We start from the raw sequence: 44,292 nt of genomic DNA, 5'->3' as shown, positions 1-44,292 counted from the left end.
GTTCATCATCGCGTCGGTCATCGGTGGTCCTTCAGGTAAAGGGTTGGTGTAAGCAACCAGACCCTACCGGAAAGCGCCGATGACTACCGCGCTACTCAGCTACACCACGTCCCGGGACACGACCCATAGGGGCGATTATGGCTGGCGGGGAGGGGCATAATTTCAAGCAGCTAAAGGAGGCAATTCTTACGTTGAGTCAGGCCACCGATTGGGAGCTTGCTAAAAAAGAATGGAAGTTGAAGCAAATCTATGAGGCGGACGAAGCGGAAACCTGTTTGTGCGGGCACACGCCAATTATAGAAATTTGCGTCCTGTCCAACACGCTCAATGGTCAACACGCTGAGGTTGGAAACCGATGCGTGAAGCGTTTCCTAGGCCTTCGCTCTGACCTAATTTTTGTGGGCATCAAGCGTATTCGAGCTGACATTTCCAAAGCGCTCAATACAGATTCTACCGTGTTTTTCTACGAGCAGGGAGTTCTGACTAGCTGGGAATATCAATTCCAAAACAGCACGTTGGGGAAACGTGCTATGTCGCCTAAACAGCTCGAAATTCGACACCGAATTAACCAGAAGGTTCTGGACTATATCCAACGGCAGGGCATCTAAGTACTCGATCCCATAATGGGGATTATGCGCAACCGTACAGCAGCTTTAGGGATTGCGAATCGGAACCTAGAACAACCGCAGCGGGGTCGTAAGCCGTCATCGATCTCGTCCCGCCCTCCCGCGCAAAAAACTTATCCCCCACCCCCAAACCTCGTGGCATCATCCACCCATCCCCGTCACACACGCGGCCCCCACGCAGGGTCGGGCGGGGAGATCGTGGGATGGGGGCGCCTGTCCAGCTCGGGTGGAAACTCGGCATGCGCATCTGCAATAATGGTGCGTCTGAACCGGACCCTTGCATAAAAGCGGATCGTGACGGGCGGCCAGTGGGCTACTTTATTTGTTTCGGAAGGTCCAATGGCCGCCCGTTACCGTGCAACCGCAACGCCGCAAGGCCAGGCGGCAATTTCTGCTGTCCAGGGCAACGGCAAGCAGCATCAGGGGGTCACCTGATCCACCGGCATCGCCTTGATGAAATCGATGAACGCTCGCAGCGGGGCCGGCACCAGGCGACGTCCGGGGTAATACAGGAAGGGGCCGGAAAAGCTGGGCCACCAGTCTTCTAGTACCGGCACCAGCCGGCCGGCGTCGAGGTGGGGGCGGAGCCAGTCTTCGAACATGAAGATGATCCCGGTGCCGGCGATGGCGGCATCCACGGCCAGTTCGGTGCCGTTGCCGGCGGTGGTTTTGCCGTCGCGCTCAAAATACCAGGTGGTGCGGCGTGCCGTGGCGGGCGAGGTATTCGGCTGAGGCGGCGGCTTGGCGTACCAGCAAGGCTTAGCGTTCGACCAGTTCGACCCGACGGTTCAAGGTCCTGCCCGCATCGGTCGAATTGCTCGCCTTCGGGGCCAACATGCCCACCCCAGCCGGCTCGATCCGTTCGGCGGCAATACCCGCCTCGACCAAAGCTGCCACCACGGATTTTGCACGCGCTTGTGACAGAGCAAGGTTGGCATCAGCGTCGCCAATCCAATCGGTGTGACCCACGATGAAAACCTTTAGCTTCGGATTTTCAGTCAATAGCTTGGCCATTTCGGCAATTGCCGGTGCGGCCTCCGGGGCAAGCTGGGCGGTGCCAAGGGCGAAATACACATTGTCGACGGCAACGTGGCCCTCATCGGTAATGCCCTTTGCCATGGCAGCCGCATCGATCATATTGGCCTGCAGGTCTTGCGCAGTCACCACATCAAGATGCGCCGCCGATCGGCCAGCCGCATTGCCCACAATGGCGCCGTCCTGGTTTTGGGCGACGTAGAGGGCGATATGGCGCTGCCCATCCGCTGAGCCGGCAGCCAGAAAATGTTCGTCGCCGCCGATATACATGGCGAATTCAGAGGTCTTGCCGAGATTGGACATCTTGCGATCCGGCGGATAGATCACAAGCTTGCCGAGCAAGGCATTTGAGCTACCGCATTGCTTTGCCGCGCACTCAAACACAATCTCAAAATTGTTTGCGATCAGAGCCGCCCGATAGTTTTCAAACAGGTCGTTGGCACTCACACCGGCTGGGGCGACATAGAGGCGGCGCTGCAGCAACCCCTGCAATTCTTCAGACGCCGAGAGGGCGCGCCCTTTCATCGGGCCGGTGGGAAGCTGGTATTTCGAGAACCCATCGTCTGCTGCTGCCAGAAGGCACGATCCTGCATAAACCGGGATATTTTCAATATCGCCAAAACCCTCGATTGCTGGGCAATCGTCAGCCCAACTGGGCGAAATGCCAATCATCATCGCCGCTACGAACAGTGCTGCCAACAGGCCGATTTTTTTCAGCATGGGACTCTCCCGGTAATGAGACCCGACTGGGTCGCTCGATTTTTCTGGGTACGGTGCTGACGGTGAATGCAGGCTGAATGGCGTTGAAAAGAAGCATGCCAATACTTTGTCATAATCAACGTTTTGGCAAATCAGCCCAAAGCCGCGCGTCCCCTAAGTCAAAACCATCCTAAGGCAGCGGTGGTGGCATCGCCTTAACAAAATCGATGAAGGCCCGCAGCGGCGCAGGAACCAAGCGACGTCCGGGATAATACAGGAAGGGGCCGGAAAAGCTGGGCCACCAGTCTTCAAGTACCGGCACCAGCCGGCCGGCGTCGAGGTGGGGGCGGAGCCAGTCTTCGAACATGAAGATGATCCCGGTGCCGGCGATGGCGGCATCCACGGCCAGTTCGGTGCCGTTGCCGGCGGTGGTGAGCAGGGGGCCGGTGGGTTCGACGCGGATGGTTTCGCCGTCGCGCTCGAAATTCCAGGTGACCATGGCGCCGCTGCGGAAGCGGCTGAGGATGCAGGCGTGCTGCAACAGGTCCTTGGGATGGTGCGGCGCGGGGTGGCGGGCGAGGTATTGGGCTGACGCGGCGGTGGCGGCGCGTTGGCGGCGGGGGCCGATCGGTACGGCGATCATGTCCTGGGCCAGCGTATCGTCGTAGCGGATGCCGGCGTCGCAGCCTTCGGCCAGGATATCGACAAAGCTCTCATCGGTGCTGATATCGAGGCGGATCTCGGGGTAGGCGGCGAGGAATTTGGGCACGATGGCCGGCAGGATCAGGCGGGCGGCGCTGCCCGGCACATTGAGGCGCAGGGTGCCCGCAGGGCGTTCGCGGAAGCCATTGACCACATCGAGCGCGGCTTGCACTTCGCTGAGCGCGGGCGAGAGCCGGTCAAGCAGGCCCTGGCCCGCCTCGGTGAGGCCGACGCTGCGGGTGGTGCGGTGCAGCAGGCGCACGCCCAACTGGGTTTCGAGGCGCCGGACTGCATCGCTGAGACCCGACGGGCTGGTACCACTGCTGCGGGCGGCGCCGCGAAAGCCTTTGGCGCGGGCGACGGCGACGAAAGCGTTGAGATCGCCGAGGTCGGCTTGCATTGTTCGGCTCTCCGCACAGGTTGTGCAGATTGTAGGGGATTATCGGACGCAGCAGAAGCGCCCATCTGTGCGTTGTCTTTGAAAAGGAGATCGCTCATGTCCATCGAACAATCCGGCACCTTTACCCTTGGCGACCGCGCCGTGCAGCGCCTCGGCTATGGCGCCATGCAGCTTGCCGGCCCCGGCGTTTTCGGGCCGCCCAAGGACCATGACGGCGCCATTGCGGTGTTGCGCGCTGCCGTAGAACAAGGCGTCGACCATATCGACACCAGCGACTTTTATGGCCCGCACGTGACCAACCAGTTGATCCGGGAGGCTTTGCATCCTTATGGCGACAGGTTGACCATCGTCACCAAGATCGGCGCGTCGCGCGGCGCTGACGGCTCGTGGAACCCGGCGATGTCGCCGGATGCACTGACCCAGGCGGTACACGACAATCTGCGCAATCTGGGGCTCGATGTGCTCGACGTGGTCAATATGCGGCTGATGTTTGGGCTGCATCCGACCGAAGGCTCGGTCGAGCCGCTGCTGACGGTGTTGGCCGAGTTGCAGCAACAGGGGCTGATCCGCCATATCGGGCTGAGCAATGCAACGCTGGCGCAGGTAGAAGAGGGGATGAAAATCGCCAGGATTGTCTGCGTGCAGAACGAGTACAATCTGGTGCAGCGGTCCGACGATGCGCTGGTGGATCGCCTGGCGGCGCTGGGCATTGCCTTTGTGCCGTTCTTTCCGCTCGGCGGGTTTTCGCCGCTGCAATCGAGTGCGCTGACCGATATCGCTGCCCGGCTTGACGCCACGCCGATGCAGGTTGCGCTGGCCTGGCTGCTGCGGCGATCGCCGAACATCCTGCTGATCCCGGGCACCTCATCGGTGGCACATCTGAACGAAAACCTGGCGGCGGCCGATGTGATGCTGTCGGATGCCGTGATGGCAGAACTGGAAGGCGTCGCGAAGACGGCGGCTTAGTAGGTGGCGAGAACTGGGGGCGGCGGACTTGAGCGTTCGCCGCAGCCAACCGTCGCCGTCTTAGCGTTGATCATTGATCTCAACCCAATAGCCGTCCGGGTCCTGCACATAGACCTGCCGGAAACCGGCGGGGTGATAGCCTATGGAGTTGGGCTTGCCTGGCCAGTCATACCAGGTGACGCCGATGCTGGTGAGGCGCGCGAGGACGGTGTCGAACTCGTCGGTGCGCAGGGCCAGGTGGTTGTCCTTGCTGACCTTGGTGCCACCCGTGTCGCCCTGGTTGAGATGCAGGGTGTCGCTGCCGCCGATGGCGAGCCATTGGCCGGTGATTGGATCGCCGGAGGTGCGCACGATCGGCCAGCCGAAGGTATCGACGTAGAATTTGGTGCTGGCGTGGATATCGTGGACGAGAATGGAGACGTGGTTGAGGTGGAATGACATGGGGCAGCCAGCGCGGAGGGAGGGCCAGCGAGATTGGCCCTAACCCGTTCGCGCGTAAAGGGGCTGCAGGTGTTGCGGTAGAGGGCCATTGCTGAGCCTTGCTCACAACCGCATCCTTAAACCCGCCCCTATTCCCAGCAATGCGCGCTTGCTAGCATTGGGCAGAATTGGGCGCTTCGTCCCATGTCCCAGGGACAGCAATGACCACCACCGATACGCCGATTACGCCGGATGATGCCGAGACTGCGCCGGCGCATGTGCATGAGGCGTCGCGGCCGCTATTGGGGATTGCGCTGGTGATCGGGGCGACGGCGTTGTTTGCGCTCAATGACTCGGCCAACAAGTTTTTGGTGAGCGAGTTCCCGGTGCCGGCGGTGGCGGCGACGCGGTACATAGTGCATTGCCTGGTGATGATCGCCATTCTGGGGCCGGTGCAGGGCAGGCGGCTGGTGCAGACGCGGCGGACTGGACTGGTGCTGTTGCGCTCGATTTGCCTGGTGGTGGCGACGTTGTTTTTCGGACTGGCGCTGCAGCATATGCCGGTGGCCGAGACGACGGCGATTGTCTATCTGGCGCCGATGCTGGTGGTGCTGCTGGCGCGGCCGCTGCTGGGGGAGCGGATCGGGCTGGTGGGGTGGATTTCAACGCTGCTGGGATTTTGCGGCGTGTTGCTTATCGTGCGTCCAGGCGGCGGGCTGGACCCGATCGGCATCGTGCTGGCGCTGAGCAATGTCGGGTTCTCGGTGGTGTATTATCTGCTGTCGCGGGTGTTGGCGGCGAGCGAGAAGACGCTGACGCTGCTGTTTTACACCGCGCTGATCGGGGCGATCTGTTTTGGCCTTGCGCTGCCGTGGTTCTGGTTTGACCATGCGCCGACGCTGCTGCAACTGGTGCTGATGCTCAGCCTCGGGGTGACGGCGGGAATGGGGCATTTCCTGTTCACCGCCGCCTATCGCTATGCGCAGGCATCGCTGCTGGCGCCAGTGACCTATATGCACCTGCTGTGGGCTGGCCTTTCGGGCTGGCTGGTGTTTGGCCATGTGCCCGAAGGGCTGACGATTGCCGGGATGGTGATCATTGCCGCAGCGGGCGTGCTGATCGCGCTGCGGACGCGGTTTGCCAAGGTTTAGGCGGGCACGGGCTGGCTGGATTTGATGAAGGCCTGCAGACTGTTGGTGATGTAATAGGTCCAGGCGCCGGAGCAGTCATTGAAACATTCGACGCTGTTGACAAGGCCCACATGGGTGAAGCGGACTTCGGTCTGGTCGCCCCTGGCGGTGATATCGAAGACGATGTCGGTGCTGGTCCATTCGGTTTTGTCCTGGACGAAGTTGAGGCTGGCATCGACGACGTGCCAGACGATCTTTTGCCCGGGGACAAACTGGGTGATCTGTTGCGTGCTGGTATGCATATCCTGGTAGCGATAGGTAAACTCGCCGCCGAGGCGGTCGGTGTCGCCGGTAGTATCGCCCTCCCACCAGGCGCGGACGTCGTTGATGGCGGCAAAGACCTGTTCGGGCGATTGATCGACCGTAAAGCTGGTGGTGAAGTTCTGATCGGACATGATGCGGGTTCCTTGTGGATGCGTCAGGCGGGCAGGCGCTGGACGTATTGGGCGCGCAAGGCGAGGAAGCCGTCCCAGAACGGGCCGGGGGTCTGGCCAGATACGCGATTGACCAGCAGGTCGAGGTGCGCATGCCAGCCGGCGGCGATGTTGATCCGGTCAGGGTGGCCGGGCAGGCGCTTATGCACGAGCGTGAGCAGGACGTCATCGCCCCGTGGTTCAAGCTGGATCGAGATTTCGCCGGTATTGCCCCAGGTGAAGCCGAGCAGATAAGGCTCGCGGCATTGGGTGATCTTGCTGTCCATGCTGTGCTCGCCGGCAAAAGCCTCGGGGCGATCTCCCGGTGGGTTGGTCAATTCGTCATTGCGCCAGGTCAGGGTGAACGGGGCGCCGGCCTTGGTTTGCATGTCGCCCGCAGCGAGCCACTGGCGCCGAAAATCGCTGTCGGAGAGATAGGTCCAGACGCGCTCGATCGGGCCGGGCAGCAACCGCTTCATGGTCAGGGTTGCGGGTTCGGTGATCACGGCATAGGCGTCGGGCATGGCAAGATCGGTCATGGTTTGGTTCCTTTGGTGGTTTTGGTCTTGGACGCATCGAGATGCCGCAGCAGCTGTTCGAGTGCATCCAACCGGCCGGTCCAAAAGCGTTCGTAATAGCTCAGCCATTCCTGGGCGCTGGCGAGGGGGCCGGGGTCGAGGCGGCAGATGTGGGTGCGGCCACGGATCTCGCGCTGCAGCAGCCCGGCGGTTTCCAGCGCCTTGACGTGCTTCGAGGCGGCCCACAGCGAGATCGCAAACGGTTCGGCGAGTTGGCCAATGGTCTGCTCGCCATCGGCGAGGGCGCGCAGCATGCGCCGGCGGGTAGGGTCACCGAGCGCGTGAAAGACCAGGTCCAGTTGCGGCGTATCTTGATCGAGCATGAAGGGCATCCATTATTCAACGTTGCGGTTGTATATAGGTGCGGCATTGATTGTCAACTTAACGGTTGAATTTTTATGGCGTGCCGGAGGCAAGCGCGAGCGGATGCTGATTGACGGCTCGGCCATCGACAGAACAGATCCGGCAAGGGCTGGAGGCACAGTCCGCGACGCCCCTTGCAAATTGCATTTGAAAACGTTTCAATTTTGGCATGGACGAGTTGCCGATAGACGGGCGGGGTGCTGTTCTGCAGCGAACGGCGCATTGCCGTAAAAGAGTTTTGGAGAAGATAGTGTCAGGATCGCAAGCAAGCCTTTTGGCGCCGACGCCGCCGATGGGCTGGAACAGCTGGAACAGCTTTGCCACCACCATTACCGAGCAGCAGTCGCTCGACAATGCCAGGATCATGGCCGAGAAGCTGCTGCCGGCGGGCTATGACATCTTCACCATCGACATCCAGTGGTATGAGCCGGGTGCCAGCAGCTACGAATACTCAACCACGCCCAGGACGACGATGGACGAGTATGGGCGGGTAATCCCGGCGCTGAACCGGTTTCCGTCGGCGGCCAATGGCAAAGGATTTGCGCCGATCGGCGAGCAGATCCATGCGATGGGGCTCAAGTTCGGCATCCATATCATGCGCGGCATTCCGCGCCTTGCGGTGGAGCGGAACCTGCCGGTGCTGGGCACCGATGTGCATGCCGGGGACATTGCCGATATCGCCAGCATCTGTAGCTGGAACCCGGACATGTATGGCGTGGATATGAGCAAGCCGGGCGCGCAGGCCTATTACGACTCGATCTTTGCGCTTTATGCCTCCTGGGGCGTGGACTTCATCAAGATGGACGACATGAGCCGTCCCTATGATGCGCATGCGCCGGAAATTGAAGCGGCTCATCACGCCATCGTCAATTCGGGGCGACCGATGTCGCTGTCGCTGTCGCCGGGGGAAACGCCGGTGATCCGGGGATGGCACGTGCAGCAATTCGCGCAGATGTGGCGGATCAGCGACGATTTCTGGGATGAGTGGGCGATGCTGGACGCGCAGTTCGTGCGCCTGGAAAACTGGAACCCCCATATGCGGCCGGGCGCCTGGCCCGACGCCGACATGTTGCCGCTGGGGCGGCTGGCGCTGGGTGCCCGTGATACCCGCTTTACGCCCGACGAGCAGCAGACGCTGATGAGCCTGTGGGCGATTGCGCGCTCACCGCTGATCATGGGTGGCGACCTGCGGCATCTCGATCCCAAAACGCTGGCGCTGCTGACCAACGGGGACGTGATCGCCGTCAATCAGGCAAGTTCACAGAACCGGCCGCATTTCGAACTGGACGGTACGCGCATCTGGACCGCCAGGGCCGACGGATCGGACGATCATTATCTGGCGCTGTTCAACACGACGGACAAGACCAAGGATGTGCCGTTCAAGCTGGCGCGGCTGGGATTGAGCAGGGCCAAGGTCAAGGATCTGTGGACCGGCAAGGAACTGGGTGCGGTGGATGAGATGTTCACCGCCACGCTGCCGCCGCATGGCTCGGGGCTGTATCGCCTGGTGGTTTAGCGAGCAGACCCCCCTCCCTCCCCACAAGGGGAGGGAGCAGATTGAGTTCTGACCAGCGTTATCAGGTGATCGGCCGATGGTGTGAAAGCAGCGTCGGCCGCACTGTTGGTGGAGTTGGCTGCGGCACTTTGGCGTGAACGGGGCGGGGTATACCGGCTGTTAAGGTTAAACGCTCAATAATGGGCCATGGGAGCAGGGTAACGGCTCTCGCGGCGAATCCGGTATTGGCAGGGATGCGGCACAGAAGATTGCCAGCAGAACTGCATAAATATTGGGACAAACAGTTCGGTCAGGGGGCAGGCAAAATTACGAGTTCTGGGTGCAGAAACCGTGGTTGGCCGGCAGCGCGCAGAAGCGGGCAATCCTGAACGGCCACAAAACCTGGGTTTGAGTATCAATGCGTCTGATCATTGGCGTGGTTATCGTTTTTGCGTGTGTGTTTGGCGGTTATCTGGGCGTCGGCGGTCACATGGCCGTGCTATGGCAGCCCTTCGAATACCTCATCATTCTCGGTGCGGCAGTCGGCGCCTTCATCATCGGCAATACCGGTGCGGTGCTCAAGCAGTGTACGGGTATTTTCGGGACGCTGTTCCGCGGTCCGCGCTATAACAAGGCCGCCTATATCGAGCTGCTGGGATTGCAGTTCAGCCTGTTCAAGCTGGTGCAGTCCAAGGGGCTGCTGGCGCTGGAACCCCATATCGAAAATCCGCATGACTCGGCGATTTTCTCCAAGTTTCCTAAATTTGCCGCCAATCACCACGCCGTGGAGTTCATGTGCGATTATCTGCGCATGGTGACGCTGGGCACCAATAATGCCCATGAGCTGGACGACCTGATGTCCGAAGAGCTGGAAACCCATCATCAGGAAAACCACCGTGTGGTTGGCGCCATCCAGGCGCTGGCGGACGGTACGCCGGCGCTGGGCATCGTGGCCGCCGTGCTCGGCGTCATTCACACCATGGGCGCGATCAGCGAGCCACCCGAAGTGCTCGGCCACATGATCGGTGGCGCTCTGGTGGGCACGTTCTTCGGCGTGTTCGTGGCCTATGGGTTTTTCGGCCCGATGGCTCAGGCGCTGCGCAATATCTATGAGGCCGAAGACAAATATCTGCTGTCGATGAAGATTGGCCTGTTGGCCCACATTTCCGGCTATGTGCCGGTGATGGCAATCGAATTCGCCCGCAAATCGCTGATGTCGGAAGATCGCCCGACCTTCCTTGAGGTCGATCAGGCGACGGCAGACCTGTCACTGGTCAATTAGCGGGCAAGGTTAGAGAAGCATCATGGCAGACTTCGATCGACCGATTATCATCAAGAAGATCAAGAAGGCCGCCCATGATCACCATGGTGGTGCCTGGAAGATTGCCTATGCCGACTTCGTGACCGCCATGATGGCCTTTTTCCTGCTGCTATGGCTGATCAGCATGACCACGCCTGAGCAGAAGAAGGGTCTGGCCGACTATTTTGCCCCCCCCAATGTGAGCCTGGCGACCAGTGGCGCCGGCGGCATCATGAGCGGCACGGCAATGGACGTCGAGGGCGCCAAGATGGCCGGCTCCCCCATCGATTCCAAAAAGGATGCGTCGGTTTCGCCCGAGAACGGCAGCTTCGGCTCGCCCGATGCTGGCACCGGCGGCAAGGACGGACAGCTGGGGGAAAAGGACAAGTCGATCGGCACCTCCCAGACCCAGCTCGATTCCAAGGAAGAGCAGGCGTTCCAGTCCGCCGCAGCCAGCATCAGGCAGGCGTGGCAGGCGATGCCCGAAGTGGCCCAGATTGCCGACAATCTGCTGATCGATGAGACGCCCGAAGGGCTCAATATCGAGATCGTCGATCAGGAGGGGCGACCGATGTTCCCCGAAGGGTCAAAGTATCCGGTGGAGGCAACGCGCAAGGCGATTGCGGCACTGGCCCCGATCCTACAGCAACTGCCCAACCAGATCACGATTTCGGGGCATACCGCCGCTGGGGCGCAATACAGCAATCCCCGCTACGGCCCGTGGGAGCTGTCGAGCGACCGGGCGAATACGGTGCGAACCATTCTGGGCGAGTTCGGTCTGGCCGATGAACGCATCAGTTCGGTGATTGGCCGGTCCACGGCAGATCCGTTTTTTCCGAACGAGCCGTATCTGGCCTCCAATGAGCGGGTGAAGATCACCTTGCTGCATGAAGCGCCGCCGGTCCCGGCTGGTTTGACGCCGTAGAGGTGGAGCATCAGCGCCCTTCCGAGCAACCCGATGGCGGAGCAATCCGGCGTCGGGTTTGCTGCATGCTTCAAACAGCAGTAGCGGCGTTATCGATTTAAGCAGGTATTGTGGGCGATTATGGCCTTGGTATCGCCCTGCAAAAGAGACATTCCGTGACGACCGTTCGCCGAGCAAGTATCTTCACCTGTTTGTGGCTGCTCGTCGCCGGACTGTGGGCGGTGCCCAAAGTCTTCGCATCGACCATGGTTGGGCTGGAAACTGTATCCCAGCTTGGCGCCATTGTTGCCCCGCTGACGGCAGCGATTTTCTGCTTCCTGGCAGCGCGGCGCCGGGGTGGCGGCGAGCGGAGCGCCTGGATCAATTTCGGTATTGGCTCGACGCTCTATCTGCTGGGCAATCTGTTTTACCTCTATTGCGCGCTCGCCAATATTGCAGTGGCCTTTCCATCGGCGCCGGAGGCCGGCTATTTCCTGATGGCGGGTTTCTTTGCCGCCGGCATTTTCCAGTTGGGCAAGATGCGCGCGCGGGTCAGCCGCGGCCAGGTCTACAATTTCATTCTGGTCAGCTGCGCAGTGACGCTGTCGAGCCTGTTCCTGCTCAATCAGAGTCTGAGCGCTTCGCAGATCGGACTATGGCCGACGATTGTCGCCTTTGCCTATCCGGCGCTGTGGTTCGGCGTTGCCGCTTTCGGCGTGGCATCGCTGATTGCCTACGACCAGCGTGGCAAGCGATTCATCATGACCCTGCTGGTGCTGGCGGTGCTGGCGGAGGCGGTGGCCGATTTCCGCTATGCGCTGGCACTGATGGGCGGGCAACGCGGGCTGCTTGGGATCAACCAGCTGCTGTGGATGAGTTCGGCTCTGCTGATTGCCTGGGCGGCCTGCGAGCAGATGGCGGCGAGATCAGGCCGCAAGCTGGCACCAATGAACGCGGTGGAGCGCAACAGCCGGGCCATCGCCCAGGCAGCACTGCCAGCAGCGGCCATTGCGGCAATCCTGATCTGCGGTAGCGCGACCGGCGTGCTGGCAGAAGGACCCTATGTGGTACTGGCCATGCTGGTGGCGCTGCTGTTTGCGGTGGTTACCGGCTTGCGGGAATACTGGATGCTGCATACCCAGCGGCAATTGCGCGGCTCGGTCGAGCGTAGCAGGGCGGAATTGACGCGCAGCGAAGCGCGGCTGGCGGAGGTGTTGCAGAGCACCAGCGACAGTATCCTGGTGCTGGATCGCGACTGGAAGGTGACCTATTTCAACCGCCGCGCCGTCGAGACCATCAATCTGGCGGAACGGCTGCGGGTGGGCGTGAGCCTGTGGGAATTGTTTCCGGCGGCGGCGACGTCGGGCGAGGGCGATCACTATCGCAAGGCGATCGCCAGCGGACAGCCGGAAGAGTTCGAAATTTTTGTGCAGGACCGAAAAATCTGGCTTGGTATCAGCGCCTATCCAGCGCCGGACAGCCTATCGATTTTCTTCCGCGATATTTCCGAGCGCAAACGCGCCCACGATGAAATCGTGCATCTGGCCCATCATGACTCGTTGACGGGCCTGGCCAATCGGGCACTGTTCCAGGATCGGCTGAAATGGGCGCTGGAAGCCGGTGGCAATGTGGCGGTGCTGCTGCTCGATCTCGACCACTTCAAAGAGGTCAACGACACGCTGGGCCACCCGGTAGGTGATACTCTGCTCTCAAAGGCCGCGGAGCGGCTGCGCGACTGCCTGCGGCCGGGCGACACCATTGCGCGGTTGGGCGGCGATGAATTTGCCGCGATCCTGTCGAACTACTCGGACCGCGCCAGTGTGATGAACATGGTGCAGCGGATGCTGGGGGCAACGCATACACCGCACCTGATCGAAGGGCAGACCATCAGGGTCGGAGCCAGCGTGGGTATTGCCCTGGCGGATGGCAGCAATGATGCCGACCGGATTTTCCGGAACGCCGATATCGCGCTCTATGTTGCCAAGGAAGAAGCGCGGGGCGGCTATTGTTTCTTCGAGCCGGCGATGGAAATGGGCCTGCAAGAGCGGCAGCTCCTGCGAGCCGATCTGGCCACGGCGCTGGACAACCATGAGTTCGAACTGGCCTATCAGCCGCTGGTTGATCTGAAGGCCAATGCGATTTGCGGGTTCGAGGCACTGCTGCGCTGGCGTCATCCGGTTCACGGGCTGATGCGGCCGGACCTGTTCATCCCCATCGCCGAGGAAACCGGGCTGATCGTGGCGATTGGTGACTGGGTGTTGCGGACAGCGTGCGCCCAGGCAGCGCTATGGCCAGCCGGCGTCTCGGTGGCCGTCAATCTGTCAACACGACAGTTCCGCGATGACCGACTGGTGGAGACGGTGAGCGCGGCTATGCAGTCGGCGGGGTTGGACAGCGCGCGGCTGGAACTGGAAATTACCGAATCCGTGCTGTTGAACGACAGTAAGGCCAACACGGCGACGCTGCGGCGGCTCAAGGAACTCGGGGTGCGGATCGCCCTTGACGACTTTGGCACCGGTTATTCGTCGCTGGGCTATCTGCAAAAATTCCAGTTCGACAAGCTCAAGATCGACCGCTCGTTCATCAGCGGCCTGCCGGGCAATGAAGAAAGCCAGGCTATCGTGCGGGCCGTTATCGGGCTGGGCCGATCGCTGGGCATGCGGGTCACCGCCGAGGGCGTGGAAACGACCGAACAGCTGGAATGGGTTCGCAATGGCTGCGACGAAGTGCAGGGCTATCTGTTGAGCCGTCCGGTCGATGCCGGTGCTATTGCCGCGCTGTTTGACCAGTTGGGGATCAAGAGTACTCCAGTTTCCGGCAAGCGCCCTGCGAGCCGCCGCCTGAGTTCATAGACTTCCTCGCGGCGGACGGCCCCGGTCTTAGTGATCGGATTAATTCCCGTTCCACCATTAACGGAATGGATGGCAATTGCCTGTACAACGAGGTGGGGACCTCGTGAGGAGGCGTTACCGCGGCGATGACCACCCTATGGCAGACTCTGATCGGCAATCTAGCCGTGGTCGCCCTGTTTTTCTCCGGCTGGATCCATACCCGCCATTGGCTGAACTCGGCGCATCTTCGGGTGCGCAGCGCGGTTTTTGGCCTTTGCATGGGCGGCGCTGCCATTGCATCCATGCTGATGGCGGTGCAGTTGCGCCCCGGCGTGTTCTTTGATCTTCGTGTTGCAACAATCGCTGTTTCCGCGTTTTTCGGCGGGCCTTATGCCGGGGTGGTGACGGCGCTGACGGCGACGGTCTTCCGCGCGGTTTCCGGCGGCGACGGGCTTTTGTCCGCCCTCGTCGGCATGGTGCTGGCGGCGGCGGTCGGGCTCGGCGGCTATTTCCTGCTTGGCCCAAAAGAAGTGCAACCCCGCCAAGTGGCATTTTTGGGCGTCGCAGTGGTGGTGATCAATTTCATCAGTATGGCGCTGCTGCCTGCGGGCGTTGCCGATGCAGCGCTTGCGCGGTTGGGACCTGCCGTGGCGGTCATCAACTTTGTTGCCACCGTCCTGGTCGGGCTGGTTCTGGTGCAATTGCGCCGGACGCTTGAAGAACGCAACCTGCTGGTGGCCGCGCTCGGGCAGGCGCCGGATTATACCTATGTCAAAAACCGGCGCAGCGAATTTGCGGCGGTGAACGAAGCGGTGGCGGGGCTGCATCACTTCAGCCGACCGGCCGACATGATCGGCAGAACCGATTTTGACCTGACCGACTGGAGCCGGGCGCAGGAGCTGTTCCTGGCCGAGCAGCGGGTGATGAACAGCGGGGAATCACTGATCGATTTTGAAGAAAACCTCAGCGATGCGCATGGCGTGGCACGATGGTTTTCGACGTCCAAGGTGCCCCTGCGTGATGGCGGTGGCACCATTATCGGCCTGGCGGGGGTAACCCGCGACGTCACCGCCGACAAGCAATTGCGCGGCGAATTGACTGGTAGCCGCAATCAATTGTCGTTTGCGCTCACCGAAATGTCGGATGGGCTGGCAATGTTCGACAGCAGCGGCTTTCTGGTGTTTTCGAACGAGCGCTATCGCCAGTGTTTTCCGCTCACCGCTGATGCGCGCCGGCCGGGTGCGCATATTCGCGATATTCTTGTGGCGGTGGTCGAAACCGGGGAGCAGATCACCGTACCTCACTATGGCACGGATCAGTGGGTGGATGAGATTGCGGCTTCGCTGCATGCCGATGGCGAAGAAGAAATTCATCTGTTCGACGGAAGCTGGCTGCTGCTGCGCACCAAGCTGACCACTGACGGGGCATCTATGGTGGTGGTGTCGGACGTCACCAAGATCAAGCACGCCGAAATTGCGCTGCTGGAGGCCACCGAGCAACTCAAGCTGCTGGCCAGCACGGACGGTCTGACCGGGCTGATCAACCGGCGGAGTTTTGACCAGGCCATAGAGATCGAGATCGCCCGCAGCATTCGGAGCCAGCACGCCATCAGTGTGCTGATGATCGATGTGGATCGCTTCAAGCTGTATAATGACCGTTATGGACACCCGACTGGCGACGAATGCCTGAGGGCAGTCAGCCAGTGCCTGCGCAATTCCGTGCGGCATTCGGCCGATGTGGTCGCGCGCTATGGCGGCGAGGAATTTGTCGCCATTCTGCCTGATACCGACGAAGCGGGCGCGCTGGTGGTGGCCGAGGAATTCCGCAAGCAGTTGGCTGGGCTTGCCATTCCACACGAGGCCTCAGAGCGTGGCGTGGTCACGGCCAGCATCGGGGTCTCGAGTTATGCGGCAGGCGAATATCTGCGTTATTCGCCCGAGTTGATCGCCATGGCCGACAAGGCGCTCTATGCCGCAAAGGCCGGTGGACGCGATCGGATCAGCATCTGGCGGCCGATTGTCAAACGCGGCAAGGCCAGCATCGGGCGGTGATCCGGGCCCCGTTCGGCCTCGGGTTCGACCAGACCAGGGTCCGTCCCAATAGATTTCTTCAATGAAAAACCCCCATTCCGTGACCCTTGAGCGGGGCGGAATGGGGGCTGATTGCGGATCTGACCTCGCCGCGGGTGGCGCTTAGAACTCGTTCCAGTCCTGTGACACAGCTGCGTTGCCGTGGCTCAGATAAGCGCTGGCGGCCTTTTGGACCTTGCGGGCGGGGGCGCTGGGAGGAGCCTGGCGTTCCTGCGGCTGGACCTGGGTTTCGCGGGTGATGAAGACATCGACGATGATGTCGAGTTCGCTGGCCTGGCTTTCGGTCTGTTCGATGGCAGCGTTGGTTTCTTCCACCAAAGCGGCGTTGTGCTGGGTCATCTCGTCCATCTGGCGGACGGCGATGGTGACTTCCTCGATGGCCGAGGCCTGTTCGCGGCTTTCGCGGGCGATGCCTTCCATCAGGGCGTTATTGGCGCGGGCTGCTTCCAGCATGGCGACCAGGCGGGCGGCGGCATCGGCCACCAGCTTGGAGCCGCCCTGCACTTCGTTGGCACTCTGTTCGATCAACAGCTTCACGTCGGCGGAGGCGCTGGCGGCCGACTGGGCCAGACGACGCACTTCGACGGCAACCACGGCGAAGCCCTTGCCGGCATCGCCGGCGCGGGCTGCTTCCACGGACGCGTTCAGCGCCAGCAGATTGGTCTGGAAGGCGATGTCATCGATCAGGCCGATGATATTGGAAATCTTGCCCGACGACGCGGTAATGCGCAGCATGGCTTCGTTGGCCTGGCCCATCACGGCGCCGCCTTCTTCAGCGGTACGGGTCACGGCCGCAGCGTTGATCGAAGCGTCCTTGGCGCGCTCGGCGTTCTGCAACACGGTGGCAGCAAGCTGCTCCATCGCGGCCGAGGTTTCCTCGATGGTGGCTGCCTGCTTGGTGGTGCGCTCGGACAGATCGTTGGCGCCGGCAAGGATTTCGCCGGTGGCGGTCTTGAGGGCGCGCGAGGTGGATTTGATGCGGGTCACCACTTCGGACAGCGTGGTGGCCACCGAATTGGTATCAGCCTGCAGCTTGGCGAAGGCGCCGTCATACTGGCCTTCCATGCGCTTAGTCAGATCGGTTTCGGCCAAAGCGGTCAGCACGCGGCCGGTTTCGGAGACGCCACGATCGACGGTGGACACCAGGTTGTTGACGCTGGAAGCCAGGCCATTGAGTTCAGGATCAGGGAACTCGGTTTCGACGCGGTGGCTGAAATCACCGGCGATGGCGGCATCCACCACCTGGCCGAAAGCGTCCTGGAGTTCGACCATCATCTGGTGGCGGGCGGCGGCATCGGCGATGATGCGGGCAGCTTCAGCCTGGGTCATCTGCGAGACCTTGAGGCCGTTCTCGCGGAAGACTTCGACGGCGCGCGCCATGTCGCCCACTTCGTCGCGGCGGTTCTTGCCCTGAAGATCAACGTCGAAGTCGCCTTCCGCCATGCGGATCATGCTGACGTTGAGCGCGGCAATTGGCTTGCTGATGCTGCGGGCGATCCAGACGCCCAGGCCAAGCAGCACGAGCATGGCGGCGATGGTGATGGTGGCGCTGGTGAGCGCTGCCTGCATGAAGATGGCCTGCACATTGGTCATCAGCACGCCCGACGCGATGGTCCATTTCCACGGCTCGAAGGCCTGTACGTAGCTGACCTTGTCCTTGAACGAGCCGTCCTTGTCCTTGAACAGGTAATTTTCATAATGGCTGCCGTTCTTGCGGGCCTCGTCGATCATTTCCTTCATATAGAGCTTGCCGTTACCATCGACGGTGGCGCTGCGATCCTTGCCTTCCTTTTCAGGCTGGTAGGTGTGCAGTACGTTCACGTAGTCGAAATTGTCGATGAACAGGTATTCCTCGCCCTGGTAGCGCATGTGGCGCAACGCATCGATCGCGGCGGCCTGTGCCGCCTCGGTGGTCATGGTGCCGGCCTGGGCCTGATCGTAGTAGTTTTGCACCACGCTGGCGCCCGCCTGCACCACGCTCTGGATTTCCGTGCGCTTGAAGCTATCCAGGTTCTGGCGCAGTGACATCAACTGATAGGTGACGATGGCGGCAAAGCCGAGGGCGAACACGAAAAGCAGGCTATAAAGGCGGCGGGCGATGCTGCCGGTGAACAGGGTTGACACGGTGGCTCCGGGTAACAAGAGGAATCGGGGACGGCGGACGAGCGGCGAACGGGTTCAGATCTGCCCGTGGGCAGTTGATGCAGTTCAGGCGTATTGCGGGCCAACGGGGGCATGGAAGTCCCGTCGATTGCCCGGCCCAGCCGTTGCCAGCGGGGCGAATGAGGTAATCCTGCGTCCATACCCTTGGTACTAAAACAGGGTTAATCCGCCGTTAAATTCGAATGTCAGAAGAAATGGTGACGCATGCAAAATTTGCATAGCTGGGCGCCTGAGACGCCGACGTTCACTCTTCCGGTTCGGTAGTGAACAGCAGGGGATAGCCCTGATCGCGGGCAATTTCGGTCGCCCTGGTGGCCTTTTCCTCGGCCACTTCTCTGGTGAACACGGCGACGACACAAGCGCCCTTGGTATGGGCGGTGAGCATGATGCCGTTGGCGTGCGCTTCGGGCACGCGGAATTCGGCCTTGAGGATGCGCACGACAAAATCACGCGGTGTGAAGTCATCGTTGATCAGGATGACCTTGTGCAGCGGCGGGCGCGCGGTTTTTGGTGCGGTTTCGGTGCGGTTTTTGGTGCCGGTATCAGCCATGGAATCTGCTCCTGCCGGAGGATGTGCATAGCATAAAGCTGCTCCCCAAACCAATGACAGTTGATCGGGTCCGGCTTGCGGCAGGCGGCAGGGAGTGGGAAGTTGGGTGGCCAACGGAGCCGTGTCATGTGCCGCAATATCAAGACCCTGTTCAATTTCGAGCCGCCCGCCACCAGCAATGAGATGCGCGACGCGTCGCTGCAATTCGTGCGCAAGATTTCGGGCTATACCCATCCGTCCAAGGCCAATGAGGCGGCCTTCGAGGCGGCGGTGGAGGATGTAGAGCAGATCGTGCGCCGGCTGCTGAAGATGCTCGATACCAATGCGCCGCCGCGCGATCGCGACGTCGTGGTGGCAAAGGCGCGCGAGCGTGCCAAGGAGCGTTACGCCCGCCCATGAGGGTGCTGTTGAAGCGGCTTTAACGCTGGGCGGGCCATGCTCACACTGTTGCAGCGAGCTGGGGCGATAAATGGCTGAGCAGAAGATCGACCGGCGCTTGCTGGTGCTCGCCGTTGCCGGCATCGCCATTTTTGTGGCGCTGCGCATCGCCTTTGCGCTCAAGGGCACCGACATGTTCGGGGACACCGACGATGTGATGCGGCTGGTGACGGCGCGGGATTTTCTGCGTGGACAGGCGTTCAACGACGTCTTTCAGCTTCGCGACAACGCGCCGTTTGGCACGCTGATGCATTGGCCACGCCTGGCGGACGTGCCGCTGGCGGCGCTGATGGCACTGGCGGCGCCGCTTGGCGACGCTGGGGCGATAACTGCGGCCATGCTGGTGTGGCCGACCGCGTTGCTGATGGTCATGCTGGTTCTGAGCTATCGCCTCGGGCGACGGTTTGGTGGACCGGGAGCGGCGCTGCCCGCGTTGATTGTGCCGCTGTTGTCGCTGCCGGTGTTGACCGAGTTTGCGCCGGGGCGGGTTGATCATCACAATGTGCAGATGCTGTTGATGGCGGCTTTGCTGCTGTGCCTCACGGCTGGACGGCGATCGGCGTCGGCCGCGGGCCTCGGCGGCATTGCCGTGGCGTTGAGCCTGGCAATCGGGCTGGAGACCTTGCCGTTTGCCATTGTGGCAATTGTCATTGTCGGGGTGCAACTGGTGTTTGGGCCGCGCGGGTCGGTTCTGCCAGTGCGCTGGTTTGCGGCGGCGCTCGGGGTAGGGGCGGTGCTGCTGTTTCTGGCGACGACCCGGCCGCAGGACTTTGCTGCCGTAGCCTGCGATGTGCTGTCCTTGCCCTATGCGGTAGCATGTGGGCTGGCCGCTGCAGTGCTGCTGCTGGCGACGCTGGTTTTGCCGCGGATGGGGGACTGGCGGCTGCGGCTGCTGGTGATCGCCGCGATGGGCGCGGCGGCGGCTTTGGCGCAGGCGATGCTGTTTCCGCAATGCCTTGCCGGACCCTATGCGCAGCTCGACCCGATGCTCGCGCGGACGATGTTTCCCAATATTCCCGAGGCGCAATCGGCATTGGTGCGGGTGCAGGCAACCCCATCGGTAGCGATCGGGCTGCTGCTGCCGCCGCTGCTGGGGAGTGCCATCACCATCTGGCGGATCGTGCGAGAACGGGGTGATGAGCGCATCGACTGGCTGGTGCTGCTGGCCTTTGCGGTAGCGGCCATGGCGCTGACGCTGGTACAAATCCGGGGGGCACGACTGGCGGCGGTGTTCGCGCTGCCGCCGTGCATCTGGCTGACCACCATGGCCTGGGCGCAATTCAAGGCGAGCAACAGTTTAGGCGCAGCGGCGATGACCGTGGCAGCGTGGCTGGGGGTTGCCGGCGTTGTGCAATTGTCGCTGTTTGCCCCATTACAGGGGTTGGTGCCACGCGCGACGGTGCCGGGCGGCGAACTGGGGTGGAGTGCCTGCCTGGATCGGGCAAATTACGCCGCGCTTGCGGCCTTGCCGAAGGGCATTGTGCTGACACAAAGCGAAATTGGCGCGGCCACATTGTTGTTTACCCCGCAATCGGTGGTGGCGACCGGATATCATCGCAATAGCGCCGGCATCGCCGATAGCGTGGCGTTTTTCACTGGCACGCCCGAGAGGGCGCGCGCGGTTGCCATCAAGCGCGGGATCAGTGGGGTGGTGTTGTGCCGGGGACTGGTAGCGACCGCCGGCTTTGCGGCGCGATTGGCCCGCGAACCAGGTTGGGATTGGTTGAGGCTGCAATCGACTCCGGATGCGGCCTTGCAGATTTACGGGGCGGAGCCGTAGCTGAAATAAGCGCCAGGGAAAGCGGAGAGAGGAGAACCCGTTAGGGACAAGGGGTTCCCCTCTCATTCGGTGGCACGCGGGGGGACGTGGTGCCTGCCCGAAACTAAATGCGGGGTGTTTGCTCAGGCGGTGTGGGTGGAGACACCGAAGCCGTCGCGGAAATCCTGAATGGGCTCCATGCTGCCAACCTGTGGCAGGTAGAGCGAAGTCAGCGTGCCGATCAGATGGCGCAGATGGGCGGCATTGCGCGCGCCGAGCTTGGCCATGAGGCTAAGAAAATCTTGTTCGATAGTGGCCAGGCAAATGCCCAACTGATGGCTTGCCTGCTCATTGGTCAGGCCGCGCGCCATCAGGGTGGCAATCTCGCGTTCGCGGGGGCTCAGGCCGTAAGGATTGCGTTCGCGTTCGTGATCAACAGCAATATCGAAAATGCTCATGTCGTCCACCCATCGTCCTGAATTCGGGCGCCGCACCCGAAGAATTCCAGTTCGCAAGGGGCAATATATACTGTCGATAAGTCCTTGGAAATTGTGAGGAATTACGTTGTCACAAATGCCATTGGTAAATTTTACCGCGGCAGATTTCGCATCGTGATTTTTCACAATGTTATTTTTGACGAGGGACGATGACTTTTGCCGACTTGAGGTCTAGCCTGATCCTGCATGTAAGCGCAGGAACCGGGGGGATATCTTCGATGCTGGCATTGCTGGAAGGTTTTCTGGGCCGGATCCGACAGGCCAGAACCGACTCCGAGATTATTGATCTGCTGGGCGGAATTGCTGCTTCGTTCGGATTTCGCAGTGGCTATCTCATCGAATATGTCAGCGAACTGAAATCGGCGTTGCATGTCCTCGACAGCGATTCCAGTCGCGGCGACTGGTGGTCGCACTATGTTGCCGCTGGGCTGCGTACCAATACTGCCAGCATTGAGGCGCTTCTGGAGAAGGGTGGTGTGCAACGGTTCGGCGGCGAACGCTTTACCGCGCCCAATGATCCATTGCTGGAATTTGCCCGAAAAAACGACATGGTAGAATGCGTCATGGTGCCGATCAGCCACGACGGCAAAATTGTCGGCCTGGCGGCATTTTCCGGCGATGCCCCGCTAAACCGTGAGCGGGAAACCGCGCTGCAATTATTGGCCTACAGCCTGTTTGCGCAGACGCGCTCGCTGCGCGGCGCCGGCATCAAGATCGCGCCAGAACGACTGACGCCGCGCGAACGGCAGGTGATGCAGCTTTCGGCCGAAGGGCTGACCTCGCAGGAGATTGCCGTGGCCCTGGGGATGTCGCCAAGGACGGTCAACCAGCACGTCGACAATGTGGGGAACAAGCTGGGCACCAAGAACCGGGTGCATACAGTGGCCGAAGTGATCCGACACGACATGCTGCACTGAGTTTTCGAGCAAATTCGCCGAAACACTGAACAATTTCGCCGGTCAGGGGTTTGTCTGCCATGGCGGAGACGAACATGCTCTATATCGTCGTTTTACGATGCAACCGATCGCGGACCATGCTAGGTCTGGATCAACACTGCCGTTACGATCGCGGCACACAGTTCGGCTTTGGCCGTAAAGTCCGGGTATCCCGGCAATTTGCAAATTCAGGAGACTATGATGGCGGTTCAACAACCCCGAGTGACGCTCAATGACGGCACGAGCATTCCCCAGCTTGGTTTTGGCGTGTGGCAGGTGCCGCCCGACGTGACCCAGCGCGTGGTCGGCGAGGCGATTGCCGCCGGCTATCGGTCCATCGATACCGCAGAAGGCTATGACAATGAGCAGGGCGTGGGCGATGCAATCCGGGAGGCCGGCGTGGCCCGCGCGGATTTGTACATTACCAGCAAGCTGCGCAATGGCTCGCATGTGCGCGACAAGGCGCTGAAAGCGTTCGACGAAACCATGGACAAGCTCAAGATCGACCAGCTCGATCTGTTTTTGATCCACTGGCCGGTGCCGGCGCAGAACAACTATGTCGAGGCCTGGAAAACGCTGGTGGAACTGCAGAAGTCGGGGCGGATCAAATCGATCGGCGTGTCGAATTTTGACCAGAACCATCTCGAAGAAATTATCGAGGCGACTGGCGTGGTGCCGGTGGTCAACCAGATTGAGCTGCATCCATTCTATCAGCAGCGCGACAAGGTCGAATTTCACCAGAAACACAAGATCATCATCGAAAGCTGGAGCCCCTTGGGTCAAGGCAGTGCGCTGAGCAATCCGGTGATTACCAGGGTCGCTGAAAAGCACGGCAAGACCCCCGCGCAGGCGATTATCCGCTGGCATCTGGACGAAGGCCGAATCGTTATCCCCAAGTCGGTCACCAAAAGCCGCATCGTCGAAAATTTTGATATGTTCAACTTTAAGCTGGACTCCGACGATATTGCCCAGCTTGCGAAGCTCGATGATGCCAATGGCAAGATCGGGCCGAAGCCGGTGGATGGCAATTTCCTGTTCTAAATTCAAGCGAGGCCGGGTCCGCCCGGCCTTCATTTTTTGATCTGAGGCCCATCATGGACTATCGCCGACTGGGAACGACCGGACTGGAAGTATCGCGCATTTGCCTTGGGTGCATGAGCTATGGCGATGCCAAGCGAGGCAATCATGAATGGACGCTGGACGAAGCAACCAGCCGACCGTTCATCCAGCAGGCGCTTGAAGCGGGGATCAATTTCTTCGATACCGCCAATGTCTATTCGGAAGGCACCAGCGAGGAAATCGTCGGGCGGGCGCTCAAGGATTTTGCCAGGCGCGACGAGGTGGTGATTGCCACCAAGGTGCATGGGCGGATGCGGCCGGGGCCGAATGGCGCGGGACTGTCGCGGCGGGCGATCCTGGCGGAAATCGACAATAGCCTGAAGCGGCTGGGCACCGATTACGTCGATTTGTACCAGATCCATCGTTGGGACCCGGCGGTGCCGATCGAGGAAACGCTGGAGGCGCTGAACGACGTGGTGCGAGCCGGCAAGGCCCGCTACATCGGCGCGTCATCGATGTTTGCCTGGCAGTTCGCCAAGGCGCTGTACTTGCAGAAGGCCAATGGCTGGGCGCGGTTCGTGACCATGCAGGACCACTTGAACCTGATGTATCGCGAGGAAGAGCGCGAAATGCTGCCGCTGTGTGCCAGCGAAGGCATTGGCGTGATCCCATGGAGCCCGCTGGCGCGTGGCAAACTGACCCGCGATTGGGCCGAGACCAGCACGCGTGGTGAGACGGATAATGTGTTGTCCAAGATGTACACCGCGACCGAGGCGGCAGACCGAAAAGTGGTCGAGGCGGTGGCTGCGGTGGCGGGAAGACTTGGTGTGCCGCGGGCGCAGGTAGCGCTGGCCTGGGTGCTGCAGAAGGCCGAAGTCAGTGCACCGATCGTCGGGGCGACCAGGGCGGCGCATTTGTCCGATGCCGTGGCGGCTTTGGGCGTGACGCTGAGTGCGGAGGATGTGGCGGAGCTGGAAGCGCCGTATGTGCCGCATGAAGTGGCGGGGTTTTAGCCTCCTACTTCTCCCTTGCGGGAGAAGAGCCTGCCGTCGGGCGTGACCCGAGGGTGCCCTAAGGGCGTATGGGGGTCTTGCTCGCCCAGAGTTCGCGGCGACAACCCCTCACCCTGACTTTTCGCTGAACGCGAAAAGTCTTCCCTCTCCCTCAAGGGGCGAGGGTGGATCGAGTCTAGTGGCTGAAGTCGCGCTCTAAAGGAACAGCTTGAATCCCTCATGGGTCTGTTCGAAACCCAGCGTGCGGTAGAAGCGGTGGGCGTCGGTTCGGAGTTTGTTGGAGGTCAGTTGGACCATGCCGCAGCCGGCGGCGCGGCATTGTTCGATGGCCCAGCGGACCATGATGGAGCCGTGGCCGGTGCCGCGCTGGTCAGCGCGGATGTGGACGTTTTCGAGGATGGCGCGCTTCATGCCGAAGCGGGGTAGCCCGGGCACGATGCTGATCTGCAGGGTGCCGATCACCTCGCCGTCTTTTTCGGCGATGATCAATCGATGGTTTGAGTCGGCGGTGATTTCGTCAAAGGCGGCGCGATAGCGCGGATCGGTCAAGCTGGCAGGATCGAGTGGCGGCGTCTCCTTGCCGCGGGCGTCTCCTGCGTGGCTGAGGATGAGCATGATCGGGATATCGGCGGGAATGGCGTCGCGGAAGATCAGATCGGACATGGCGTACGACTCGGTTGGACAGCCGCCACTATGCCCGGTTCGTCAGAACTCCGGCAAATCGGCGGTGTCGTCGGAGATGCTGGCGTCGTAATTGGCGACGACCGGCATGGCCAGGGCGTTGTTGATGACGGTATCGAAAAACCCAGGAAACAGGCTGTCGAGATCGTCGCGACGCAGGCTGACGCGGCGGCGGGTGCCTTCGGCCCTGACGTTCACGACGCCAGCTTCGCGCAACTTGCCGACATGGTAGGTGAGGTTGGTTTTGGAAGCCAGACCGCAGAACTGGTTGCAGGTCATGCCCAGGTCCTCGTGCCGCGCCAGAAAGCCGATAATCGCCAGACGTGTTTCATCGCCGAGCGAGGCGAGCACGTTGGGCAGGGTAATCTGGTCGAGATCTGGGTGTGGCAACAGGGTCATGGGCGGTAGATAGACGCAAAATGATAATAGTTCAAGAATTTTTGGACAAACCTTGACATTGGCGCTTCCGAGGTTCAGTAGTTCAATAAATTTTGAACTAAGGATCATGTCATGGATATCCGTTTGATCTGGCTGGCGCTGGGCACCTTTGCCATTGGCGCGGAGGCCTTCGCGCTGCCGAGCCTGTTGCCCGACATTGCTGCCGATACTGGCGTCAGTCTGGTGCAGGGCGGTTATCTGGTGCTGGCATTTGCCATGGCCTATGCCATTGGATCCCCCATTCTGGCGGCGCTGACCGGGGCGAGTGACCGGCGCCGGGTGCTGGCCCTGACCGCGCTGGTCTATGCCGGCGGCACTATCATTGCCGGCTTTGCTGCCAACTATGGGATGCTGATGGCGGCTCGTGTGTTGATGGCGCTGGCATCGGGCCTGTTCGCGGCGACCGCGCAGGCAACAGGCGTCGCAATGTCGGAGCCGGCGCATCGGGCGCGGGCGATCTCGGTGATTGTCGGTGGCACCACGCTGGCGGTGGCGTTCGGCGCGCCGCTGGGCGGGCTGGTGGCGCATTTCTCGTCGTGGCGCGGCACATATTTCGTCATGGGCGGCATGACGCTGGTTGCGGCTGTGGCGATCTACGCGATGTTGCCTGCAGGGCTCAAGGGCGTTCGCGTGCCGCTGCGTGACCGGTTGGCGGTGTTCGTGCAGCCGGGCGTGCGTCCGGCGCTGCTGACGATGATGCTCTACATGATCGGCGGCTTTACGGTGTTCACCTATTTCGCGCCGCTGGCCGTGACCACCATCGGGCTGGACAAGGCATTGCTGCCCGCTGTGTTGCTGGCTTTTGGTGTGGGCGCGGCGGCGGGCAATATTGCGGGTGGCCAGTTGGCCGACCGGTTTGGGGCCAAGGCAACGGTGATCGGCGCATCGATCCTGCTATCGATCGTGACGCTGCTGATGTCGGCCGTGACGCATCTGGACCATACGATTGCCGGACCGGTGTTTGTCGGGCTGATGGTGGCGTGGGGCCTCGTCGCCTGGGCATTCCCGCCGGCGCAGGCCAGCCGCATTCTGAAGCTGGCGCCGACCAATGCGCCGCTGGTGCTGTCGCTCAATGCCTCGGCACTGTATTTCGGTGTGGCGCTGGGCTCGGTGGTGGGCGGACAGGTGTTGCAGCATGGCACGCCCGCCGATCTGGGCTGGGTGGGCGCAATCTTCCCGCTGCTCGGGCTGGCAGTGTTGCTGGCAACCGATCCGGAGCCGGTCCTGGCGCGCGCTGCACCACGGCTGGGCTAGGCGCGGCGGGGGCTGAGCAGTTTGGCCAGACCCAGCACCAGTATGGCGATGGTTGCCGTTCCAAATGCGATGGGTGAACCGGCAGCCCAGATGGCGCCGGTTCCGGCCCACATGATCGAGGCAAATGCTTCGCTGAGAGTGGCGGTGCGCGACGCCACCTGACGGCGACGGAACATTGAGCGCTTGGCGACGACGCGGAACCAGAGCTGGATGGTGGTGGCGGATCCGGCTGACAGCATGGCGCAGATGGCGGTGATGATTGCAATCTCGACGGAGGACAGGGCCAGCAGGACAATCAGCGGCGCCAGGATGATGGCGATGATTGTCAACACTGCCTCGATCTTTGCCGTCAGTACTGTGCGCGGCGAGACCGGCGCGGTGACTACCAGATCGTGTGCGTCTTCGCCGGAAATGGCGAGCCAGGCAAGGCCGCCCGCGAGTTGACCCGCGGCCATGACCAGCACCGGTACCACGACGATGAAAGCGCCGGAGTGCTCGCCGTAATTGATCCACAGCATCAGTGCTGGTGGGGCAAGATAGAGGATTTGCATCAGGGTTTGCGACAGCAGCCACGGATCGCGCTGCAGCAATTTCCATTCCTTGAGCCGCAGCACATGCTTTTGCGAGCCGCTGCGGAAACTGCGCTCGCTGGGGCGGCGATCGGTGCGGATATGGGTGACACCGGCGGCGGAAATGGCGTGGCGGCCATAACTCGATGAGGTCGCGGCAATGACGCCAAATAGCGCGCCAAGGCCGACCAGCAGGACGATCAGAAGTGCGCCGAAATCGCCCATGGCGGCGCGGGCAGGGAGCCAGAGTGGGCTGGCAAGGTCTGGCGCGGCGGCGATAACTTCGGCGGATTCAAACAGGGTGAAGCGCGAGATGCTGCCGTAATAGACTATGGCGGCGGCCTGAATGCCGATGATGAAACCAGCCCCGACGATGGCGGCGATGATCTGGGCGATCAGGCGGGTGCGCTTGGGGCCGACAATGCGAAACAGGGTGATGGTGACCGCAACGCCGATGGCGGCGGAGAGTGCGCCGATGGCGGCAAGCACTCCATAGGCGGTGAGCCATTTTGGGCCGTCGAGCAGCACCAGAATGTTGATCATCGGGCTGGCAAGCAGGCAGGACAGCAGCATGGTCGAAAGCGCCACGGCGCCGGTGCGTACGGCGAATAGCCGGCGTGACGAGGCCGGCGAGGACAGGATCAGGTCCAGATCGGCGCGGGCGTAGTAGACGCGGGTGACGGATTCCAGGGCCTGTGACAGCATCACCGACCAGAACAGCAGTCCGCCACCGGTGAGCAGCACCAGATGCGATTTGTCCGGGCCAACCCCGGTTTTGAGCCAGGCGGCGATGACGCTATAGGCGATCAGGTGCAACACGGTCGCGACGATGCCGAGGATGATGATCAGGGTGATGCCGCGCCGGCGGCGGCCGCCGGTCATCATGGCGATCCATTCGCGCCAGGCCAGGTTCATCTCATGGGCGGCGAACCAGCGCAGCGAGGCCGGCTGGGCGGTCATGCGGCGGCGCTTTCAGCATCGGTCTGCACCAGATCGAGGAAGATTTCCTCGAGGCTGGTTTCGCGACCAATGCGGGTGCGCAATTCGGCCAGCGTGCCTTCGGCGATCAGCCGGCCACCGGCGATGACGCCGATGCGTTCGGCCATGCGTTCGGCGACTTCCAGAATATGGGTGGTCATGATCACGGTGACGCCATCGCGCACCTTGCCCAGCAGCACGTCCTTGACCTGGCGGGCAGAGCCGGCGTCGAGACCGGTCAGGGGTTCATCAAGGATGATCAGCTTGGGGTCGTGGACCAGCGCACCGGCGAGGGCGACCTTTTGCAGCATGCCCTTGGAAAAGCTGCCGCAGAGTGCATTGGCATGGGGCGCAAGGCCGAGCCAGTTGAGCAGGTCGCGTGAGCGGGTTTCGGCGGTTTTGGCGTCGATCTGCCAGAGGCCGGCGACGAATTCGAGATATTCGAGCGGGGTCAGCCGGTCATAGACCATGGGTTCATCGGAGACCCAGGCGATAATGCGCTTGGCGGCCAGTGGGTCGGTTTTAGTGTCGATACCAAACACCGAGATGGTGCCGGCATCGGGCTGCAACAGCCCGGCGACCATGCGCAGGATGGTGGTCTTGCCGGCGCCATTGGGACCGAGCAGGGCGTAAAATTCCCCGGCGCGTACAGTCAGGTTCAACTCGTTGACCACCTGGCGGTCGAATTTCTTGACGAGGCCGGTGATTTCAAGGGCGGGGGCGGACATGGCAGGCTCCGGACGATATTGGCGCGGAGCCTAAACCTCAGGCATTGAGGGGACATGAATCGGCAGTGTTAAGATTGTCGGGACGGCCATTTCGCGGCGGCGAAATTATTTTTCGGAAGCGCTGTAATCTTCCACCAGGCCCTATCGAACAGGATGCCAGTAATGCGTCAGGCAGATGATGGCGATCAGCAGCGACTATCCCCGTCCGGTCAATGTGAATGGCTACCAGTGTCACAACTGTGACGAGGTCAGTCAGGCAAAAAAATCATCGATCCCGCCCCTGCCAGGTCTGGGCCGTTCGGCGCTGATTCAACCAAAGATCCCAATGCTTCAACCGCCGCCAAGGCCGAGGCCGCAGAGCAAAAGGGGATGCGGCGCAGTTTGGTGGAGCGCTGAGCTATCGCAATGGGGCGCAGCCAGTCCCGATGCGCAGCCGGCGCCAGGGGCAAATGCCACCGGCACCGGGATTATGCTCGATAAGGTCGCTTAAGCGGCGGCAGCTTCAGGCGAATTGACCGTCAGCTTTACATCGATATTGCCACGCGTGGCGTTGGAATAGGGGCAGACCTGATGGGCTTTCTCCACCAACGCTTCGGCCTGCGCATGGTCGAAGCCGGGAATGGTGATGGCCAGTTCAACGGCGATGCCAAAGCCGATGCCCTGGGCATTTTCACCAAAGCTCACCGATGCATCGATGCGGGCATCGTCAGGAATCTTGACCTTTTCAGCGCGGGCAACAGATTTCAGCGCGCCCAGAAAGCAAGCTGAGTAACCAGCGGCAAACAGCTGTTCCGGATTGGTGCCCGCGCCGCCATTGCCGCCCATTTCCTTCGGCGTATCAAGGTTGACAGCCAGGCGGCCATCATCGGTGCGGCTGACGCCGGTACGGCCGCCGGTGGTGTGGGCGTGGGCGGTATAGAGGGCTGATTTGATCATCGGAAGCTCCTTGGTTCTCACTGGATGACAACTCAATAGCGTACAATTAAATTGTGTGCAATAGAAATTGAGTGTGGTAGAACTGCGTTGTGAAAGCGGTGCAACCGCGTTGAAACGGGGCGGCTGATGGCGCAGACGGATAACGGACTGAGGCTGGATTCGATGCTGTGCTTTGCCGTTTATGCGGCCGAGCATGCATTTACACGGTTTTACAAGCCTCGGCTTGAGGCTATCGGCGTCACCTATCCGCAATATCTGGTGTTTCTGGTGCTATGGGAGCAGGACGGGCTGACGGTCAAGGCACTGGGCAAAAAGCTATTTCTGGATTCGGGGACGATCACCCCCTTGATCAAGCGGCTGGAAGCCCGTGGGCTGGTGCAGCGGCAGCGCGACGAGGACGATGAGCGGCAGGTGCGGATCAAACTGACAGCAGAGGGACGCGGCCTGCGTGCCAAGGCCCTGGCCGTGCCCCTGCAAGTCGCGGGGGCAACGGGACTAGACCAAGCAGCTGTCGACCGGTTGCGGCTGGGTTTGCACCAGTTGCGGGCGCAATTGGACGCCAGCACCTAGGCCAAAATTAATTTTGTCCGGCCTGTAACCCTTTGCTGATCCGTCTCGAATACACTGCTGATCAGGTGTGAGGCGCAGATGGCGATCAGCGGGGATTACCCAAAGCCGGTGACGGTGAATGGCTTTCAGTGCAAGAACTGCACCGAAGTGGATATGGCCAAGCGCCATGTCGATCCGGCCCATCCGCGTTCGGGTCCATACCAGCTGAACGCCGCAGCGGACCCGACGATCTCGGCAGCCGAAAAAACCAAGCTCGATGCCAAGAAGGCCAAGACGGAAGACGCGGTCAACTTTGGCGGTTCGCTCAGTTATCGCAACGACAACACCATCTCGCAAGCGCAGACCGTCAGCGCTGTCCGCACCGTTTCGTCCAGCATGGGCACTCGGTTCGACAAGTCGGCTTAGCTAGCGCAGGCCGACCGGATCGACCATCCCAGAACTGCAGCCGCCGTCCGTCGGGCTGGCAGCCGCGATCAGTGTAGCGAAATCGTCTGGGCCATTGATCGTGCCAGTGAGGCCGATGGTCATTTCGGTGATGATCTGGCGATTGCCATCGGGTTCACATTGCATGCGCACACGGTCGCCGGCGCCGGGACCGAAGACGCGGTCGAACGCTTCGCGCACCTGACGCAGCGTGATCTTGCGACCGATATTGGCGGCGAACAGCTCGGCGACCGCCGAGGTATTGAGCGCCAGCATCAGGTCGAGTGCGTTGGAATAGTATTCTTCCTGTGGACTGCCAGAGCAGGTGCCGTGACGAAGCCATTCGTGCCGGTCAAGCTGCGAGCGTGTGCCTGGCATGACCTCGTCGAGTTCGGCGCGGCGGGCGGCGCTCAGTCGGACCTCGGGCAGGTCGCGCCAGTAGCCGTTCTCATCAGACCAGCGATCAGCTTCGGAAACGCCGCAATATTCGTTGCTGCGCGGCTGGGGCCACAGGCCATGCAGGGTGAAATGGGTGGCATCGAACCGGTCGGGAGTTTGCGAGCGACACTCGGCCTTGTTGGGAATCGTTTCGCAGAACGCCGGCTGCCAGTTGACCGCCAGAATGTATTGCGTGCGGCGATAAGTCTGAGCGGGGGCAGGCGGGGGTGGTGAGGCAATCTGGCCTTCGGCATCGGCCGCGCGGTTGCCGCAATCGACGGCGACCCAGCGGCGGTCGGGCCGGGCACCGGGAATAACGATCCAGAGATGAGTGGGGGTGGCGGTATTGCCCGCCAGCAGGTCATAGGCGGTGCCGGGGCGGATGATGATATTGCCCGGATTGGTCTGCTTGCTGATCGACTGCAATGCCGGGCACGCGCTGGTAGCGGTGAAGTAGCCGGTAAGCGGCACTTCGGCCCGGGCAGGCACCAGCAATAGCGCGGTGATTAAAGCTAGCAACGGCAGGCGCATAGATACTCCGAAAAACAGGAGGGCCAGTTGACCCTCCTGTCTGAGTGCATGGCCCGGATCAGAGCGTAATCCGGTAGATGCCGAAGCCGGCTTCGCTGGTCTTGCCGGTATCCTCGATCTTGACCGCCGTCACATCCGCCAGATGCTCCTTGGCCTTGGGGCCGGTTTCAAACAGCACCGTGGTATCGCCAATCGGGGCGAGCGACCAGTTGCTGTCGGCCTTGGGATTGATGGTGCCGTTTTCGATGATGAAGCGGATGATGATGTCGCGATTGGTATCGGGGCCCTTGAACACGATCTTGTCCGGACCGATGCCGGGGAAATTGCCGCCGCCGCCAGCGCGATAGTTGTTGGAAGCGACGATGAACTTCTGCGCCGGATCGATCGGCTTGGCATTATAGGCGAGATCGACAATGCGGCTGGCTTCTGGATTGGGTTCGGATTTGCCATCGGCCGCAAAGCGCGACGGTTGCGTGAGGTCGATCTTGTAGGTCACCCCGTCGATAACGTCGAAATTGTAGGACGGGAAATCCAGATTGATCAGCGTCGCATCCTTGGCGCCCTTGTCGATCTGGTTGAAAATCCCGGCCGAGCGTTCGAGCCAGTTCTTGACATCGGCGCCGGTGATTTCCACGGCCTGAATGGTGTTGGGATAGAGGTAAAGGTCGGCCACATTCTTGATGGCGACCGGGCCGACTGGCACATCGGTGTAGTAATCCGGACCGCCACGGCCACCGGCCTTGAAGGGCGCAGCAGCCGACAGGATCGGCAGGGCTTCCCATTCGGTGCCCTTCATCATCTGCGCGATATACCAGGTCTGCGCCTGCGAGACGATCTGCACTGACGGATCATCGGCGACCAGCGCGAAATAGGAATGCAGCGGGGCCGAGGTTTTGCCGACCGGGCGGCGGACATATTCCAGCGTTTCGTTGTGATCGGTCTGCGCTGCAGCGATGATCTTGGGCTCGTCGGCGACCAGGGCCTTGGCCTTGCCTTCGACGCGCTCGAAGATCGGACGGGCCTCGGAGGTATGCGAGGCAATGGCCCATTTACCGGCAGCGTCCTGCTCGAGCAGCAGGTCGATCAGCCCCATATGGCTGCCCCAGAAGCCGGCCATGACGGCGGGCTTGCCGTTGAGCGTGCCCTTTTCCAGATCGGCGCCAGCGACGTTGGCAAAATCCTTGGAATTGGGGAAGACCAGATGCTGGTGGCCGGTGAGGACCACGTCGATGCCATCGAGCGCTGCCAGTTGCAGCGAAGCATTTTCAGCACCGCTGGTCTGGTCGGCCGCGATACCGGAATGCGACAGGGCGATGATCAGTTCAGCGCCCTGTTCCTTCATCTTGGGGATGTAGGCCTTGGCGGTTTCAACGATATCGCGGGTGTTGACCTTGCCCGCGAGATGGGTCGAATCCCAGGTCATGATCTGTGGCGGCAGGAAGCCGATCAGGCCGATCTTGATCTTGGTCTTGGCGCCGGCACCATCAACCAGTTCCTTTTCCACGATGCGGAAGGGGTCGATATAGGTCTTGTCGGCCAGTGGATCGGCGCCCAGTTCGCCACGCACCAGATTGGCGGAGACGAAGGGGAAATTGGCGCCGCCAAGCGCCTTGTCGAGATAGTCGAGGCCATAGTTGAATTCGTGGTTGCCCAGCGTTGCCGCATCATAGCCCAGCGTGTTCATCGCGGCGATCATCGGGTGGACATGGCCATCGAGGCCCTTTTCGTAGGCGACGTAATCGCCCATCGGGTTGCCCTGAATGATATCGCCATTATCGATCAGCATCGAATTGCCGGCCTCGGCGCGGATGGAATCGATGATGGTGGCGGTACGCGCCAGGCCCATGGTGTCGTTGGGGGCGTCAGCGAAATAGTCGTAGGGGAATACGGCGACGTGCAGGTCGGTCGTCTCGATGATGCGCAGATGCGCCTGATTGGCGGCAGCGGCGGTGGCAAAAGGGTGCAGCGCCACCATGGCGCTGATGCTCGCGGAGCCGGCCAGAAAGGCACGGCGCGAAATCACGGGGTCAAATTTCATCGCATTTCTCCAAGACAATCGATTGGTTGAAACGGGCATCACGGAACAGAAGCAGGCATGGCCGGTTATGCTCAGCGTTAGCATTTGGCTAACGTCTTGCCGCCGACAGGTGACGCTGCGATGACGACGGCGTGGCAAGTTTTAGGCAAATTGGACCAGTTGGTCAAATTTTGGGATTTGCCCGGTCAGTGGGCGGCGCGTATTGATAACGGCACAAGCCGGGATGGAGTCTAAGGCATGAAGTGGCGCGGACGCGAGGAAAGCTCAAATATCGATGACCAGCGCGGCCAAAGCTCCGGCGGTGGATTTGGTGGCGGCTCCAGCCCGTTCGGGCGTGGGGGCGGTGGCTTTCGGATTCCAACGGGTGGCGGCGGGCGATCAGGCGGGGGCGGGCTCGGCCTGCTTGGCGTGGTGATCGTGCTGGGCATCATCTGGTTCGCCACCGGGCAGAATCCGATCGAGATTCTGACCAATGGCATGAATTCATCCAGCTCGACGCCCAGTTCATCGCAGAGCGTTTCCAGCGCCGATCAGGACGATATGCGCCATTTTGTTGGCGTCGTGGTCAAGGACACCGAGGATCTGTGGACGGAAAAGTTCAAGGCGATCGGCAAGACCTATACCAAGCCGGTCATTGTGCTGTTTTCTGGCCAGACCAGCACCGCCTGCGGGGAAGCCGATGCTGGCACCGGGCCGTTCTACTGCCCGGATGACCAGAAGGTTTATATCGATCTGGCGTTTTACGATCAGCTGCGCCAGCAGTTCGGCGCCCCTGGCGACTTTGCGCAGGGCTATGTGCTGGCTCACGAAGTGGGCCACCATGTGCAGGATCTGCTCGGCGTGCTGCCCGAGTTCAACCGCAAACGCCAGAGCATGAGCCAGGATGAGGCCAATGCCTATTCGGTGCGTGTGGAGCTGCAGGCAGACTGCTATGGCGGTATCTGGGCCAATTACACCAAGCAGGAAGGCTGGGTGGAGAATGGTGACTTCGATGAAGCCATGACCGCCGCCAATGCCATCGGTGATGACACGCTGCAAAAGGAATTCCAGGGCCAGGTGGTGCCGCGCAGCTTTACCCACGGCACGTCCGAGCAGCGGCAGAAGTGGTTCCGGGCCGGCTACAAGTCCGGCAATCCGGCCAGTTGCGATACCTTCTCGGGTGGGATCTAAACGTGATGGGCATTCCAGACAGCGTCATGCCGCATGTGCGGCGGTTCGGATTTTCAGGTCTGGCCGCTGTGGCGCTGGTTGTCGTAATGTTGCTCGGCGTGAACCCGATAACGTTGCTGTCTGGAAAGGTGGCGCCGCCACCTGCGATTACAGCGCAGACCGGACCGGCGGCGATCAAGGCGGGCACGGCGACGACAGGCGACTATCTGCAGACAGTGGCCACTGAGGCCAACACGCTATGGACCAATGTGTTCTACATCGCCTCGGTGCAGTACATCAAAGCGCCGCTGATCGGTGTGGCGACGTCGCGCGAGTTTGGCTGCGGCATGGCGGGATCGAGCGTGGGCACATTCTACTGTCCTGAGGATGGCACTATCTACGTCGACATGAGCAGCTATGACGGGTTGCGCGCCAGCAGTCCTGACGTGGCCGATCATGCACAGGCCTACCGCGTCGCGCGGTCCTACGGGCATCATGTGCAACAGACTCTTGGCCTGCTCGAAGCGTTCGCCAAGTCCCGCGATGGCATGGACGAGGCGGAGCAGATCCGGCACGAAAAGCAGTTGAGCGCGCAGGCCGACTGCTATGCTGGAATCTGGGCCAGTACAGTAGGACTGGTAGGCATGCTGGATAATCCCGCGCTGGTCACCGCAATCGATGCGTCGAGCGCCGGTCAGCCCGTAGTGCGGATTCCATCGCGCCAAGGGCTGGAAGTGCCGGAGACGTTTGCAGAGGCCGACAGCGCCAGCCGCAAGGAATGGTTCGACAAGGGCTATGCCATCCCTGCCGGCGGAACCTGTACGCTGACGAAGATTCCGCTGCCGGCTTAAGCCTTTCAGGCCTTGATGAATTCCGGCCTGGCTTGCAGCCCCTTCTGGGCCCGCACATGGTTGATGAAGCGGGTGAACAGGTAGTGGCTGTCCCTGGGGCCGGGGCTGGCTTCGGGGTGGTACTGCACCGAAAAGATCGGCTTGCCGTCCACTGAGAGGCCGGCATTGGAGCCATCAAACAGCGAGATGTGGGTCTCGGTGACGCCCGGTGGCAGGCTGTCCTTGTTGACTGCGAAGCCATGGTTCATCGAGGTGATCTCGACCTTGCCGGTCGTAAGGTCCTTGACCGGATGATTGGCGCCGTGATGGCCCTGATGCATCTTGGAGGTGGTGCCGCCAACCGCCAGGCCAAGCAACTGGTGACCCAGGCAGATACCGAACATCGGCTTGCCGGTATCCATCAGCGTCTTGATGGTGGGGACGGCGTATTTGCCGGTCGCAGCCGGATCGCCGGGGCCGTTGGACAGGAAGATGCCGTCGGGATTGTGCGAGAGCACATCGGCCGCGGTTGCCGTCGCGGGGACGACCGTCACCTTGGCGCCCTGATCGGCGAGGCAGCGCAGGATGTTACGCTTGGCGCCGTAGTCGATGGCGACGATGTGGAACTCCGGGTTGTCCAGCGTGCCGTAGCCTTTGTCCCATTTCCAGCCGGTCTGGTCCCAGTGATAGGTCTGGGCGGTCGTGACTTCCTTGGCCAGATCCAATCCCTCAAGGCCGGGGAAGGCATTGAGTTCAGCCATGATCGAGGCTTCGTGGAAATAACCGTCGTCGGAATGGGCGATGACGCCATTGGGCATGCCGGTTTCGCGAATCTTGGCAGTCAGCGCCCGGGTATCGATGCCGGCGATGCCGACGATATTGCGCTTCTTCAGCCAGGCATCAAGCTTTTCGATGGCACGGTAGTTGGATGGATTGGTGACATCGGCCTTGAGCACGACGCCACGGACGCCAGACAGAGCGGCCATGTTGACCGTCTCGATGTCTTCGTCATTGGTGCCAACATTGCCGATATGCGGGAATGTGAATGTGATGATCTGGCCGGCATAGGACGGGTCGGTCAGGATTTCCTGATAGCCGGTCATTGCCGTGTTGAAGCACACTTCGCCGGCTGCGTGGCCGATCGCGCCGATGCCGTGACCCTCAAGGCGAGTGCCATCTGCCAGGATCAGAAGTGCGGTCGCGGGTTTCTTTTCCCAGCCGGTCACGGTGGTTCTCCTAGGTGGTGGCGTCGTGTGGCGATCTCGCGAATAGTGCTGTGCACTGTTCGCCGTCACGGTCTGCGCGGTATCGGTTGAGGCCTTCTCTTAGAAGGGGCATCGCCATCGTGCAAGTGGCATAACGGGCTTTAACCGCCTATATGGGCGCAGAACCCTGCATCACAAGAGGACGAAATTCATGCGCGAACAGATCAGTGAAGGCCTCAAGCTGGCGCTCAAGGCGCGCGATGTGCGCCGCACCTCGACGCTACGGCTGATCAATTCGGCGATCAAGGACCGCGACATTGCCGTGCGCACCGAGAATCGCGGGCCGGTGACCAATGAGGAAATCCTGGTCATCCTGCAAAAGATGGTGAAGCAGCGCGAAGAGAGCTTTGCCATTTATGCACAAGCGGGCCGCGCCGATCTGGCGACGGTTGAGAAGGAAGAGATCGACATTCTCAACGAGTTCCTGCCCAAGGGGTTGACCGATGAAGAAGTGGAGGCCGCGATCAAGGCGGCAATTGCCTCGACCGGCGCGGTCGGCGGCAAGGACATGGGCAGGGTGATCGCCCAGCTTAAAGCCGACTATCCGGGCCGAATCGATTTCGGGAAGGCCAGCGGCAAGGTGAAGGCGCTGTTGAGCTAAGAAGCCACAGCCACGCGACGGCTGGCCATCCAGGATGCTGCGGTGACCAGCGTGGCGGCGATGCCGGTGATGATGCCAATTACCGGCATCATCGCGTAGTTCATGCCCGCCTGCAGCAGCACCGCGCCGAGCAGGGCGCCGCCGGCAATACCGACATTGTAGGCCGAGGCGATCATGGTCGAGGCCAGGTTCGGCGCGGCTTTGGCTGCATTGAGGACGCGCATCTGCACCGGCGTGCTGAACGCCAGCGTAGCGGCCGACGACAGGAACAGGCCAATGCCCAGCGCAGTGGCATTGTGAACCGAAACCAACAGACAGACCGAGCAAGCAACTTGGGTGATCAGCACCCCGATCAGGGCTTCGCTGACGCGCCAATCAGCGAGCTTGCCGCCGAGGAAGATGCCGATGATCGAACCAGCGCCGCCCAGCAGCAGGAACATCGGGATATAGGTGGGTTGCACCTTGGTAATTTCGAGCAGCAGCGGCACCTGGAAGGTGCCGAAGCTGATGGCGCCGATCATCACCAGGATGATCACGAGATAGGTGCTCCACACTTGCTGGTGGCCCAGTTGCTTGGCCTGGAGCTTTAGCGGCGCTTCGGGTTCGGCGTTGGTGTCGGTGCCGGGCAGGGTGGACGCGATAGCCAGCGTGGCCAGCAGCGCCATGATGGCGATGCACAGAAAGCTGGCGCGCCAGCCGAAAGCGTTACCGATGGCTGTGCCGGCCGGCAGGCCCAGAATATTGGCGATAGTAATGCCACCGACGAACAGCGACAGGGCCGCGCCACGCCGGTCTTGCGGAACCAGCCGCGATACCGTCACGGCGGCGACGCCGAAGAACACGCCATGGCCGCAGGCGGAAACCAGTCGTGCGGCCATCAGCAGCGTGTAGTTCGGCGCGATGGCGCAGAGCAGTTGGCCAGCGGCAAAAATCAGCGACAGCACCAGAATGGTTGGCTTGGCCGGAAACCGCGCAGTCAACAAGGCCAGCAGCGGGCCGCCGATGGCCACGCCGGCGGCATAGCCAGTGACCAGCAGGCCAGCGGTGGGGATACTGACCGCCAGATCTGTCGAAATGGTCGGCAGGATGCCCGAGACGATCAGCTCGGTAGTGCCGATGGAAAAGGCCATCAGGGCGAGTGCATAGACGGCAATCGGCATGCTGGTTCCTCGTTCCAACCCGGCGTAGCGGCGGTCTGATCCGTTTATTCGGCGGCTACGGCGCTAATGGGTGGCACGGCGCCGCTGCGCCGCTCCAGAATGAACGAGGCGATGGCGACGCCAGTGGCAATAACCAATGCGACCATGCCGAGCAAGGGCAGGCTGCGATAGCCATAGCCGGCGTTGAGCATGGCGGCACCCGCAGAGGCAGCCAGTGCAATGCCGACATTGAAGCCGGAGGGGATCAGCGAAGAGGCAAGACTGGGTGCATCGGTGGTCCAGCCAAGGATGCGAGCCTGGATCGGCGTGCCGATAGCGAAATTGAGGGCGCCCCAGATGAAGATGGTGCCGATCATCGGCGCCGGATAGGGGCTGAGCAGATAGAACACGAACAGCACAATGGCCTGTGTACCCAGCATGGCGATCAGCGCTGGCATCAGTTTCCAGTCGGCCAATCGGCCACCGAGGAATACGCCGACGGTGGAGCCGACCCCGTTGAGCAGCAGCACCCATGGGACGATGGCCGGATCGAGCCCAGTTACCTCGTGCAACAGCGGCGCAATATAGGTGAACGGCACCATCTGGCCGATCATCAGCAGCAGCATGAGCAGCAGCGAGGTCCAGACCTGTTGGCGGCCGAGCACGCGCACTTCGCGGCCTAGTTGGGCCTTTGGCGCGGTGATGGTGTTGGTGCGCGGTATCCACAGAGCGATGGCGATGCTGGCCAGCAGGCCAAGCGTGCCCATGGCCCAGAACGTGGCGCGCCAGCCCCAGATATTGCCGATGGCAGCGCCGAGCGGCACGCCGATGACATTGGAAACGGTAAGGCCGGAGAGGATGAAGGCTACGGCAAAGCCACGGCGCTCCGGCGCGACCAGACCAACGGCAACCACCATGGCGATACCGAAGAAGGTGCCGTGGGCGATAGCGATGAGCACACGCAAGATCAGCATGGTGGAAAAGCCTGGCGCCAATGCGCAGGCGACCTGACCGATGGTGAAGGCGGCGATCAGTCCGAGCAGCAATTGGCGGCGCGCGACGCTGGTGGTGGCAAAGGTCAACAGCGGGCCGCCAATGGCGATGCCGATGGCGTAGGCCGACACCAGATAGCCCGCGACCGGGATGGTTATGTCCAGACCCGTGGCAACCTGAGGCAGCACGCCGGCGATAACGAACTCGGTGGTGCCAAAGGCAAAGGCGGCAATGAACAGGGCAATCAGCGGCAGCGACATCAGATTCTCGCGGGCTCACGATAAAGCCGGGTCAAAGCATAGCGGCAGGGGCAAGGCAATGGAGATAAGCTCCAGCGGCCGCCTCAAAACCTGAAGTGTGGGGAGGGCGCTGGACTGATGGCGTGAACCCGCTAAGCTCATGCCAACCAGAGGAGGGCGGTTATGGCAGTGTCGGCAGAATTCAAACGACGCTTTGCGGCAGCCACGGCTTTGCGCGGCGTGCTTATGCTTTTGGCTGGGCTGTATGTGGTGATCTGGCCGGCATCGGCCTTGACCAGCCTGGTTGTCCTGGGCGGCGCGCTGTTGATGATCGACGGGGCTTTGGGCCTGTGGAGCCTGACCTTCGGCGGCGGCAAGAGTGGCAATTACTGGTTTGACGTTGCCTCAAACGCGCTGTCGCTGATCCTGGGCGTGCTGATCCTGATCAGCCCGTTGATCGCAACTATCCTGACGGTCACGCTGCTCTCCACCATCGTGGGGATCGCGGCGCTGGCGGTGGGCATCATGCAGATCAGCGTGGTGATCCGCGAGCGAGCGCTTTATGCCCATATCTGGCCGGTGATCCTGTCCGGGGTCAGCTATGTGCTGATCGGGCTGGTATTCCTGTTTTTCCCAATCACCAGTTCATCGGTAATGGTGGTGTTTGGCGGGGTGATGCTGATCGTGTTCTCGTTCGGCCTGTTTGGCTGGGCGTGGAAGCTCTATCAACGCAGCAAGGCAGCCTGACCCGTTGCATCCGCCCGCCTACGAGCGGACGCGTAATAGGATGGACAAATATCTCTGCTAATAATATTGGCATGCTGGTGTCGCGGCGGAACGCGATGCCAGCAACAAAAAGAGATCAGTTATGACCACGCCCGCATCAACTCCGTCTGTACCCTATGCTGCCGGGCGCTGGAGCGATGAGCAGATCGATGCGTGGTATGGCAAGCAGCCGTGGCTGGTCGGCGCCAATTTCATTCCATCGGACGCGGCCAATCAATTGACGATGTGGCAGGCGGAAACCTTCAATCCGGACCTGATCGACAAGGAACTCGGCTGGGCGGCGGGCTTGGGCATGAATACCATGCGCGTGTTCCTGCACGATCTGCTGTGGCAGCAGGACGCCGAGGGCTTTCTCAGGCGGATCGACCAGTATCTGGCGATTTCCACCAAGCACGGTATTTCGACCATGCTGGTGCTGTTCGACTCGGTGTGGCGCCCCGAGCCGAAGCTGGGCGTGCAGCCGGAGCCTGTGCCGGGCGTACACAATTCGCAATGGGTGCAAAATCCGGGCTATGCGCTGGCCGACCCAACGCAGGAGCCGCGTCTTGAAGCCTATGTGAAGGGCGTCGTCGGTCGCTTTGCCAATGATCCGCGGGTCGTTGTCTGGGACATCTGGAACGAGCCGAGCAATCTCAACGCCGGACGCTTTACCGAACTGCCCAACAAGCAGGAGCTGGTCAAGGCGCTGTTGCCCAAGGCTTTTGCCTGGGCCCGCAGCGCCAAACCAACGCAACCGCTTACGGCTGGCGTTTGGATCGGCGACAAATTCCTCGACGACCCGCTGGCGGAAACGCAACTGGCGCTGTCCGACATCATCAGCTTCCATAGCTACGACGCGCCGGACAAATTCCTGTCGCGCGTGGCCGAATTTGCGGCTGGCCGGCCGCTGCTGTGTACCGAATATATGGCGCGCAAGCAGGCCAGCACTTTCGAAGCCATCCTACCGCTGGCCAAGGAGCGCAAGGTGGGCATGTACAATTGGGGTTTCGTGGCCGGCAAGTCGCAGACCTTCATGCCATGGGACAGCTGGCAGAACCCCTACATTACCGCAGAACCCGATCCGTGGTTCCACGACATCTTCCGCGAAGACGGCCAAGCCTATCGCGAGGATGAAGTGGCATTTCTACGCAAGGTGTTGAGCAAGGCCTGATGGGGCACGCCTCGTGGTTCGAGGGTCGCTGCGCTTCCACCTCACCATGAGGCTACTGGAAATCTAGCGGATAGATGACCCTGTAGCCCTCATGGTGAGGTGCTCGCTCTTGCGAGCCTCGAACCACGAGGGCGTGAGCAAGATGTAAAAGCCGCTCGGAGTTCGTGACAAAAAGTAAGTTGATGCCTATTTACACATTATGCGCTTTTCCGACCAGTTTCTCGATGAGATCCGTCAGCGCCTGCCGATAACGCAGGTGGTGGGCGAGCATGTCATCTGGGACAAGCGCAAGAGCCAGCCGGGGCGCGGGGATATGTGGGCGTGCTGCCCGTTCCATGGCGAAAAGAGCCCGAGTTTTCACGCCGATGATAATCGCGGCATTTACCACTGCTTTGGCTGCGGCGTTTCGGGCGATCATTTCCGGTTTTTGACCGAAAAGGCCGGGATGAGCTTTCCCGAGGCCGTCGAAAAGCTGGCAGGCATGGCTGGCGTGCCGATGCCGGCGCGCGACGAGCGGGTGGAAAAACGCGAAGCGGCGCAGCGGTCGCTGATCGACGTGATGGAATTGGCGACCAAATATTTCGAGGCCGCGCTGGCCCACAATATCGGGGCCAAGGCGCGCGGCTATCTGTTCGAGCGCGGGGTTTCGGCGCAGGCGCAGGCGCGGTTTCGCGTCGGGTTTTCCCCGGACAGCCGCAATGGGCTGAAGGAACATCTGGCCCAGAATGGCGTTTCGGCGCAGGACATGATCGACACCGGCATGGTGGTTCATGGCGACGATATTCCAGTGCCCTATGACCGGTTCCGCAATCGGGTGATGTTTCCGATCATGGATTTTCGCGGGCGGGTGATCGCGTTCGGTGGCCGGGCGCTGTCGGCCGATGTGCCGGCCAAGTATCTGAACTCGCCCGAAACCGAACTCTTCCACAAACGCCAGACGCTTTATAACGGCCAGACCGCAAGGCAGGCAGCGCGCGATGGCAAGACGGTGATCGTGGTTGAGGGCTATCTCGACGTGATCGCGGCGGTGACTGCCGGGTTCGAGGGCACTGTTGCCCCTCTGGGCACGGCGTTGACCGACGAGCACCTGCAATTGCTGTGGCGGATGAGCGACGGGCCGGTGCTGTGCTTTGACGGCGACAAGGCCGGCCTCAAAGCAGCCGAACGCGCTGCCGACATCGTGATGCCACATCTGAAGCCGGGCCAGACGGTCAAGATCGCCACTTTGCCGGGTGGGCTGGACCCGGATGACTTGATCAAGGCGCAGGGCAGGGGCGCCTTTGCCGATGTGATCGACAAGGCGCGGAGTCTGGTCGATGTGATCTGGAGCATGGAAACGCAGGGCGGGCTGGTGCCGGAGACACCGGAAGCCCGGGCGGCGTTGCAGGCACGGTTGCGCGAGCGGGCCAATTCTATCCAGGACGCCTCGGTGCGGTTTCACTATGCGCAGGCGTTCGACGAAAAGCTCAAGGCGTTCTTTACGCCGGTGCGCGGCGCGCGGTTCGAGCCACGGGGCGGCGGGCGCGGCGGATATGGGCAGCCGAAGGGTTATGGTTCGCAGGGCAATAGCCGGGGCACGCCCAAGCTGGTGCTGTCGGACACGTTCCGCAATTCTCGGATTGTGAAGCCGGGTGTAGCGGCGGACGCGACCCCACGCGAGGCGGCGATCGTGATGTCGCTGGTCAACCACCCGCAACTGGTTGAGGAACATTTCGAAACGCTGGCAACGTTGGATTTCGAAACGCCGACGGCGCGGCGGCTGTTGGGCGCTATTCTTGATCTGGTGATGCGCGATCATGATATCAGCGCGCAGAGCCTAAGCGAGGCTTTGGGGGCGCGCCAATTTGGCGAAGTTCTGGAGCGCATGCAGCATTTGCTGAACCGCCAGGGGGTGTGGCAAATTTCGATCGAGATTGCGCAAACTGACGCGGAGACCGGATTGAGTCACGCGCTGGCCTTGCATAACAAGAAAGTTCAGCTAAATAAGGAACTCAAGGCAGCCGAAGCGGCGCTGGGCGAAGACCCGAGCGAAGAAACCTTTGAGAGGCTGCGAGACATCAAGAACCAAATTACCACTGTCGATGGCACAGAAGCATTGATCGAAGGATTTGGTTCGTTATCGGGACGCGC

General features: G+C 61.4%; 41 protein-coding genes and 1 pseudogene (1 of these 42 cut by a window edge). 22 read left to right on the top strand and 20 right to left on the bottom strand.

Features of this window, described 5'->3' with window-relative positions; all coding sequences use genetic code 11:
- The first annotated feature begins 137 nt into the window (after positions 1-137).
- Positions 138-608 (top strand): hypothetical protein, encoded by a 471-nt coding sequence (locus tag ABIT12_RS00935; RefSeq protein ID WP_348044369.1) that lies wholly within the window; start codon positions 138-140, stop codon positions 606-608.
- A gap of 437 nt (positions 609-1,045) precedes the next feature.
- On the opposite strand, the pseudogene ABIT12_RS00930 reads toward ABIT12_RS00935, so the two are convergent.
- The 3 genes and pseudogenes from ABIT12_RS00930 to ABIT12_RS00920 all read right to left on the bottom strand — a co-directional run.
- Positions 1,046-1,333 (bottom strand): annotated as a pseudogene (locus ABIT12_RS00930) (LysR substrate-binding domain-containing protein); the annotation flags it as partial.
- Between the two features lie 52 nt (positions 1,334-1,385).
- On the bottom strand, positions 1,386-2,381 hold the full coding sequence (locus ABIT12_RS00925) for an OmpA family protein (RefSeq protein WP_348044367.1): 996 nt from the start codon (positions 2,379-2,381) through the stop codon (positions 1,386-1,388).
- A 169-nt stretch (positions 2,382-2,550) separates the two neighbouring features.
- Positions 2,551-3,462 carry a LysR family transcriptional regulator gene (locus tag ABIT12_RS00920; RefSeq protein WP_348044365.1) on the bottom strand — a complete coding sequence of 304 codons (912 nt, stop codon included), beginning with the start codon at positions 3,460-3,462 and terminating at the stop codon, positions 2,551-2,553.
- A 96-nt stretch (positions 3,463-3,558) separates the two neighbouring features.
- Here ABIT12_RS00920 and ABIT12_RS00915 point away from each other — a divergent pair, with 96 nt between their 5' ends.
- On the top strand, positions 3,559-4,428 hold the full coding sequence (locus ABIT12_RS00915; protein ID WP_348044363.1) for an aldo/keto reductase family oxidoreductase: 870 nt from the start codon (positions 3,559-3,561) through the stop codon (positions 4,426-4,428).
- Between the two features lie 60 nt (positions 4,429-4,488).
- On the opposite strand, the gene ABIT12_RS00910 is transcribed toward ABIT12_RS00915, so the two are convergent.
- On the bottom strand, positions 4,489-4,869 hold the full coding sequence (locus ABIT12_RS00910) for a VOC family protein (RefSeq protein ID WP_348044361.1): 381 nt from the start codon (positions 4,867-4,869) through the stop codon (positions 4,489-4,491).
- Between the two features lie 200 nt (positions 4,870-5,069).
- Here ABIT12_RS00910 and ABIT12_RS00905 point away from each other — a divergent pair, with 200 nt between their 5' ends.
- Positions 5,070-5,999: a DMT family transporter gene (locus ABIT12_RS00905; protein WP_348044359.1), complete on the top strand. Its 930-nt coding sequence runs from the start codon at positions 5,070-5,072 to the stop codon at positions 5,997-5,999.
- On the opposite strand, the gene ABIT12_RS00900 is transcribed toward ABIT12_RS00905, so the two are convergent.
- The 3 genes from ABIT12_RS00900 to ABIT12_RS00890 are packed head-to-tail and all read right to left on the bottom strand — an operon-like array spanning position 5,996 to position 7,352.
- Positions 5,996-6,433 carry an SRPBCC domain-containing protein gene (locus ABIT12_RS00900; RefSeq protein WP_348044353.1) on the bottom strand — a complete coding sequence of 146 codons (438 nt, stop codon included), beginning with the start codon at positions 6,431-6,433 and terminating at the stop codon, positions 5,996-5,998. The genes ABIT12_RS00905 and ABIT12_RS00900 overlap by 4 nt on opposite strands.
- Positions 6,434-6,456: 23 nt before the next feature.
- Positions 6,457-6,990 carry an SRPBCC family protein gene (locus tag ABIT12_RS00895; protein ID WP_348044351.1) on the bottom strand — a complete coding sequence of 178 codons (534 nt, stop codon included), beginning with the start codon at positions 6,988-6,990 and terminating at the stop codon, positions 6,457-6,459.
- Complete coding sequence (locus tag ABIT12_RS00890) at positions 6,987-7,352, bottom strand: metalloregulator ArsR/SmtB family transcription factor (protein WP_348044349.1); 366 nt, start codon at positions 7,350-7,352, stop codon at positions 6,987-6,989. Before ABIT12_RS00890 ends, ABIT12_RS00895 begins: the two co-directional genes overlap by 4 nt.
- A 290-nt stretch (positions 7,353-7,642) precedes the next feature.
- Here ABIT12_RS00890 and ABIT12_RS00885 point away from each other — a divergent pair, with 290 nt between their 5' ends.
- The 5 genes from ABIT12_RS00885 to ABIT12_RS00865 all read left to right on the top strand — a co-directional run bounded on the left by ABIT12_RS00885 (position 7,643) and on the right by ABIT12_RS00865 (position 15,973).
- On the top strand, positions 7,643-8,908 hold the full coding sequence (locus ABIT12_RS00885) for a glycoside hydrolase family 27 protein (protein ID WP_348044347.1): 1,266 nt from the start codon (positions 7,643-7,645) through the stop codon (positions 8,906-8,908).
- Positions 8,909-9,305: 397 nt separating this feature from the next.
- Entirely contained in the window at positions 9,306-10,169 is an 864-nt protein-coding gene (gene motA / locus ABIT12_RS00880; RefSeq protein WP_348044345.1) for a flagellar motor stator protein MotA, read from the top strand.
- 22 nt (positions 10,170-10,191) lie between these two features.
- Positions 10,192-11,112 (top strand): flagellar motor protein MotB, encoded by a 921-nt coding sequence (locus ABIT12_RS00875; protein ID WP_348044343.1) that lies wholly within the window; start codon positions 10,192-10,194, stop codon positions 11,110-11,112.
- Positions 11,113-11,333: 221 nt separating this feature from the next.
- The gene (locus tag ABIT12_RS00870; RefSeq protein WP_348044341.1) at positions 11,334-13,943 is read left to right on the top strand and encodes an EAL domain-containing protein; all 2,610 of its coding nucleotides are present in this window, start codon (positions 11,334-11,336) and stop codon (positions 13,941-13,943) included.
- Between the two features lie 125 nt (positions 13,944-14,068).
- On the top strand, positions 14,069-15,973 hold the full coding sequence (locus tag ABIT12_RS00865; protein WP_348044339.1) for a diguanylate cyclase: 1,905 nt from the start codon (positions 14,069-14,071) through the stop codon (positions 15,971-15,973).
- 141 nt (positions 15,974-16,114) lie between these two features.
- Here the strand turns inward: ABIT12_RS00865 and ABIT12_RS00860 are convergent, their stop codons facing one another.
- Positions 16,115-18,136: a methyl-accepting chemotaxis protein gene (locus ABIT12_RS00860; RefSeq protein WP_348044337.1), complete on the bottom strand. Its 2,022-nt coding sequence runs from the start codon at positions 18,134-18,136 to the stop codon at positions 16,115-16,117.
- 283 nt (positions 18,137-18,419) lie between these two features.
- The gene (gene clpS / locus ABIT12_RS00855) at positions 18,420-18,725 is read right to left on the bottom strand and encodes an ATP-dependent Clp protease adapter ClpS (RefSeq protein WP_348044335.1); all 306 of its coding nucleotides are present in this window, start codon (positions 18,723-18,725) and stop codon (positions 18,420-18,422) included.
- Positions 18,726-18,851: 126 nt separating this feature from the next.
- On the opposite strand from clpS, the gene ABIT12_RS00850 reads away from it, so the two are divergent.
- A complete protein-coding gene (locus ABIT12_RS00850) occupies positions 18,852-19,124 on the top strand; it encodes a DUF2277 domain-containing protein (RefSeq protein WP_348044333.1) in 273 nt (90 codons plus the stop codon).
- A gap of 70 nt (positions 19,125-19,194) precedes the next feature.
- Positions 19,195-20,943 (top strand): hypothetical protein, encoded by a 1,749-nt coding sequence (locus tag ABIT12_RS00845; protein WP_348044331.1) that lies wholly within the window; start codon positions 19,195-19,197, stop codon positions 20,941-20,943.
- 122 nt (positions 20,944-21,065) lie between these two features.
- Here the strand turns inward: ABIT12_RS00845 and ABIT12_RS00840 are convergent, their stop codons facing one another.
- A complete protein-coding gene (locus ABIT12_RS00840; protein ID WP_348044329.1) occupies positions 21,066-21,380 on the bottom strand; it encodes a helix-turn-helix transcriptional regulator in 315 nt (104 codons plus the stop codon).
- A gap of 257 nt (positions 21,381-21,637) precedes the next feature.
- Here ABIT12_RS00840 and ABIT12_RS00835 point away from each other — a divergent pair, with 257 nt between their 5' ends.
- The 3 genes from ABIT12_RS00835 (at position 21,638) to ABIT12_RS00825 (ending at position 24,426) form a co-directional block, all read left to right on the top strand.
- Positions 21,638-22,336, top strand: a complete 699-nt coding sequence (locus ABIT12_RS00835; RefSeq protein WP_348044327.1) for a LuxR C-terminal-related transcriptional regulator — start codon at positions 21,638-21,640, stop codon at positions 22,334-22,336.
- 219 nt (positions 22,337-22,555) lie between these two features.
- On the top strand, positions 22,556-23,395 hold the full coding sequence (locus ABIT12_RS00830) for an aldo/keto reductase (protein ID WP_348044325.1): 840 nt from the start codon (positions 22,556-22,558) through the stop codon (positions 23,393-23,395).
- 53 nt (positions 23,396-23,448) lie between these two features.
- Positions 23,449-24,426, top strand: coding sequence for an aldo/keto reductase (locus ABIT12_RS00825; RefSeq protein WP_348044323.1), 978 nt, complete (start codon positions 23,449-23,451; stop codon positions 24,424-24,426).
- Positions 24,427-24,621: 195 nt separating this feature from the next.
- Here ABIT12_RS00825 and ABIT12_RS00820 read toward each other — a convergent pair whose 3' ends face one another.
- On the bottom strand, positions 24,622-25,089 hold the full coding sequence (locus ABIT12_RS00820; protein ID WP_348044321.1) for a GNAT family N-acetyltransferase: 468 nt from the start codon (positions 25,087-25,089) through the stop codon (positions 24,622-24,624).
- Between the two features lie 42 nt (positions 25,090-25,131).
- A complete protein-coding gene (locus tag ABIT12_RS00815; protein WP_348044319.1) occupies positions 25,132-25,506 on the bottom strand; it encodes a winged helix-turn-helix domain-containing protein in 375 nt (124 codons plus the stop codon).
- A 111-nt stretch (positions 25,507-25,617) separates the two neighbouring features.
- On the opposite strand from ABIT12_RS00815, the gene ABIT12_RS00810 reads away from it, so the two are divergent.
- Positions 25,618-26,799 (top strand): MFS transporter, encoded by a 1,182-nt coding sequence (locus ABIT12_RS00810; protein WP_348044317.1) that lies wholly within the window; start codon positions 25,618-25,620, stop codon positions 26,797-26,799.
- Here the strand turns inward: ABIT12_RS00810 and ABIT12_RS00805 are convergent.
- The 3 genes from ABIT12_RS00805 to ABIT12_RS00795 form a co-directional block, all read right to left on the bottom strand.
- Positions 26,796-28,328, bottom strand: a complete 1,533-nt coding sequence (locus tag ABIT12_RS00805) for a permease (RefSeq protein WP_348044315.1) — start codon at positions 28,326-28,328, stop codon at positions 26,796-26,798. The two genes, ABIT12_RS00810 and ABIT12_RS00805, sit on opposite strands and share 4 nt — an antisense overlap.
- Positions 28,325-29,074, bottom strand: a complete 750-nt coding sequence (locus ABIT12_RS00800; protein ID WP_348044313.1) for an ABC transporter ATP-binding protein — start codon at positions 29,072-29,074, stop codon at positions 28,325-28,327. Before ABIT12_RS00800 ends, ABIT12_RS00805 begins: the two co-directional genes overlap by 4 nt.
- A gap of 486 nt (positions 29,075-29,560) precedes the next feature.
- Positions 29,561-30,010 carry an organic hydroperoxide resistance protein gene (locus tag ABIT12_RS00795; protein ID WP_348044311.1) on the bottom strand — a complete coding sequence of 150 codons (450 nt, stop codon included), beginning with the start codon at positions 30,008-30,010 and terminating at the stop codon, positions 29,561-29,563.
- Between the two features lie 126 nt (positions 30,011-30,136).
- Between ABIT12_RS00795 and ABIT12_RS00790 the strand changes: the two genes are divergently transcribed.
- On the top strand, positions 30,137-30,580 hold the full coding sequence (locus tag ABIT12_RS00790; RefSeq protein ID WP_348044309.1) for a MarR family transcriptional regulator: 444 nt from the start codon (positions 30,137-30,139) through the stop codon (positions 30,578-30,580).
- Positions 30,581-30,658: 78 nt separating this feature from the next.
- Complete coding sequence (locus ABIT12_RS00785) at positions 30,659-30,985, top strand: hypothetical protein (RefSeq protein WP_348044307.1); 327 nt, start codon at positions 30,659-30,661, stop codon at positions 30,983-30,985.
- On the opposite strand, the gene ABIT12_RS00780 is transcribed toward ABIT12_RS00785, so the two are convergent.
- Together ABIT12_RS00780 and ABIT12_RS00775 are read right to left on the bottom strand one after the other, a co-directional pair.
- Positions 30,986-31,972, bottom strand: coding sequence for a ribonuclease T2 family protein (locus ABIT12_RS00780; protein ID WP_348044305.1), 987 nt, complete (start codon positions 31,970-31,972; stop codon positions 30,986-30,988).
- Between the two features lie 58 nt (positions 31,973-32,030).
- Positions 32,031-34,010, bottom strand: a complete 1,980-nt coding sequence (locus tag ABIT12_RS00775) for a bifunctional 2',3'-cyclic-nucleotide 2'-phosphodiesterase/3'-nucleotidase (RefSeq protein WP_348044303.1) — start codon at positions 34,008-34,010, stop codon at positions 32,031-32,033.
- A gap of 237 nt (positions 34,011-34,247) precedes the next feature.
- Here ABIT12_RS00775 and ABIT12_RS00770 point away from each other — a divergent pair, with 237 nt between their 5' ends.
- Both ABIT12_RS00770 and ABIT12_RS00765 read left to right on the top strand, forming a co-directional pair.
- Complete coding sequence (locus tag ABIT12_RS00770) at positions 34,248-35,180, top strand: neutral zinc metallopeptidase (protein WP_348044301.1); 933 nt, start codon at positions 34,248-34,250, stop codon at positions 35,178-35,180.
- A 5-nt stretch (positions 35,181-35,185) separates the two neighbouring features.
- Positions 35,186-36,010, top strand: a complete 825-nt coding sequence (locus ABIT12_RS00765; protein WP_348044373.1) for a neutral zinc metallopeptidase — start codon at positions 35,186-35,188, stop codon at positions 36,008-36,010.
- 5 nt (positions 36,011-36,015) lie between these two features.
- Here ABIT12_RS00765 and carA read toward each other — a convergent pair whose 3' ends face one another.
- A complete protein-coding gene (gene carA / locus ABIT12_RS00760; protein ID WP_348044299.1) occupies positions 36,016-37,215 on the bottom strand; it encodes a glutamine-hydrolyzing carbamoyl-phosphate synthase small subunit in 1,200 nt (399 codons plus the stop codon).
- A gap of 190 nt (positions 37,216-37,405) precedes the next feature.
- On the opposite strand from carA, the gene ABIT12_RS00755 reads away from it, so the two are divergent.
- Positions 37,406-37,855 (top strand): GatB/YqeY domain-containing protein, encoded by a 450-nt coding sequence (locus ABIT12_RS00755; RefSeq protein WP_348044297.1) that lies wholly within the window; start codon positions 37,406-37,408, stop codon positions 37,853-37,855.
- On the opposite strand, the gene ABIT12_RS00750 is transcribed toward ABIT12_RS00755, so the two are convergent.
- Together ABIT12_RS00750 and ABIT12_RS00745 are read right to left on the bottom strand one after the other, a co-directional pair.
- Positions 37,852-39,015, bottom strand: a complete 1,164-nt coding sequence (locus ABIT12_RS00750; protein ID WP_348044295.1) for an MFS transporter — start codon at positions 39,013-39,015, stop codon at positions 37,852-37,854. The genes ABIT12_RS00755 and ABIT12_RS00750 overlap by 4 nt on opposite strands.
- A gap of 44 nt (positions 39,016-39,059) precedes the next feature.
- A complete protein-coding gene (locus tag ABIT12_RS00745; protein WP_348044293.1) occupies positions 39,060-40,247 on the bottom strand; it encodes an MFS transporter in 1,188 nt (395 codons plus the stop codon).
- Positions 40,248-40,409: 162 nt separating this feature from the next.
- On the opposite strand from ABIT12_RS00745, the gene ABIT12_RS00740 reads away from it, so the two are divergent.
- From ABIT12_RS00740 to dnaG, 3 genes are all read left to right on the top strand, one after another.
- Positions 40,410-40,973, top strand: coding sequence for a DUF308 domain-containing protein (locus tag ABIT12_RS00740; RefSeq protein ID WP_348044291.1), 564 nt, complete (start codon positions 40,410-40,412; stop codon positions 40,971-40,973).
- Between the two features lie 121 nt (positions 40,974-41,094).
- Entirely contained in the window at positions 41,095-42,162 is a 1,068-nt protein-coding gene (locus ABIT12_RS00735; protein WP_348044289.1) for a cellulase family glycosylhydrolase, read from the top strand.
- 199 nt (positions 42,163-42,361) lie between these two features.
- On the top strand, positions 42,362-44,292 hold the 5' portion of the coding sequence (gene dnaG, locus ABIT12_RS00730) for a DNA primase (protein ID WP_348044287.1). It continues 16 nt past the right edge of the window; 1,931 of the gene's 1,947 nt are visible here — the first part of the coding sequence; it begins with the start codon at positions 42,362-42,364; its stop codon lies beyond the right edge, outside the window.

It is taken from the genome of Devosia sp., assembly GCF_039927955.1.
Taxonomy (GTDB): Bacteria; Pseudomonadota; Alphaproteobacteria; order Rhizobiales; family Devosiaceae; genus Devosia.
Note: the sequence above shows the minus strand (reverse complement) of the source record. Positions and strands in the feature narration are given on the sequence as shown.

Bases quoted from the DNA above. Each gene is read 5' to 3' on its own strand.
- ABIT12_RS00935 (WP_348044369.1), top strand. From the start codon at position 138: ATGGCTGGCGGGGAGGGGCATAATTTCAAGCAGCTAAAGGAGGCAATT.
- ABIT12_RS00925 (WP_348044367.1), bottom strand. From the start codon at position 2,381: ATGCTGAAAAAAATCGGCCTGTTGGCAGCACTGTTCGTAGCGGCGATG.
- ABIT12_RS00920 (WP_348044365.1), bottom strand. From the start codon at position 3,462: ATGCAAGCCGACCTCGGCGATCTCAACGCTTTCGTCGCCGTCGCCCGC.
- ABIT12_RS00915 (WP_348044363.1), top strand. From the start codon at position 3,559: ATGTCCATCGAACAATCCGGCACCTTTACCCTTGGCGACCGCGCCGTG.
- ABIT12_RS00910 (WP_348044361.1), bottom strand. From the start codon at position 4,869: ATGTCATTCCACCTCAACCACGTCTCCATTCTCGTCCACGATATCCAC.
- ABIT12_RS00905 (WP_348044359.1), top strand. From the start codon at position 5,070: ATGACCACCACCGATACGCCGATTACGCCGGATGATGCCGAGACTGCG.
- ABIT12_RS00900 (WP_348044353.1), bottom strand. From the start codon at position 6,433: ATGTCCGATCAGAACTTCACCACCAGCTTTACGGTCGATCAATCGCCC.
- ABIT12_RS00895 (WP_348044351.1), bottom strand. From the start codon at position 6,990: ATGACCGATCTTGCCATGCCCGACGCCTATGCCGTGATCACCGAACCC.
- ABIT12_RS00890 (WP_348044349.1), bottom strand. From the start codon at position 7,352: ATGCTCGATCAAGATACGCCGCAACTGGACCTGGTCTTTCACGCGCTC.
- motA (WP_348044345.1), top strand. From the start codon at position 9,306: ATGCGTCTGATCATTGGCGTGGTTATCGTTTTTGCGTGTGTGTTTGGC.
- ABIT12_RS00875 (WP_348044343.1), top strand. From the start codon at position 10,192: ATGGCAGACTTCGATCGACCGATTATCATCAAGAAGATCAAGAAGGCC.
- ABIT12_RS00865 (WP_348044339.1), top strand. From the start codon at position 14,069: ATGACCACCCTATGGCAGACTCTGATCGGCAATCTAGCCGTGGTCGCC.
- clpS (WP_348044335.1), bottom strand. From the start codon at position 18,725: ATGGCTGATACCGGCACCAAAAACCGCACCGAAACCGCACCAAAAACC.
- ABIT12_RS00850 (WP_348044333.1), top strand. From the start codon at position 18,852: ATGTGCCGCAATATCAAGACCCTGTTCAATTTCGAGCCGCCCGCCACC.
- ABIT12_RS00845 (WP_348044331.1), top strand. From the start codon at position 19,195: ATGGCTGAGCAGAAGATCGACCGGCGCTTGCTGGTGCTCGCCGTTGCC.
- ABIT12_RS00840 (WP_348044329.1), bottom strand. From the start codon at position 21,380: ATGAGCATTTTCGATATTGCTGTTGATCACGAACGCGAACGCAATCCT.
- ABIT12_RS00835 (WP_348044327.1), top strand. From the start codon at position 21,638: ATGCTGGCATTGCTGGAAGGTTTTCTGGGCCGGATCCGACAGGCCAGA.
- ABIT12_RS00830 (WP_348044325.1), top strand. From the start codon at position 22,556: ATGGCGGTTCAACAACCCCGAGTGACGCTCAATGACGGCACGAGCATT.
- ABIT12_RS00825 (WP_348044323.1), top strand. From the start codon at position 23,449: ATGGACTATCGCCGACTGGGAACGACCGGACTGGAAGTATCGCGCATT.
- ABIT12_RS00820 (WP_348044321.1), bottom strand. From the start codon at position 25,089: ATGTCCGATCTGATCTTCCGCGACGCCATTCCCGCCGATATCCCGATC.
- ABIT12_RS00815 (WP_348044319.1), bottom strand. From the start codon at position 25,506: ATGACCCTGTTGCCACACCCAGATCTCGACCAGATTACCCTGCCCAAC.
- ABIT12_RS00810 (WP_348044317.1), top strand. From the start codon at position 25,618: ATGGATATCCGTTTGATCTGGCTGGCGCTGGGCACCTTTGCCATTGGC.
- ABIT12_RS00805 (WP_348044315.1), bottom strand. From the start codon at position 28,328: ATGACCGCCCAGCCGGCCTCGCTGCGCTGGTTCGCCGCCCATGAGATG.
- ABIT12_RS00800 (WP_348044313.1), bottom strand. From the start codon at position 29,074: ATGTCCGCCCCCGCCCTTGAAATCACCGGCCTCGTCAAGAAATTCGAC.
- ABIT12_RS00795 (WP_348044311.1), bottom strand. From the start codon at position 30,010: ATGATCAAATCAGCCCTCTATACCGCCCACGCCCACACCACCGGCGGC.
- ABIT12_RS00790 (WP_348044309.1), top strand. From the start codon at position 30,137: ATGGCGCAGACGGATAACGGACTGAGGCTGGATTCGATGCTGTGCTTT.
- ABIT12_RS00785 (WP_348044307.1), top strand. From the start codon at position 30,659: ATGGCGATCAGCGGGGATTACCCAAAGCCGGTGACGGTGAATGGCTTT.
- ABIT12_RS00780 (WP_348044305.1), bottom strand. From the start codon at position 31,972: ATGCGCCTGCCGTTGCTAGCTTTAATCACCGCGCTATTGCTGGTGCCT.
- ABIT12_RS00775 (WP_348044303.1), bottom strand. From the start codon at position 34,010: ATGAAATTTGACCCCGTGATTTCGCGCCGTGCCTTTCTGGCCGGCTCC.
- ABIT12_RS00770 (WP_348044301.1), top strand. From the start codon at position 34,248: ATGAAGTGGCGCGGACGCGAGGAAAGCTCAAATATCGATGACCAGCGC.
- ABIT12_RS00765 (WP_348044373.1), top strand. From the start codon at position 35,186: ATGGGCATTCCAGACAGCGTCATGCCGCATGTGCGGCGGTTCGGATTT.
- ABIT12_RS00755 (WP_348044297.1), top strand. From the start codon at position 37,406: ATGCGCGAACAGATCAGTGAAGGCCTCAAGCTGGCGCTCAAGGCGCGC.
- ABIT12_RS00750 (WP_348044295.1), bottom strand. From the start codon at position 39,015: ATGCCGATTGCCGTCTATGCACTCGCCCTGATGGCCTTTTCCATCGGC.
- ABIT12_RS00745 (WP_348044293.1), bottom strand. From the start codon at position 40,247: ATGTCGCTGCCGCTGATTGCCCTGTTCATTGCCGCCTTTGCCTTTGGC.
- ABIT12_RS00740 (WP_348044291.1), top strand. From the start codon at position 40,410: ATGGCAGTGTCGGCAGAATTCAAACGACGCTTTGCGGCAGCCACGGCT.
- ABIT12_RS00735 (WP_348044289.1), top strand. From the start codon at position 41,095: ATGACCACGCCCGCATCAACTCCGTCTGTACCCTATGCTGCCGGGCGC.